The following is a 55,879-nucleotide window of genomic DNA, read 5'->3' as shown; positions in this document are numbered from 1 at the left end:
ACGCGTCGATCGGGCGGCATCCACGCGTTCAAGAGCATCATCCACGGCGGCGACGGCCCGCAGGCGCCTGAGACGCAGCAGGTCCACGAGGGATACGAGTGGCTCTACGTCCTCAACGGTCGGTTGCGGCTCCTCCTCGGCGACCAGGACATCGTCCTCACCGCGGGTGAGGTCGCCGAGTTCGACACCCGCGTCCCGCACTGGTTCGGCCGGGCTGAGGCCGCAGCGGTGGAGTTCCTCAGCCTGTTCGGCAAGCAGGGCGAACGGATGCACGTCCGGGCGACGTCGACGAGGAGGAGCGCATGATCGGACACGACGACCAGGAGGGCGCCCGTCCACCCGAAGACGACCGGCCGTTCGCGGAGCAGGTCCTCGAGCGCCGCGGGTTCGCGATCACGGCCGCACTGTTCGTGATGCTCGGAGGGCTCGTCGTGCCGTTCGTCGGTTGGGTGGCCGGCATGGTCATGCTGTGGCGGTCGCGTGCCTGGACCACGAAGCAGAAGGTCTGGGCCACCGGCGGGCCGATCCTCGCCGGCGCCGTGGTGCTGCTCGTCCTGGCCCTCCTCACCGCGAACTGGAAGTCGACGGATGCCGGCGTCGGGGGCTCCCCGGTGCTCCCCGTCGTCTACGACCTCGCGTCGACGGCCGTCGTGCTGCTGCTGATCGGGTACGCCGCGGCCGGCACCTGGCTGCTCTGGCTGGCGCTCCGGCCCGTGGGCCGAAGCGCCTGATTCGCGGTCGTCGCTCAGGTGGACCGGGCAGCATGGGGAGATGCCCGACTCCTCGCGATTCCGTCGTCCCCTGCCCGTCCAGCCCGGACCCGGTGAGGAGTCCGTCTGGGAGTACCCGCGTCCGCCGCGGGTCGAGCCGCGCGACGAACGCGTCGTGATCCGGTTCGGCGGCACGGTCATCGCGGAGTCGACGGCCGCGGTCCGGGTCCTGGAGACGAGCCACCCGCCGGTGTACTACGTCCCGGCGGCGGACTTCTCGCCGGGGGTCCTGGTGCCCGTCGACGGGACGACCATGTGCGAGTTCAAAGGAGAGGCCCACTACCTCGACGTGCGGGTGGGCGACCAGGTCGCCGGTGCCGCCGCGTGGACCTACCCCGATCCGCGTCCGGGATACGCGCCGCTGTTCGGCATGATCGCCGTCTATCCGGGACGCATGGACGCCTGCGAGGTCGACGGGGTGCAGGTGCAGGCGCAGGAGGGCGACTTCTACGGCGGATGGATCACGCCGGGGATCGTCGGCCCGTTCAAGGGCGCCCCGGGCACGCGCGGCTGGTAGCGGACGCCGCAGTCCTACACCCGCTCCTGCTTCGCGCGCAACGCCCTGGAGCGCCACGCACCCTCGTGTCACGCTGAGCGCCAAGCGCCGTCGACGACGAGGCGCGCAGGAGGCGGTCGAGGCCATGGACGCATTCGATGAAGCAGGGGACCCGGGTTGGTCCCTCCTCCGCGTCGTCCCGCTGTTCGGCCTCGCCGTCAGCGTCGGAGCGGTCGCCGGGGCGGCCCTCGCGGCCGGTGCAGAGCTCTTCGGGACGGTGGGGACCGTCTCGGTGCATCCGGCCGACCTCGGCGGGATCGCCGTCCTCGTCGGCGGACTCGTCGGAGGGATGCTCGCAGCGGTCGGGGCGGTCGGCGCGCTGCTGGCGCTCGGCATCCTCGACCACTGGGGCGAGCGGGGCCCGGTCCATCGGGCCTGGATCGCCGGTGGTGGTGCGGCCTTCCTCGTCCTGATCGTCGGCGGCCTCATCGCCGCACCCATCGGACTCGCCTCGACGATCGGGGTCGTCGTGTTCGCGGTGCTCGCCGCCGGGGTGGCGGCCGGCGGTGGGCTCTACGCCTTCGAACGGGCGCTGGCTCGTCGTCGAGGCGGGTGGGCCGGCCTCCGCCGGTAGCGCGGACGGTCAGCCGGCGAGCTGCTCAAGGCGTGCCCGGTGCCAGTCGGTCTGCGTGAGGGCCGAGACGCGGAGGAGACCGGTCAGCGCGTCCCATCCGGCCGACCAGCCGATGCGGGAGGCGATGGTCCACACGCTCGCGTCAGGGTCGTCCGCCAGGACGGCGCGCACCTCGTCCGCTCGCCGCAGATGGTGCGCGGCCAGCTCGTCGCACCGGTCCGCGAGTCCCGTGAATCGGAAGCCGTGTCCGGGGATCACCTGATCGCCGTCGTAGCCGCGGACGCGTTCGAGCGACGACAGGTAGGCCGTCACCGGGTTCTCCGAGGTGCGCGCCCCGAGGCCCAGGCCCGAGAAGATCGTCGGCAGCACGTGGTCACCGGTGAACAGGTATCCGCGGTCCTCATCGCGCAGGGTGAGGTGACCCGTCGTGTGGCCGGGTGTGTGCAGGACCCTGATCGAGCGACCGGGGAGCGTCAGCAGCTCGCCGTCCTCGAGCGTCCGGTCCGCACGGGTGTCGCCGAGGTGCCCGGCGGGTGCCGTCGCACCCGTGGCCCAGGGGCGCACGGTCGTGTCGTCCGCCGGGACACCCCACTCGTCCAGTGCCGCCGCGAGGTCGGCCGGGCCCGGCGGCGTCGAGCCCGCCGCCTCGTCTTCGAGACGGTGCATGAGGACCGGTGCGGCGAGCTCGTCGCGGAGCATGCTGGCGAGGCCCAGGTGATCGGGGTGCAGGTGGGTCACGACGACGCCCGTGAGCGTCGTCACACCGATGCCGCGGAGCTCCCGCAGCAGGTGTTCGCGGCCCTCGGGGGTGTCGGTTCCGGGATCGACGACGATCGCACGACCGTCGGTGCCGAAGAGCACCGAGCAGAGGGTGAAGGGATTGCCGGGGTCGCCGGTCGGGACGGCGATGACGACCGTGTCGGCGTCGAGGTGCTCCGTCGCAGGGATCCGGCCGTCGCGGAAGGCGGCAGCCTGGGATTCGCTCGATGAGGTGATCATGGTGCTGCTCCGGGTGGTGTCGGGGGACGGACCAACCCTAGTCGTGGGGCCCGTCGGGTTCAGTACGATGGGTGCATGACCGTCAACGACATCCTCATCGGCGTGATCGCCTTCATCACCGTCTTCGGCGGCATCGGCCTGGTCGGGGCGCTCGTCGCCATGGCCAAGTCCGGCTACCACGGCTGATCCTCCCCGAAGGGAGTCTCGGCTGGTTCCGCCGCGGCTCAGCGGGCGACGGCCTCGTCCGTGGCACGCTGTACCGCCGCGAGCGCTGCCGCGACGGCCGAACGCTGCAGTGAGCCCTTCCTCGCCGTCGCGACGATCTTCCGCTCGCTCATCCCGGCGATGGGTTTCCGCACCACGTCCGTCCGCGAGCCGATCGCGATGTCCGGGAGCACGGCGATCGACAGCCCGGCCGCCACGTGGTCGATGACGACCTCGTAGCTCGTGAACCGTCCCGCCACCTTCGGCTCGAACCCCGCGCGACGACAGATCAGCGGGACGAGTTCGCCGAGGTAGGTGCCCGGTGCGTCGAGGGCCCAGGACTCCGTCTGCAGCTCGCTGAAGGTGACCTGCTCCTGTGCGGCCAGTCGGTGGTCGAGCGGCGCGATGAGCAGGAGGGGGTCGGTGGTGAGGGGCACGCTGTGCACCGAGGGGTCGAGGAGGAACCCGTCCTCCTGATCGACGGTGATCACGACGTCGCACGTGCCCCGCTGGACGGCGGTGGTGCTCTCGTGCGGTTCGACCTCGATGAGTTCGACCTCGAGTCGCGGGTACTGCCGCGCGAGGGAGCGCGCGGCGGGGATGAGGATGGGGGCGATGACGCTCGCGAACCCGGCGATGCGGAATCGACCGGACGGCTCGGACTCGACCTCGGCCAGTTCGACTTCGATGGCGTCCATCTGCGCGAGCAGGGCCCGAGCGCGCTCGACGAGCAGCGCACCGGTCGGCGTCAGGGTGAGCGTCCGGCCGCGTCGTTCGAGGAGCGCGGCGCCGGTCTCGGCCTCGAGCACGGAGAGCTGCTGCGAGACGGTCGAGGGGCTGAGGTCGAGCTCACGGCCGACGGCGCGGATCGTACCGAGGCGGTCGAACGCCTCGAGCAGTCGCAGTCGCACGGGGTTCAGGGCCATGCTGCAACAGTATCGAGCGCGCCAGGGCGCCCTCCACACGGGTGGCAGTCCGATCCGGGTCCCGTGGCTCCCGGAGGGTGCTGACCGTCGCCGTCCGGGTCACTCCCAGACGAGCTCCTCCGGCAGATGGCCGGGCTCGGCGAGTCGGGCGTTCCGGAGCACCGCGCCGTCGGGGCCGAGCGAGAGGGCCGTCACCGAGAGCGAGGCGAGGCGCAGGCCGTCGTGGTCGTCGATGCGGACGATCGCCTCGTCGGCGGCGGCGGGGACGGTCGTCGTGGAGCGCAACGTGCGCAACCACGGCTCCCAGGACGCGGCCGTCGCACCGTCCAGCGGACCGATGGGCGACGGGACGTCGAGGAAGGCCGGCCTCCACCGGTGGACCCGTGGGACGTCGAGGTGGTCGGGGCCCTCGTGCGTCACGAGGTGGAGACCGGGTGCGACGTCGATCGAGCGGAGTGAGGTGCCGTCCCAGCTCGTCACGGCGACGCGGTCGGGACGCAGCTCCACGAGGTTCCAGGATCGGGCGCTGCGGGCGTCGTCCGCGTCGATGCCGGTCGTGACGGCTTGCAGGGGGAGGACGCCTCGCGAGGTCCACCCGGGGGCGGGCATGTCGAGGTCCTCGCGTCGGTTGAGGACCACCGCCGCCCGGGGGCCGCCAGGGGCGTCGTCGTTCGTCGCCAGCCACGCGCCGCCCGCTTCGCGGTCGTGGATGCCGCGGACGCTGTCACCGAGTCCTGGCCACCACGCGCCGGGTGGGTCCCAGGCACGCCCCGGCTGCTCGTCTCGCAGCCCGAGCACGGCGATCGGCCACGCGCGCCCCGGCTCGAAGTCGATGATGACGGTGCACACGCTGGTTCCTCCTCGGCCGGCCGGACTAGGACAGACTAGACGAGGACCCGGCGCGGGAGCGCCGGAAGCGAGGAGGCGGCATGGGCGTGCAGGACGCATCGCGGGAGGCGGCAGAGCGCACGGTCGTCGTCGGGATCACGGGCGGGATCGCCGCCTACAAGGCGGTCGGCGTCGTCCGCGGGTTCGTCCTCGCGGGCTTCGACGTCCACGTCGTGCCGACCGAGAGCGCCCTCCGGTTCGTCGGCCTGCCGACACTTGAGGCGATCAGCCGGAACCCCGTCACGACCTCCCTCTACGACGGCGTCGCCGAAGTCCGGCACGTCGCCCTCGGGCAGCGCGCGGAACTCATCGTCGTCGCGCCGACGACGGCCAACACCCTCGCGAAACTCGCGGCGGGACTCTCCGACGACCTCCTCGGCACCACCATCCTGGCCAGCCGGGCGCCGGTCCTGCTAGCGCCGGCGATGCACACCGAGATGTGGCAGCACCCGGCGACGACCGCGAACGTCGCCCTCCTGCGATCGCGCGGGGTGGCCGTCATCGGGCCGGCGCACGGCCCGCTGACCGGCGGTGACACGGGACCGGGACGCATGAGCGAGCCCGACGACATCGTGGCCGCCGGCTTGGCGCTGCTCGCCGGACGCTCCGGTGGAGCGGACGCGCACCCGGAGGACCTGCGCGCCGAGCGCGTCGTCGTCTCGGCCGGCGGCACCCGTGAGCCGCTCGACCCGGTGCGGTTCCTCGGGAACCGGTCGAGCGGTCGGCAGGGGCTGGCCATCGCGCAGGCCGCCGCAGAGCGCGGGGCCGAGGTGGTGCTCGTCGCGGCGCACCTGGACGCCGACGTCGCGGCCGAAGCGGCTGCGGTCGACGGTCTGCGGATCGTCCCGGTCGGCACCGCTGCGGAACTCGCGGTCGCCATGGAGGACGTGGCAGCCGACGCGACGCTCGTGGTCATGGCGGCAGCCGTGGCCGACTACCGCGCCGCCGAGATCGCCGAACGCAAGATCAAGAAGGACGACACCGGCGACGAGCTCACCCTACGACTCGTCCGCAACCCTGACGTGCTCGCCGGACTCGCCGCGGCGCGGGTGCCGGGACGACTGGTCGTCGGGTTCGCCGCGGAGACCGCCGCCGACCGCGCGGAGCTGCTGGCCTTCGGCCGAGCCAAGGTGGCACGCAAGGGGGCCGACCTCCTCGTGCTCAACCGCGTGGGGTGGACGAACGGTTTCGGCACGCCCGACAACGACGTCGTCGTGATCGACGGCGCCGGCGAGGTGGTCGGTGAGGCGACCGGCTCGAAGCGCAGCATCGCCGACCGGCTCCTCGACCTCGTGCTCGCCCACCGGGCGGAGTCAGTTCGTCCGCCGGCGGGCGAGCCTGCCCCCGAACGGGGCTGACCACTGCCACGATGGCAGCATGCCACGCCTCCGTCCCGCGCGCCGTCGCGCCTCCATCGCCGCGGCGCTCGCCGGAGTCATCGTCCTCTCGATGGGTCTCGCACAGCCGGCCGCCGCTGCGGAGTACCCCAGCTGGGAGGACGTCGAGGCGGCCCGCTCGAGCGAGTCCTCGAAGCAATCGACCATCGGGCAGATCGAAGGGCTCGTCCAGCAGCTGAAGACCGCTGCGGCGCTCGCCGAAGCTGAGGCCGTCCTCCGTGCCGACGAGTACGAGGCCGCTCAGCTGGCCGTCGACGAGGCGAGCTACCGTGCCGTCTCGCTCCGCGAGCAGGCCGTGGCCGCGACGACCGCGGCAGAGGCCTCCAAACGCCAGGCCGGCGCGCTCGTCGCGGCCTGGTTGCGGTCGGGGAACGTCGACCTCAGTACCGCCGCATTCCTCGACGGCCAGGCGCCGGAGTCGCTCCTCGGACGCTTGAGCACGATCACGAAGCTCAGCGAGTCCACGGACGGCACCTACGACCGGGCGAGGACCGATGCGAACACGGCGTCGCTGCTCACCGAGCAGGCGACCATCGCCGAGGCCGCCCTCGGCGAGCTCGCCGCTGCGGCCGAGACCGCCCTCGGGGACGCGGTCGCAGCCCGTGCCGACGCCGAGACCGCCGTGTCCGAGCAGCAGGAGTACCTCGCGACGCTCGAGGCCCAGCTCGTGGTCCTCAAGGAGAACCGCGCAGCCACCGAGGCCGACTACCGCAAGGGTGAGGAAGTGAAAGCGGCTGCTGCCGCCGCCGCTGCAGCCGCGGCGGCCGCAGCTGAGGCCGCACGGGCGGCTGCCGAGGCCGCTGCGAACGCCGGCGGTGGCGGAGGAGGCGGCGGCGGAGGTGGCGGTGCCTCGGGTGCCGTCGGGAGCCAGGGGTGGGCCCTGCCGATCTCCGGCCGGATCACCGACAACTACGGACCGCGACCCGGTCGCCCCGTGCCCGGCGTCAACCCGTTCCACTCGGGCACCGACATCGGAGCGGGTTGCGGGCGAGCGGTCTATGCCGCGAACGCCGGCACCGTGGTCTACGCCGGCTGGCTCGGCACCTATGGCAACTGGGTGCTCGTCGACCACGGCGGCGGCGTCATGACCGGATACGCGCACAACAGCAGCATCCTCGTCGGCGAGGGGCAGTGGGTGTCCGCCGGTCAGAACATCTCGCTCGTCGGGACGACGGGTGCCTCGACCGGATGCCACGTGCACTTCGAGGTCAGGATCGGCGGTTCGCGCGTCGATGCCGTCCCGTTCATGGCGGACCGGGGCATCCGCCTGGGCTGAGCCGCGTCGGACACCGGGGCGTCAGAGTCCGAGGCGCTCGAGCTCGGCATCCATCCGGCGAGCCATCTCCGCGTACCCCTCGTCGTTCGGGTGGAGGCCGTCCGCGGCCATCCACTCCGGGTGCCCCTCGATCCAATGAGACGCCCCGGGGATGGTGTCGGTGTCGATCTCCTGCGCGGCGTCGGCCACCCAGCCGATGATCGTCTCGATCGACTGCGGTCGCTCGTCGGTGTACCAGAACGGTTCGACGACGATGAAGCGGGCCTCCGGGAGGGCGTCGCGGAGGCGATGCAGGTCCGTCGTGATCTGCTCGTGGATCCGGTCGGCGGCATCGTCGAAACTGAACGCGTCGTTGAGGCCCATCGTGACGAAGACGATGTCGGGCTGCTCGGCGATGATGAGGGAGGGCAGGTCGCCGCTGTCGTCGCCGAATCGGTCGCGGTGGTTCACGAACCCGAGGCCGTTGACGCTGGGGTTGAACTCCCGCCAGCCGCGTTCCTCGCTGACGACGGTGGACCAGCGGTTGGCCGGGTCGCTCGCTCCGGTGCCGAGGGTGTACGAGTCGCCGTAGAACGCGACGAGCGGTCCGTCGCCCATGGCGCCGCCGGTTCCTGAATCGGGCGATGCGCAGGCGGAGAGGCCGGTGGCGAGGGCGAGCAGGGTGACGGCGGCGAGCAGGCGTGATCTCATACGGATGGTTCGGAGCAGGGGGTGTCGTGGAGGGTCGAAGCGCCGGTCGACTGCCGACGACCCGAAGCGCGAATGCGGATACAGCTAGGTCGTGTCAACGCGAATGCGTGCACTAGCCTGTCTCCATGCCGCAGATCCGTATCCGAGATGCCGCCCTGTTCCTCGGGGTCAGTGATGACACGGTCCGTCGCTGGATAGACCAGGGCGCACTCGTCAGTGCGAAGGACGAGGCGGGCCGAGCGGTCGTCGACGGCCTGTCGCTCGCTCGGCTGGCCCGGGAGAACGCCGTCCTCCCCGTCGACCCCTCGGAGATCGGACGCTCGGCACGCAACCGATTCGTCGGCATCGTCACCGACATCACGATGGACACGGTCATGGCGCAGGTGGAACTGCAGTGCGGGCCGCACCGGGTGGTGTCGCTCATGAGCAGTGAGGCCGTGCGTGAACTCGGCCTCGAACTCGGCTCCACGGCCATCGCCGTCGTGAAGGCCACGACGGTCCTCATCGAGACCCCGAAGGCGAGCTCGTGAACCGCACCGCACCCCGTCGGTCCTTCCGACTGCTCAGCGCACTGGCCCTCGGCGCCGGAGTCCTGCTCGCAGCGTCCGCCTGCGCCGCCCCGGCCGCGACGCCGACATCCACCGCCTCGGCCACAGCGGACGAGCTCAGCGGCTCCGTCACGGTCTACGCGGCGGCGTCGCTCAAGACGACCTTCACCACGCTCGCGGAGGACTTCGAGGAGGCGCACCCCGGGACGACCGTCGAGTTGACCTTCGCCGGATCCTCCGACCTCGTCACGCAGCTCATGAACGGAGCCCCGGGCGACGTGTTCGCCTCCGCGGACGAGAAGAACATGGCGGAGCTGACCGATGCCGACCTCGTCGAGGGTGGTCCGGTCGACTTCGCGACCAACGTCCTGCAGATCGCCGTGCCCCCGTCGAACCCCGCCGGCGTGGAGACCTTCGCCGACCTCGCCCGTCCGGGCGTCAAGACGGTCGTGTGCGCGCCGCAGGTCCCCTGTGGAGCTGCCACCGTCGCCGTCGAGGAGGCCACGGGTGTCGCGCTGAGCCCGGTCAGCGAGGAGTCCTCCGTCACCGACGTCCTCGGCAAGGTGACCTCGGGCGAGGCCGATGCGGGGCTCGTCTACGTGACCGACGTCATCGCGGCCGGCGACGCCGTGCGGGGCATCACCTTCCCCGAGTCGTCGAAGGCCGTCAACACCTACCCGATCGCGCCGCTCGCGGGGAGCGCGAACCCCGCGGTCGCGGCGGCCTTCGCGGCCTACGTCGTGAGCGCCGAGGGACAGCGGGTGCTCGCCGACGCCGGCTTCGGCGCACCGTGACCCCGTGAGAGAACTCGGCTCGGGGGTGCCCCGCTGGATCATCGTCGTCGCCATGGTCGGCGCCGCGTTCGTCCTGCTGCCGCTCGTCGCGATCGTCCTGCGCGTGGACTGGGCGGACTTCGGTGCACTCGTCACCTCCGAGTCGTCGATCGCGGCGCTCGGGCTGAGTCTGCGCACGTCGTCACTCGCGACGGCCCTCTGCATCGTGTTCGGCGTGCCGCTCGCCCTCGTCCTCGCGCGCACCCGGTTCCCGGGGCAGCGCCTGCTACGGTCGCTCGTCCTCCTCCCGCTCGTGCTCCCGCCCGTCGTCGGCGGGATCGCCCTGCTCTACACCTTCGGTCGGCTCGGCCTGCTCGGACCGGCACTCGCGGACGCCGGGATCGACATCGCGTTCTCCACGACCGCCGTCGTCCTCGCCCAGACGTTCGTCGCCCTGCCGTTCCTCGTGTTGAGCCTGGAGGGGGCGATCCGCACGACCGGCTCGCGGTACGAGGCCGTCGCCGCGACGCTCGGCGCACGTCCCACCACGGTCTTCCGCACCGTCACGCTGCCGCTCCTCGCACCCGCCGTCGTGTCGGGCGCGATCCTCTCGTTCGCGCGGGCCCTCGGTGAGTTCGGGGCTACTCTCACGTTCGCGGGCAGCCTGCAGGGGGTCACCCGGACGCTGCCGCTCGAGATCTACCTGCAGCGCGAGACCGATCCCGACGCCGCGGTCGCGCTGTCGCTCGTCCTCGTCGTCGTGGCCGTGCTCGTCGTCGGCGTCGCTGGGGCGCAGGGGTCGATCCGCCGTGGACGGACAGTCGCCGGAGTGGTGCGATGACCGGGGCGGCCCTGGAATTCCGAGCGACGTTGCGTGAACGCGACTGGGAGCTCGCCGTCGAACTCGCCGCGGGGGAGACCGTCGCCGTGCTCGGCCCCAACGGCGCCGGCAAGTCGACGCTGCTCGCGGTCCTCTCCGGGCTCCTGCGTCCGGACACCGGTCACGCGACGCTCGCCGGTCGCGAGCTGTTCGCGGTCGGTGGATCGGGTCGAGACCACTGGCTGCCGCCGCACCGGCGGGGGATCTCGCTCCTGGCGCAGGAGGCGCTGCTCTTCCCGCACCGCTCCGTGCTCGACAACGTCGCCTATGGCCCGCTGGTCGCCGGTGCGTCGCGCGGCGAGGCTCGGGACGTCGCCCGACGACGACTCGCGGAGGTCGAGGCGTCCGAGCTCGAGGGGCGCCGTCCCGCCGAGTTGTCCGGCGGCCAGGCGCAGCGGGCGGCGCTCGCCCGCGCGCTGGCCCCGGACCCCGCCCTCCTCCTCCTCGACGAACCGATGGCCGCGCTCGACGCGACCGTCGCTCCACACCTGCGCCGCATGCTCCGCGACCAGTTGCGTGGGCGGACGACCGTGCTCGTGACGCACGAGGTGCTCGACGCGTACACGCTCGCGGACCGGGTGATCGTCCTGGACGCCGGGCGCATCGTCGAGCAGGGGCCGACGGCGGAGGTGCTCGAGCGGCCGCGGACGGCGTTCACCGCTGACCTCGCGGGACTCGAACTGCTGACGGGCGTCCGCACGGCACGTGGGCTCCGTCTGCCGGACGGAACGGAGGTCGAGGCCGACTCCTCCGCGGAGGCAGACTCGATCCCGGTCGGGGTCGCCGTCGCCTGCGCGTTCCGACCGTCCCGCGTCGAGGTGCGCGAGGCGGAGGGGTCCAGCGGCCCGAGTGCGCCGGGTGCGATCCGCGCGACGATCACCGACCTCGAGCCGCGGGGGGACGTCGTCCGGGTCCGCTCGGCGGTCATCAGCGCCGACGTCGCCGTGCAGCAGCTCGCGTCCGCAGGCTGGTCGACGGGCGACGTCGTCGACTTCGTGGTCGACCCGCGGGCAGCGGTCCTGTACCCGCGCTGAGGCGTCCTGCACCGGGACACGGCCGGGACGTGACAGAGTGAGTCGGTGAGCCGATTCTGGAGACGCTGGTGGCCGCTCGTCGTCGGGGCGGCCGGCACGCTCGCGATCGGCGGGATCTGCGCGGCGCTCGTCTTCATGGGGCTGGTGCGGCCGAACGCGATCCTGGCCGCCTCGTACGCGGTGCGTGGTGTCGACGTCTCCTCGTACCAGGGCGAGATCGACTGGGACGTCCTCGCGGCTCAGCCCATCGACTTCGCGATCATGAAGGCGACCGAGGGATCAGGTGATCAGGACGAACGGTTCGCCGCGAACTGGGCGGGTGCACAGCGGGCGGCCGATGAGACCGGCTTGCTGATCGGGGCGTACCACTTCCTGAGCTTCGACAGCCCGGCCGAGACGCAGGCGCAGAACATCTTCGACACCGTGCCGGTCACGGCTGGCGCTCTACCGATCACCATCGATCTCGAGTGCTACGCCGACTATTGCCGGACACCACCGAGCGCCGAGCGCGTCGCCGCCGTGCTCGACCCGCTCCTCGCGGCACTCGAGGAGCACTACGGTCGTCCACCGATCATCTACGCGACCATGCGGTACTACGACGCGTTCCTCGCGGGCTCGTACGAGCGGAACCCGATGTGGATCCGCTCGGTCGTCACGCCGCCGGTCTTGTCGGACGGGCGGGCGTGGGACCTCTGGCAGTACACCAGCCGGGAACGGCTGCCCGGCTACGTCGGCAAGGAGGAGTCCATCGACGTGAACGTCTTCGACGGTTCCCTGCGCGACCTCCGGGCCCTCGTCGGCCCCTGATCCGCGGCGTCCGGAGGCGCCTCGGGTTACGGGGCGGGAGCGGGACCGGTGGTCGGCTCGGCGACGGGGAGGAACGTGTCCTCGCCGTCGACCTCCTGCTCGATGGAGTCCTCGGTGGTCTCGTGGTCCTCGGGGAGGTTGTCGTCGTTCGCTGCGTGCTTGCTCATACGACCACGATACGACGGGTGTCGCGCTGGGCAATGGGGTTGCGCGCCGCAGGCGTCCTCAGGAGGCGAAGGCGAGTGAGCGCGCTGCGAGTCCTTCGGTCAGGACGTCGACGGACTTCGGGCCGACGCCGTGGATGCGGAGCAGAGCGGCAGGGGAGACCCGCGTGAGCTGCTCGAAGCGGGTGAACCCGTGCGCGCCGAGCGCTTCGTGGGCGACCGAGCCGATGGTGGCCGGGAACTCGGACGCCTCGGCGGGCACGAGTTCGACGAACAGCGCGGCGATCCGCTCCTCGATGTCGTCGCGGATGCGGCGGACGGCCTCGATGCCTTGCCCGGCCGGGTCCTCGAGTTCCCAGTCCTCGTAGCGCTTGCCGGGGAAGATCGGGCAGGCGTCGCCGCAGCCCATCGTGATGACCGCGTCGGACGCCCGGACGGCATCGGTCGTGAGGATGCGGGGCACGGCTGCGGTGATGTCGATGCCGTGTTCGGCCATCGCCTCCACAGCCACGGTGTTGATCCGGTCCTTCGGTTCGCTCCCGGCCGACAGCACCTCGACCCGGTCGCCGGCGAGGGCGCCGAGGAAGCCGGCTGCGATCTGGGAGCGACCGGCGTTGTGCACGCAGACGAAGAGGACGGTGGGGGTGGTGGTGATGGTCATGACGTCTCCTGGAGGTGGCGTGAGCCGAGGGTGGACGAATGGTCGAGCAGGTCCACGAGGGCAGCGTAACTGGTGGCGGGGTCGGCGCCGCGGGAGAAGCCGCCGACGAGCTCGAGTGACACGAAGCCGTGGAGGGCTGCTCGGACGATGCGTCCGGCATCCGTCATCGCCACGCTGTCGAGACCGCGCCCCGCGAGTGCGCGTTCGACGAGCATCACGAGCTCGCGGTCGGCCGGCTCGCCGGTGTCGGCGCGGACGTCCTCGATCGAGAACGCGAGGGCGTACCGACCGGGATAGGCGAGGGCGAAGCGGCGGTACCCGTCGGCCAGCGCGGTGAGTGCGGGGGACCCGCTCAGGCCGTTCGTCGCGATGTCGAGTCCGCTGGCCAGTTGGGCGAGGGCCTGTGCAGCGACGGCGGCGCGGAGGTCCTCGGTGCTGCGGACGTGCTTGAGGAGGGCCGGTGCCGAGGTGTCGAGCTCGCGGGCCAGGGCGGCGAGTGTGAGTGCGTCGGCGCCGTACGTGTCGGCGAACTCGGCGGCTCCGACGATCACCCGTTGGCGGGAGAACTTCGTCCGGGAAACGGGTGCATCGGTCATCGGATCGAGCCTAACGGCACGCGGCCCTGATGCCGTGCGGCTTCAGACCGTCGGCGGCGTGGCTTCGTGGTGGGGTGCGCCGTGCGTGCGGCGGTCCTCCTTCATGGCGGCTTCCGCGAGGTGGCGTCGCCCGCCCGCCAGTTCGTTGCGGACCTCCGCCTCGAGCGTGCGGAACGGTTCCCAGTAGTTGCCGTCGTAGTCTTCGACGATCTGGAACGTCCAGCGTCCGTCGATGACGTTGCGTCCGACCAGCTCGGTGTCGATCCGGTCGGCGAGGGCGTCGTGTCCGGCTTCGCGCAGGGCGTCGGCGGCTTCGCCGAGCGCGAGGTCCGCTTTGCCGGTCAGGCGATGGAAGCCGTAGAGCATGCCGCGCGCCTGCTCGACGACTTCGAGCGCCTCGGTCACTTTGCCGACCGCTTCCACGGTGGCGTCGTCGACCCCTGCGGGGACTCGGTGGGCGTCGTCGGGGCCGTCGGTGGTGCGGTCGTCTGCAGAACTCATGTGACCAGTCTGTCCCGATCGGCCCCGGATGTCTGGGGCTTGCGGACGGAGGTGCACGATGTGAGCCGGCGGACGTCCTCCTGCGCACCGAGCTGGTGGGCGACCGGAGCGTCGCCGGTGGCCCTTTCCCGGTCACTGAGCCTGTCGAAGTGCCCATGAGGATGCCTCATTGTTCCGGGCACACCGCTCCCGGTCACTGAGCTTGTCGAAGTGCCCACGAGCAACCCTCCGATGCTTCGACAGGTTCAGTGCGGCGCCGCTCAGGGACCGGCGGGGGTCAGAACGGTGCAGGGTCCGGTTCCGTTCGATGGTTTTTGCCGTCAGGCGTCGTCCACTCGAGCACCCCGCCCGGTTTGTGGTCGAGGTTCCAGCCGGGGAGGTGCTTCATGCGGTGGTGATGTCGGCAGAGGCAGGCGAGATTGCCGACATCCGTGGTCCCGCCGTCGTCCCACGCGACCGAATGATCGAGATCACATGCTCTGGCGCGCCTGCCGCAGCCCGGTGCCCGACAAGTGCCGTCCCGGAGGCGCACTGCCCGTTGCAGATCGGCTGGAACCCGGTACTGGCCCCGCCCGATCGACAAGACGGCGCCGGTCTCGGGTTGGACGAGGATCCGGGTGAAGCTGGGCGCGTTCACCGCGATGCGTGCCGCGGTCTCGGGGTCGATTGGTCCGTAGCCGTCGAGGGTGGCCGGGGCGTCGGAGACACCGGCCATACTCAGGGCCGGCACCGTGACCTGCACGGTCGGCTTGATGTGCTCCTGCACCTCGATCGGATGCGGAAGCACCGGGCTCGACATGACGTCGTCGGGCGTGACGCCGGTGAGCGCGAGCGCCGCGAGGGCATCGGCCTGGAGCTGCGCGCAGGTGCGGGTGTCGCCGGCCTGACGCGACTCGGCGGCGGCGGCCTCGACGCGCTCGATGATGCCCTGCGCGATGGGCGCGGTGGTGAAGAGGTGCACCCAGGCCATGCCGTCTGCCGCGGGCTCGAACTCCACCCGACGGTCCGCCTCGGACCGCCGGGCGCGGGCGGTGACCGACTCGGGGTGGAGTCGCTCGCGCAGGACGCGGGCGCGCCTCCGGAGGCTTGCGTTGGTGGACTCTTCCGCGACCGCTAGCACTTCGACGAGGAACACTGCCCGCCCTGCTGTAGGCACGTCACTGAGTTGGTCGATGATCGTCTGCGCGTGCCGGACCGAGATGCGGCCGGCCTCAAGCGACGCGAGCACGGCAGGCGCGTCGTTCACGAGTCGTTCCGCGTCGTTCGTCGCCCGCCGGACCGTCTGCTCTGGGGTCCGCGTCGCCATGGCTAGGGCCGCACAGGTGGAGCGGCGGAATAGCGCCTGCCGCTCAGCCGGCGGGAACATCGCCGGGACCGTGACATCTGCGAAGGCGTCCGCGTAAGCGGCAGACCGAGCAAGCAGGCGGGCCTCCTCGGCGTCCAGGTTGGCGCGACGCCGCTGGATGTCCGCGTAGTGATCCGAGAACTCCGCGAGACGCGCGGCGTATTCGTCGCTCGCGCGGATCGCGGTGAGGGTGGTCTCGGTCATGGGACAAGTCCACCACGGACCACTGACATTCCAGATGCCGAGTCGGTTCGGTTGTGGGGGTGTCTTCGTGTGCCCTTCGACAAGCTCAGGGGCCGGAGAGGGCTGCTCAGGGATCGGAGGGGACTCAGGGACCGGAGAGGGGTGCTCAGGGATCGCAAGGGGACTCAGGGACCGGGCGGGCGAGACGCCTCTGCCCGCGCGGCCGCTGGGGCCGGGCGGGCTAGTAGTTCAGGCAGCGATCCGGATCCTCGGTCGCCGGAGGATCACCCTGGTAGAGGGTGAAGAAGTTCTCAGCGGGGCCGGACAAGGATCCACGGGCGTGAATGCACAGGCGTGCGAGACCGTCGTCGCTCCGTACGTCGGAGGCGATCCGGGACGACTCGCAGGCGCCGTCACCGGGATGCAGGATGAGGTCTCGGCGGGTTCCCTCGTTGTCCACCATCCAGGTCCCGGAGAAGCTGATCGGCTCGTCCGAACGGGGGTCGTCGTCGCGGCTGCACTGGACCTGCGAGGGCCAGCCGGTGACCTCGAACGTTCCGTCGTCGGCGAGCTCGAGCCGGGTGTCTCCACTCCGCCACGTGCCGACGGCTTCGTCCGGTGGCAGTCCGTACCTCGTGCCCGAGCACGCCGCGAGCGACGTCCCCAGCAGGACCGCGAACACGGAGGCGGTCACCCAGCGTGACGGTTTCGATTCCACAGTGCGAGTCTGTCCGCCGCGGGCCAGGAGTGGCAACTCAGGTGCTGGCGGGGGTGTTCACGGGCGTCCGGGCAAAAAAAAGAACCCCCACCATGTAGAAGCTAGGTGGGGGTTCCGTGGCTCCGACGGGCGTCGATCCCGTGACCTCACGATTTTCAGTCGTGCGCTCTACCAACTGAGCTACAGAGCCGAGTACATCAGCTGCACGAACGGCGACGATGTCTCAAAAGCAGAAGCCCTCCCTTGCGAGAGGGCTTCCGACCTTTTGCGACCCTGACGGGACTTGAACCCGCGACCTCCGCCGTGACAGGGCGGCACGCTAACCAACTGCGCTACAGGGCCATACATGTTGAATTGCTGGTGATACGAACTGCGGTGATGCTGGCGTTACTCGGTGCTTCTCGCAGTCGCGCAGATTCACTATACCTGAATCCGAGCGGCTGTTTTTCCAGTAGTCGGTGGTGACCCCAACGGGATTCGAACCCGTGCTGCCGCCGTGAAAGGGCGGTGTCCTAGGCCGCTAAACGATAGGGCCGCGAAGCCCTGAAGCTTCATGACTACCGAGCGACAAGCATACGGATGAAACGGCCGAATCCAAAATCGGGTTCGCGGAGCAGCGATCTGCGCTCCATGCCGGATGTGACGACAGGCGCCGAATGACCACTGCACGGCCCCCGGCCGGGGTTAGCCTCTGGCGTGGACCACTCCCGGATGCCGCGGCCGACGGGAGTGTCCGCAGCCGGTCCCGACCCCCGTCGGGCTAGCGTGGACAGTGGTACCGATGTGACCGATGTGACTGCAGCGAACCGAGATGGGCCCCTACTTCATGAGCAAGAAGCTTGCCGGCGCTTGGCGCCGAAGCCGGACGACCAACGCCGGATCGGCGTCCTCCGTGCGGTGGCGAGGACGCCTCACCGCCGCCATCGTCATGTCGCTCGCGATCGTCGGCTCGTTCGGCGTCGCCGGTCCGGCGTCAGCTGCCGACTACCCCTCGTGGGACGACGTCCAGGCCGCGAAGGGCAATGAGGCCGCCAAGGCCGCCGAGGTCACGAACATCAAGAACTTCATCGTCCAGTTGCAGGACGAATTGCAGGTCGCCCAGGACGAGGCCGAGAAACGCGGTACGGAGTTCCAGGCCGCTGAAGAGGCCTTCTTCGAGGCCGACGCCCGGGCCACCGCGATCCAGTCGCAGGCCGACGCCAAGACGACCGAGGCCGACACCGCGACGAAGCAGGCCGGTCGGGTCGCTTCGCAGCTCTACCGCTCCGGCGGCGCCGACCTCAGCCTGAGCCTCTTCCTCGACGGCGAGAGCAAGGGCGCGACCGACCTCCTGTCCAAGCTCGGCAACATGAACCAGGTCGCCGAGCACAGCAACGGCGTCTACGAGCAGGCGGTCGCCGCACGCAACACCGCGGCTGCGCTCGGTGAACAGGCCGGTGTCGCCCGCGACGAGCGCGAGTCCCTCCGTCAGGCCGCCCAGGTGGCGATGGAGGCAGCGCAGGCGGCTGCGTCCGCGGCAGCCGACAAACTTGAGCAGAACCAGGAACTGATCGTCACACTCAACGCGCAGCTCAGCGCCTTGCAGGACTCCACGGCGAAGACCGTCAAGGATTACGAGGCGGGCGTCGCGGCCGCGAAGGCGAAAGCCGCGGCCGAAGCGGCGGCGCGTGGACAGAGTGCCGACGGCGGCCAGCTCAGCAGCCAGGGCTGGGCGATCCCGGCCTCCGGCAGCATCTCGGGCACCTACGGTTACCGTGACCCGATCTCCACCGGAGGCGGCAGCTCGGGCAGCTTCCACCGCGGGACCGACATCGCGGGCGGCTGCGGGATCCCGATCTACGCGGCGACCGGGGGCACCGTCAGCTACGCCGGCTGGTACGGCACCTACGGCAACTTCATCCTCATCGAGCACGGGGCCGGCGTCTCGACCGGCTACGCACACATCGTCAACGGCGGCATCCAGGTCGCTGTCGGTAGTCAGGTCTCCGCCGGACAGGTCATCGCCTACGTCGGCACGACCGGCGCCTCCACCGGCTGCCACCTGCACTTCGAGGTCCGGATCAACGGCAGTGCGATCGATGCGCAGCCGTTCATGGCCGACCGCGGAGCGCCGCTCGGCTGATCGAGCGCAGCGACCCGCATGACGAAGCGGCCGGCACCCGAGGGTGCCGGCCGCTTCGTCATGCGGTGTGCGGAGGTCCGCAGTGGGTCAGTGCCCCTCCGCCTTGAGCTTGTCGAAGCCCGCGAGGATGATCTTCTCGGCCGCGGCGGCGTCGCCCCAGCCGTCGATCCGCGCCCACTTGCCGGGCTCGGTGTCCTTGTAGTGGACGAAGAAGTGCTCGATCTCGTCGCGCGTCGCCTGCGGGATGTCGTTCAGGTCCTGGATGTGCGACCAGCGCGGGTCCTTGTACTGGACGGCGATGACCTTGTCGTCGCCGCCGCCGTCGTCCGTCATGTGCAGCACACCGACGGGGCGGACCTTGATGCCGACGCCCGGGAAGGTCGGGAAGTCGAGCAGGACCAGGACGTCGACCGGGTCGCCGTCCTCGCCGAGGGTGTTCTCGAAGAAGCCGTAGTCGGCGGGGTAGACGAAGCTCGTGAACAGGACGCGGTCCAGGAAGACCCGACCGGTCTCGTGGTCGATCTCGTACTTGTTGCGGCTGCCCCGCGGGATCTCGATGACGGCGTCGTACTCGGCCATAAGCCTGCTCCTTGCGCGGTTGGATGACGTGGAGTCGGCGCGGTCGCCGACGAGGACCAACCATAACCGATGCGTCCCGGAGCGAACGGTGTGGGGAGGCGCTCGGCGCGGTGCAATAGCGTGGTCCGCGTGAACGACGTCCGACCCCCGCTCCACCCGTCCGTCGCCGCCCTGCGGAAGGCGGTGCGCGACGCGATCGCGGGCACGGCGTCCACGCCGTCGCGTGACGCCACCGGTGCCGACCTGCTCGTCGCACTGAGCGGCGGTGCGGACTCGCTCGCGCTCGCCGCCGCGACCGCGTTCGAGGCCGGAAAGGTCGGCCTGCGGGCCGGCGCCGTGATCGTCGACCACGGACTGCAACCGGGCTCGGCCGACGTCGCGGCGCGTGCCGCAGACCAGGCGCGTGCCCTCGGGCTCGACCCCGTCCTCGTCCGGGCCGTCGAGGTGGGCTCCGAGGGTGGACCGGAGGCCGCGGCACGGGCGGCCCGGTACACCGCACTCGACGCCGCGCGAGCCGAGGTCGGTGCGTCCCTGGTGCTGCTCGCGCACACCCTCGACGACCAGGCGGAGACCGTGCTCCTCGGCCTCGCCCGAGGGTCGGGCACGGGCAGCCTCCAGGGCATGGCGCCCGTCTCCGGTGCGCTCCTCCGACCGCTGCTCGCGATCCGGCGCTCCCAGACCCGCGAGGCGTGCGCTGCCGAAGGACTCGAACCGTGGCACGACCCGCACAACACCGACGACGCCTACGCGCGGGTCCGGGTCCGGGAGCGGGTCCTGCCGGTGCTCGAGGCGGAGCTCGGGCCGGGGATCGCCGAGGCCCTCGCCCGCACCGCCGACGCCGCCCGGGAGGACGCGGACGCGTTCGAGGAGATGATCGAGGAGACCATCGAGGAGCTCGTCGAGCACGCTGAGGCCGGTATCTCCGTCAGTGCCGGGGCCCTCGCCGCCAATCCGGCGGCGCTCCGCCAGCGGGTCCTCCGGTACATCGTCCAGAGCGAGTTCGGCGTCTCGCTCACGAGGTCGCAGACGATCGAGGTCGCGCGGCTCGTCACCGATTGGGCGGGCCAGGGTCCGATCGACCTGCCCGGCCTGACGGCGTCCCGACACGCGGGACGCATCGTCTTCGCAGCCCGCTGATCCGAAGGCTCCCCGAGCAGGAGGCGCACGGGCGTCCGGGTCATCTCGCATACACTCGACGCATGGAGCAGAGCGACATTTCCGACGACCTCACGACCATCCTCGTCACCGAGCAGGAGATCCGCGACAAGCTCGCCGAACTCGCCCGGCAGATCGAGACCGACTACGCCGGGAAGGACGTCCTGCTCGTCGGCGTGCTGAAGGGTGCGGTCATGGTCATGGCCGACCTCGCGCGCGAACTCCGCATCCCGCTCTCGATGGACTGGATGGCCGTCAGCTCGTACGGCGCCGGCACGAAGTCGAGCGGTGTCGTCCAGATCCGCAAGGACCTCGACGCCGACCTCACGGGCCGCCACGTCCTGATCGTCGAGGACATCATCGACTCCGGGCTCACCCTCTCCTGGCTGCTCGAGAACTTCGCCTCGCGCGGAGCCGCGTCCATCGAGGTGTGCGCGCTCCTCCGCAAGCCCGAGGCCGCCAAGGTGCACGTCGAGTGCAAGTACGTCGGTTTCGACATCCCGAACGACTTCGTCGTCGGGTACGGCCTCGACTTCGACGAGAAGTACCGCAACCTCCGCGACGTCGGCGTCCTCGCCCCGCACGTTTACGCCTGAACCACTCCACCGACCTCACACCGCACCCCCGTTAAGCCCACGGCAAACACAGGGGAGGCATCCAGCGGCGAGGGGGTAGCCTGATTCGCGACGCGGCTCCGCCCGTCGACCCCTCCTGCAGAAAGGGAACGGGCCAGCCCCGGCCTCTCAACTTATGAACGTCAAGCGTCTCTTCAAGGGTCCCATCCCGTACCTCATCATCGCCGCCCTGGTCTTCTGGATCGGCATCAGCCTGATGAGCATGAACGGCTTCCGTGAGGTCTCCACGCAGGAGGGTCTCGCCTTCCTCGAGAAGGGGCAGGTCAAGGAGGCCGTCATCACCGACGGCGACCAGCGCGTCGACCTCACGCTGACGAAGGCCGACGACGAGTTCGGCAAGCAGGTGCAGTTCTACTACGTCGGCGCCCGTGCGGCCGACGTGGTCGAGGCCGTCGACGCCGCAGACCCGTCCGGTGGCTACAACGACAAGGTGCCCCAGCCGAGCTGGCTCCTGTCGATGCTCGGGCTCCTCCTCCCGCTGCTCCTCATCGGTGTCTTCTTCTGGCTGATGCTCTCCGGCATGCAGGGCGGCGGCAACAAGGTCATGCAGTTCGGCAAGTCGAAGGCGAAGCTCGTCTCGAAGGAGTCGCCGAAGGTGACCTTCGACGACGTAGCCGGTGCCGACGAGGCGATCGAGGAACTCGAGGAGATCAAGGACTTCCTCAAGGAGCCCGCGAAGTTCCAGGCCGTCGGTGCGCGCATCCCGAAGGGCGTCCTGCTGTACGGCCCTCCAGGAACGGGCAAGACGCTCCTCGCCCGCGCCGTCGCCGGTGAAGCCGGTGTGCCGTTCTACTCGATCTCCGGTTCCGACTTCGTCGAGATGTTCGTCGGTGTCGGTGCGAGCCGCGTCCGCGACCTCTTCCAGCAGGCCAAGGAGAACTCGCCCGCGATCATCTTCGTCGACGAGATCGACGCCGTCGGTCGTCACCGCGGTGCCGGCATGGGCGGCGGCCACGACGAGCGCGAGCAGACCCTCAACCAGCTCCTCGTCGAGATGGACGGCTTCGACGTCAAGACGAACGTCATTCTGATCGCTGCGACCAACCGCCCCGACATCCTCGACCCCGCTCTGCTGCGCCCGGGTCGCTTCGACCGCCAGATCGGCGTCGACGCCCCCGACCTCGCCGGCCGCAAGAAGATCCTCGAGGTGCACGGCAAGGGCAAGCCGCTCGCCGCGAGCGTCGACCTCGAGGTCGTGGCACGCAAGTCGCCCGGCTTCACCGGTGCCGACCTCGCCAACGTCCTCAACGAGGCCGCACTGCTCACGGCGCGCTCCAACGCGCAGCTGATCGACAACCGCGCACTCGACGAGGCCATCGACCGCGTCATCGCCGGTCCGCAGCGCCGCACGCGCGTCATGCGCGAGCAGGAGAAGCTCATCACCGCCTACCACGAGGGCGGTCACGCGCTCGCAGCGGCGGCGATGAACAACACCGACCCCGTCACGAAGGTCACGATCCTCCCGCGCGGCCGCGCCCTCGGGTACACGATGGTCCTGCCTCTCGAAGACAAGTACTCCGTCACGCGCAACGAGCTGCTCGACCAGCTCGCCTACGCGATGGGCGGCCGCGTCGCCGAAGAGCTCGTCTTCCACGACCCGACCACGGGCGCGTCGAACGACATCGAGAAGGCCACGGGTATCGCCCGCAAGATGGTCACCGAGTACGGCATGACCACCGACGTCGGTGCCGTCAAGCTCGGGCAGTCCTCGGGCGAGATGTTCCTCGGCCGCGACATGGGCCACCAGCGCGACTACTCCGAGGAGATCGCGCAGCGGGTCGACGCCCAGGTCCGCGAGCTCATCGAGGCCGCGCACGACGAAGCGTGGCAGGTCATCACGACCAACCGGGCCGTGCTCGACCGCCTCGCCGCCGAGCTGATGGAGAAGGAGACCCTCGACCACGTCCAGCTGGCCGAGATCTTCAAGGACGTCAAGAAGCTCCCGCCGCGCCCCGTCTGGCTGTCCAGCAAGAAGCGTCCCGTCGGGTCGGGTTCGGCCGTCGGTTCCGCCTCGTTCACCGCCCCCATCGACTCCGGTGCGGCTGACGGCGGCGTGAGCTCGGAGCCCGAGCCCGAGGCTCCCGTGAAGCCCAAGCGCACCCGCGCGACGAAGCCGCGACCGGCGACCGCCTAGCCCGCATGACCCACGGCGAGCACACCGCGGACGACGCGGTCGCAGCCGCGCAGGCCGAGCCCGATCAGGGCTCGGCCTCGCGGTCGTCCGTGGACCGCGAGCGGATCGCCGCAGCGGTCCTCGAGATCCTCGAGGCGATCGGCGAGGACCCATCCCGCGACGGCCTCACCGACACCCCGACGCGTGTCGCCGACGCGTACGCGGAGTTCTTCGGTGGCGTCGGTCAGGACGCCGGTGTGCACCTGGCCCGCCCCATCCCGATCGAGGAGGGCGCGACCAGCGACGTCGTGCTCGTCCGGGACATCGCCTTCCGTTCCGTCTGCGAGCACCATCTGCTCCCGTTCCTCGGCACGGCGCACATCGCGTACCTGCCCGACGACCTCGTCATCGGACTCGGTGCGCTGCCGAAGCTCGTCGACACACTCGCCTCGCGCCCGCAGGTCCAGGAGCGGCTGAGCGAGCAGATCGCCGACACCCTCGTCGAACGGCTCGCGCCCCGCGGTGTCCTCGTCGTGCTCCAGGCCGCACACGGCTGCGTCTCGATGCGCGGTTCACGCCAGCTGACGAGCACCACCGTCACCATCGCCAGCCGTGGAGCCCTGGCCGATCCGGCTGCCCGGGCAGAGCTGATGGTCCTGATCGGCGCGTCCGCCGACCAGGCGGGGTGATCGCATGTTCCAGATCATGGGCGTCGTCAACGTCACACCCGACTCGTTCAGCGACGGCGGCCGGTACCTCGACGTCGACGACGCCGTTGCCCACGGGCTCGAGCTCATCGCGGCCGGGGCGACCATCATCGACGTCGGCGGCGAGTCGACGCGGCCCGGTGCCGCCCGGGTCGACACCCGCGAGGAGCAGCACCGGGTCGCACCCGTCATCGCTGCACTGGCAGCCGCTGGTGCGCGAGTGAGCATCGACACGATGAACGCGGAGACCGCCCGTGCCGCGGCCGACGCCGGTGCCTCGATCATCAACGACGTCTCCGGCGGCCTCGCCGACGATCGCATGCCGGGCGTGATGGCGGCGTCCGGTCTCGACTGCGTCATCAGCCATTGGCGCGGGCACTCGGCCGACATGGCGAGCCGCGCCACGTACACCGACGCGGCGGTCGACGTCGCTCGGGAACTCGACGACCGGGTGACGACCCTCCGCGGTCAGGGCGTCGACCCCGGCCGGATCGTCGTCGATCCCGGCCTCGGGTTCTCCAAGCACGCCGAGCACAACTGGCGCATCCTCGCCCGACTCGACCTGCTGCGCGAGCTCGGGTTCCCGGTGCTGGTGGGCGCGTCCCGCAAGCGGTTCATCGGAGCGCTCCTCCCCGAGGACGCCCCGATGGAGGCGCGCGACCTGCCGAGCGCCGTGGTGAGCGTGCTGGCCGCGCAGGCCGGAGCCTGGGGTGTGCGCGTCCACGACGTCGCCGCCACCAGACTCGCTCTCGATACCCTCGATGCATGGCAAGGTGGAGCCGATGACTGATTCGATCACCCTCACGGGCCTGCGGGCGTTCGCGCACCACGGCGTCTTCGACTTCGAGCGCGAGGCCGGACAGGAGTTCGTCATCGACGTCACCGTGTCGCTGGACCTCCGCCCGGCCGCCGGCGGCGACGAGCTCGGCGCGACCATGCACTACGGGGAGCTCGCCGAGGCGGTCGTCGCTGCCGTGGAGCGCGACCCGGTCGACCTCATCGAGACCGTGGCCGAGCGCATCGCCGACGTGGTGCTCGCGAACGAACGCGCGGAAGCGGTCCGGGTCACGGTGCACAAGCCGAGCGCGCCGATCACCGTGCCCTTCGCGGACGTGGCGGTGACGATCGAGCGAACCCAGGCCGACCGCACCCAGGCCGGGCGGGCCGTCTGATGGTCTCGCGCACGCCGATCCACGACCCCGCCCGTCGGCCCGGACCACCGAAGCCTCGCGCCGTCTGGGCCGTCGTGGCCATCGGGGCGAACCTGGGGGACCGCCGCGCGACGATCGCACAGGCGGTGGACGACCTCGCCGCCGTCGACGGGGTGCTCGAGGTGCGGCCGTCGCCGCTCGTCTCGAGTGCGGCCGTCAAGTTGTCCGGTGTCGACGAGTCGGCTCCGGCCTACCTCAACGGTGTCGCGGTCGTCCGCACCCGCCTCCAGCCGCACGCGCTCCTCGACGAACTCCAGCGGATCGAACTCGCGCACGGCCGTGTCCGCGAGGAGCGCTGGGGCGATCGGACGCTCGACCTCGACCTCATCGCCTACGACGACGAGACGATCGACGACGAACGCCTGACGGTCCCGCACCCGCGAGCCGCCGAGCGCGGGTTCGTCGTCGTGCCCTGGCTGCTCCTCGACCCCGACGCGACGCTGCCCGGCGTCGGCCGCCTCGACACCCTCGCGGCCGCCAAGGACGGCTCCGTGGTCCCCGACGACGGCACGCACCCGTGACCCGCACCACCGCGACACCGCTCATCGTCCTCGCCGGGGTGGGCGTCGTCGTCGGCTTCCTCGTCGAGGTCGCGATGGTCTCCGGCGGACGCGCGTCGATCATCCCGCCCGTCACCCTCGCGGTCTCGCTCGTGGCGGTCGCGATCATCCTCATCGCCCTGTCCTGGCCGATCCGCCGCAGCACGACCGGTCGCGCCACCCGGCGGATCGATCCGTTCCGCGCCATGCGGGTCGCCGCGCTCGCGAAGGCCTCGAGCCATGCCGGCTCCCTGGTGGCCGGGGCGACCGTCGGGATCCTGCTCTTCGTCCTGACCCGCCCGATCCTGCCCGCGATAGGCTCGTTGTGGCTGGTGATCGCGTCCATCGTGGGATCCGTCGCACTCGTCGTCGCCGCCTTGGTGGCCGAGTGGTTCTGCACCGTTCCGAAGGATGATGATGACGACGCCGCACCCGGGGGAGCCCCGTCCCACACCTGATCAGCCCGCTGAACGGCCGCTGATCGAGACGCCGCTGCAGGAGCTGTCGTCGCCGGAGACGGTCCACGCCGGCCCCGCGGAGCAGAGCGGCAAGCGGCTCGAACTGCCTGATGCCGAGTGGCGCCGTGTGAGTCGCAAGCTCATCGCCGTCGAGTTCATCTCCGAGGGCGCCGGCCTCGTGCTCGTCACCGCGGCCGTGGTCTTCGTCGCGCTCGTCTGGGACTGGACCTGGATCTGGTGGCCGTTCGCCGCCTTCGCCGTGATCTCCCTGATCGCCGCGGCGTTCATCCCGCGCCGCATCCGATCGATCGGGTATCAACTGCGCGCGGACGATCTGTTGTTCCGCCGAGGGATCATGTGGCAGCGCTTCGTCGCCGTGCCGTACGGGCGCATGCAGCTCGTCGACATCAACCGAGGGCCCCTCTCGCGGGCGTTCGGCCTCGCCGACCTCAAGTTCGTGACCGCCTCCGCCTCGACCGGAGTGGTGATCAACGGGTTGCCGGAAGCCGAGGCCGAAGGGCTGCGCGACCACCTGGTCGCGGTGGCGGAGAGCCGGCGGACCGGACTGTGAGCGAGCACCAGGCGGCAGGACCGCCGGAGCGGTTCGAAGCTCCGGCCGCGGGTCCTCGGGTGAAGCCGACGGCCGAGGCGATCGTCCCACGGGTGGCCGGACAGAGTCTCGTCGACGGGCAGTGGCACCGGCTGCACCCGGCGACGCCGTTGCTTCGAGGCGGGATCGCGTTCGTCGCCATCCTCGGCATCGTCATCGCGAACCTCCGCGAGCGCCTCATCGAGTTCTTCATCCCCGCTCCGGGGATGGAGCAGCCGACCGACCCGATCGACTACATCCTCAACCACGGCTTCGTCGGATGGGTGCTCCTCGCGATCGCCGTCGGGCTCATCGTGGTGATCGCCGTGTTCTGGTTCTCGTGGCGCATGCACACCTTCCGGGTCACCGACGAGGCGGTGGAGGTGCGCAGCGGGATCCTGTTCCGCACGAACCGCAAAGCCAAGCTCGACCGCATCCAGGGCGTCTCCATCGAGAAGCCGCTCCTCGCCAGGCTCATCGGGGCCTCACGCATCAACGTGAGCGTCGCGGGCCAGGACGCGAACGTCAAACTCGAGTATTTGTACGGTGCCGACGCCGACGGCCTCCGCCGGGACGTCCTCACGCTCGCGAGCGGGGTGAAGCTCGCCGAACGCCGGCAGACCGCCGCAGCCGGCGACCCGGTCGACCCGACCCTGCCGCCGCAATCGGTGCCCGACGGCGCCGGCGGGGTGTCCCGGTTCGTGACCGAGCGCGTCGACGACTTCATCTCGCCCGAACTCGACCCGGACGAGGCGGTGCCGGACTCCGTCGTGCGCCTGACGCTCGGACGCCTGGTCGGGTCCACGCTGCTCAGCCCGTTCACCGTGATCGTCCTGATCTCGGTCGTGGTCGGTGTCGTGCTCCTCGTCAACGGCCTGGACTGGGCCTGGTTCTGGCTCGTCCCCATGGTGCTGAGTCTCGGGGCCTTCGTCTGGTCGAGCGTGACGAAGTCGCTGCGCTACAGCATCGCCGCGACGCCCTCGGGCGTCCGCATCGGCTTCGGGCTCTTCTCGACGACCAACGACACCGTCCCGCCCGGCCGGATCCACGCGATCGAGGTGTCGCAGCCCATCATCTGGCGCCCGTTCGGCTGGTGGCGGGTCCGGATCAACAAAGCCGGCCTGTCGTTGGAGCAGGCTGCTCGGGGTGCGACGAGCAACACGGTGTTGCCGGTCGGGTCGCTCGTGGACGCCGCCCAGGTCGTGGAGCTGATGCTCGCGGGACGCATCGACGGCAGCGCCTGGGCGCCCCTGCAGTCGGCCCTCGCCACGCGCGACGGCGTCGGTTTCGTGGGTTCGCCCCGCCGCTCGCGATGGATCAACTGGTTCTCCTGGCGTCGTACCGGCTACGCCCTGCGCGACGGGATGCTGCTGTTCCGGCAGGGCGTGGTCTGGCGCAAACTCCACATCCTCCCGCTCGCACGCCTGCAGAGCCTCCGGATCGACCAGGGACCGCTCCTGCGCGCGCTCGATCTCGCCTCCGCGACCGCGCACACGGTCCCCGGCCCGGTGATCGCCAAGCTCCCGGCCATGGCCCGCGACGAGGCGGTGCGGATGTTCGACGCGGCGTCGGCGGCGATCGTGGTCGCGCAGTCGACCGACCGCAGTCACCGGTGGGCGAGCTTCGACCCCGAGCACCAACCGTCCGAGGCGCAGGCGCCGGCGCCCTACCTCGATGAGCCGATGGCGCAGTCGGACACCCAGCCGACGACGCAGGCGGACGCCGAGCCGTGGCAGGAGCAGAGCCCGGCACCGTCCGTGCCGCTCCCGACGACCGACCAGGATCGGAGGACCACGTGAGCGCGGAACGACGGAGCGCCAGGCTCGGCGTCGGGATCATCGGGAGCGGACGGGTCGGCCCGGTCATCGGAGCGGCGCTCGGGGGAGCAGGACACGCGATCGTCGGCATCACCGCGGTGTCGGAGGAGAGCCTCGAACGGGCGAACGCGCTGTTGCCGGATGTGCCGGTGCTCGATCCGACCGAGGTGGTCGAGCGGAGCGAACTCGTCGTCATCGCCGTACCCGATGCGCAACTCGCGTCGTTGGTCGAAGGGCTCGCGGCGGTGGGTGCGTGGCAGCCGGGTCAGCTCGTCGCGCACACCTCGGCTCGGTTCGGGACCGCTGTCCTCGCTCCGGCCGCGCGCGCCGGCGCCATCCCGTTGGCGTTGCACCCCGCGATGGTGTTCACCGGGACGAGCCTCGACCTCGCCCGGCTCCACGAGACGTCGTTCGCCGTGACCGCACCGGCCCCGGTCCAACCGATCGGGCAGGCGCTCGTGGTCGAGATGGGCGCGGAGCCCGTGATCATCGCCGAGGCCGATCGTGCGGCCTACGCCGAGGCGGTGGAGACGGCCGCGAGCTTCTCGCGCGCGGTCGTGCAGCAGGCGACGGGCCTGCTCCAGGACATCGGCGTGGAGAACGCCGGCGGTTTCCTGTCGTCGCTCGTGCGGTCGTCGGTCGACGAAGCTCTGCGCGGTGCGACCACGCCCGACGTCGACGAGCTGCTCTAGCCGGGTGGACGGACCGCCGCCCGCCCACCCGAGTCCGGGCAGGCGGGCGGATCCGTGTCGGCGGACCCGTGTCAGCGGGTGCGGCGGCGACGGATCAGCGCGTCGATCGCGAGTCGGCCAGGGCCGGCGAGGGTGAGCGCGAGCGACGCGAGTGCGAGCAGCATGACGTACTCGAAGCCACCGTCGGCGGCGTAGAACCCCGCCGGCAGATGCACGAGCACCATCGCCACCGCCATGGTCACCGCGAGCAGGGCGCCGACGATGCGGGTGCCGAGGCCGACGATGAGCAGCAGGCCGCCGACCACCTCGAGACCGGCGACGACGACCGCCGCGACCTCTGGGGCCGGGATGCCCATGCCGGCGAACCCGGAGGCGACGCCAGGGATGGAGTCGACGAGGAACTTCTGGAGGCCGTGGGCGATGAAGACCACGCCGAGGGCGAGGCGCAGGAGGAGGAGACCGGCGTCGATCCCCGTCTGTCCGCGCGGCGCGGCGGGAGAGGCCGGGACCGGTGGGACGGTGGTGGCATCGCGGTGGTCGGTGTGCTGGTGGTCGGAGAGCGTCGTCATGACGAGCCTTTCGAGTTCGTTTCCGGCGTCGGTGCCCCCGATCGGGACTCCTGTCCTTCGAGCCAAGCACGGCCCGGGTACCCGGCGATGTCCTCCGAATGGTTGTTCGCAGACCCTTGTCAGGCCGTCGATAGCCGGTTCATAGGAAGCCGGGCGTGCGCGAGGCCCGCACGGTCCCCGGTAAACTCCAGTGACCGCACGAGGAGAATCCCACCGCATGACTGACACGACGCCAGAGCCGATCGACGACGCAGCAGAGCAGGCAGAGCTCTCCGAGCAGAAGGCCGTCCGGCTCGCGAAGCGCCAGCGCCTCATCGACGAGGCGACGTCGGGTGCCGGTGGCGCCTACCCCGTCACCCTCCCCATCACCGACACGATCCCGGCGGTGCGCGCCCGCTTCGGTGAGCTCCAGCCCGACGAGGCGACCGGCGTCACGGTCGGCGTCGCGGGGCGCGTCGTGCACCTGCGCAACACCGGCAAGCTCTGCTTCGCCAGCCTCCAGTCGGGCGACGGCAGCCGCATCCAGGCGATGGTGAGCCTCGCCAGCGTCGGCGACGAGCAGCTCGCGGCCTGGAAGGAGCTCGTCGACCTCGGCGACCACGTCTTCGTCTCCGGCGAGGTCATCTCCAGCCGTCGCGGCGAACTGTCGATCATGGTGGCCGAGTGGACCATCGCGGCGAAGGCGATCCTGCCCCTGCCGAACCTCCACAACGAGCTCAACGAGGAGACGCGGGTCCGGAGCCGGTACCTCGACCTCATCGCCCGCGACCAGGCGCGCAAGAACGTGCTCGACCGGGCCAAGACGGTGGCCAGCCTCCGCCAGACCTTCACGGAGCGCGACTTCGTCGAGGTCGAGACGCCGATGCTCCAGGTCATGCACGGTGGAGCCTCGGCCCGCCCCTTCGTCACCCACTCGAACGCGTTCGACACCGAGCTCTACCTGCGCATCGCGCCCGAGCTGTACCTGAAGCGCGCCGTCGTCGGCGGCATCGACCACGTCTACGAGATCAACCGCAACTTCCGGAACGAGGGCGCCGACTCCACGCACAGCCCCGAGTTCGCCATGCTCGAGGCGTACGAGGCGTACGGCGACTACGGCACCATGGCCGACCTCACGCAGACCCTCATCCAGAACGCCGCGCTCGCGACGAGCGGGAGCCACGTCGTCACCTGGGCCGACGGCGCGGAGTTCGACCTCGGTGGCGAGTGGGACCGCATCTCGATGTTCGAGAGCCTGTCAGCCGCCGCTGGGGTCGAGATCACGCCGCAGACGCCGATCGAGGAACTCAAGGCGCTCGCCGAGCGTGAGGGCGTCGAGGTTCCGCACCCCATCCACGGCAAGTACGTCGAGGAGCTGTGGGAGCACTTCGTCAAGGGTGGCCTCGAGCGCCCGACCTTCGTCATGGACTTCCCGGTCGACACGAGCCCGCTCGTGCGCGCCCACCGCTCCATCGAGGGCGCGGTCGAGAAGTGGGACCTCTACGTCCGCGGCTTCGAGCTCGCCACCGGCTACTCCGAGCTCGTCGACCCGGTCGTGCAGCGCGAACGCTTCATCGAGCAGGCGAAGCTCGCCGCGCAGGGCGACGTCGAGGCCATGCGTCTCGACGAGGAGTTCCTGCGTGCGCTCGAGTTCGGGATGCCGCCCTCCGGCGGCATGGGGATGGGCATCGACCGACTCCTCATGGCGCTGACCGGTCTCGGTATCCGCGAGACGATCCTCTTCCCCCTGGTCAAGTAGCGGCCACCCGGCAGCACGACCACCGACAGTCAGGCGCGACGATGAGCATGATGGACCCCGGCGACCACCAGGACCCGAAGAAGCAGGGGCCGACGACGGCGCGCATCACGATCTGGATCGTGGTCGGCGGGATCGGCCTGTACCTCGTCGTCAGCGGCCTGTGGGGCGCCCTCGCCGGAGGCTCCTGAGCCGGCTGCGCGCCCGTTCGGGATCGCGCCACCGCTTCGTTCCGGTCCCTGAGCCTGTCGAAGGGCGGTACGATTGACGGGTGATCGAAGACTACTGGCTCAACGCGCTCTGGTCGCTGCTGCCCACCGTGGTCGTCGGCATCATCTTCTGGGTCGTCATGCGCGCCATCCTGCGGTCCGACCGCAACGAGCGCAAGGCGTACGCGCAGGTCGAGGCGGAGCAGCGCGCGAAGCTCGGTCTCCCGCCGGTCGAGCCCTCCGCCCCTCGCGAGGTCTGACCCGCCAGTATCACGCGGCGATGTCGCCCCACAGCTGTCCGGCATGGTCAGTAGGCTGGAGCCTCGGCAGCTGAGCGGATGGGCGACATGACGATCGAGTTCTCCTGGAACTGGCTGGGCATCACGGCCCTCGTCCTGGACTTCATCATCCGTGTCATCGCGGTGATCGTCGTACCGCGCAACCGGCGCCCCACCGCCGGGATGGCCTGGCTCCTCGCGATCTTCCTCATCCCGTACGTCGGCGTCATCGCCTTCCTCCTCATCGGCAACCCGAAACTGCCCCGGGTGCGCCGGCGGAAGCAGTACGACATCAACGTCTACATCCGCCAGACCACCCGTGACCTCGTCAAGGCGAACCTGACGTCGAACGCACCGGCCTGGTTCCGGTCGGTCGTGACGCTCAACCGCAACCTCGGGTCGATGCCGCTGCAGGGCGGGAACACCGCGAGTCTCATCGGCGACTACGAGGCATCGCTCCACGCCATGGCCGACGAGGTCGACCGTGCCGAGCAGTTCGTGCACGTCGAGTTCTACATCCTCACCTGCGATCGCACCACGAAGCCGTTCTTCGACGCGCTCGAGCGCGCGGTGGCCCGCGGCGTCACGGTCCGCGTGCTGCTCGACCACTTCGCGAGCTGGCGGACCCCCGACTACAAGCACACGCTGAAACGCCTTACCACGATGGGCGCCCAGTGGGCGCTCATGCTGCCGCTCCAACCGTTCAAGGGCAAGTTCCAACGTCCCGACCTCCGGAACCACCGCAAGATGGTGATCGTCGACGGCGCGGTCGCGTTCATGGGCTCGCAGAACATGATCGACCGGAGTTACAACAAGCCGGGCAACATCAAGCGGGGTCTCCAGTGGCAGGAGCTCATGACGCGGGTGGAGGGCCCCGGGGTCGCGGGGATCAACACGATCTTCCTGAGCGACTGGTACAGCGAGACCGGCGATGTCCTGTCCCACGAGGTCGGCCTGCTCGAGGCCCGACCGGTGGGCGACCTCGAACTGCAGGTCGTACCGAGCGGGCCGGGGTTCGACGGGGACAACAACCTCAAGCTGTTCCTCACGCTCATCTATGCGGCGCAGCGGCGCATCGTCATCACGAGTCCGTATTTCGTGCCCGACGAGTCGTTGCTCGCAGCGGTCACGACCGCGGTCCAGCGCGGTGTGCCGGTCGACCTGTTCGTCTCGGAGATCGGCGACCAGGCGATGGTCTGGCACGCGCAGCGCTCCTACTACGAGGCGCTCCTGCGGGCCGGCGTGCGGATCTTCCAATACCCGGCGCCGTACATCCTGCACGCGAAGCACTTCACGATCGACGACGACGTCGCCGTGATCGGATCGAGCAACATGGACATGCGCTCCTTCGGTCTCAACCTCGAGGTCTCGCTCATGGTCCGCGGGCGCGAGTTCGTCCAGGAGATGCGCGGCGTCGAGGACGGGTACCGGGAGATCAGCAAGGAACTGACGCTCGCGGAATGGTTGAAGCAGCCGCTGCGCTCGACGGTGCTCGACAACCTCGCGAGGCTGACCTCCGCGCTTCAATAGCACACCACTGAAATAACAAACATGTGTCGTATCGGTACAGATATATCTGTCTGATATTCTCTCAAGGTCGGCCACCTCGAGAAAGTGACGCATGTCCCTCCTGAACTCCCCGCCCCGGCCCCTCGCGGCCTGCACCGCCGCTGCTGCTGCGGCATTGATCGGCTTCGGTGCGATCGTGCCAGCCTCGGCCGCCACCGATCCGCCGCCGCCCGACGACAGCTCCACCACGTCGCCCGAGGAGGTGCCGACACCTGATCCCGTTCCGTCCCCCGACGCCTCCGGCGGCCCGGCGGCGTTGACGCTGCTGACCCAGTTGCAGCGGACGATCACCGGTACCGCGCCCTTCGACGAGGAGGCCGGCCCCGGTAACGACACGAGCGGGGACGACCTCGTCCTGCGTTCCCACGACACGGTCACCTATCGCGTGGAGGTGCAGGTCAACGGCGCACCCCAGGACGGTGTCGTGACCGTCCGGCAGACGCTCCCGTCCGGGTTGACCTGGCCGGCGGTCGGCTCGCTCCCCGGATACTGCGGTGAGGGCTCGACCGTGAGTGAGGACGCACGCACCGTCGACTGCGTGGTGCACGACGTCGCTCCCAACTCGGTGTCCACGTACGATCTCGTCGCGACGGCCAGCACGGCGCTGCCCGACGGCACGGTCCTGCCCGCTCCCGACGAAGCGGTCCAGGCGTCGGCGGTGGACGCCACGAGCGGGCAGACGGTGTCGTCGTCCACGACGCCCGACGACCTCGTGGTGAGCAGTGGGCCCCGCCTGAACATCGGCGCCAAGCGGTACAACACCGACCACGCCGTGGTCAATGCGGAGGGCGTCGCGGGTTACCGGGTGTCCTTCGACACCTACGTCGACCTGGCCGGTTACAACTCCGCGGGAGCGCTCGGCGCTCGCGGACAGTCGGTCGTCGTCGGCGACGTGGCCTTCGACATCGACCTCTCCGACTTCAGCGAGAACGCCGAGGTGGTCGACTTCGCCGGACAGCGTTGCGCCATGAACCCCTACGACGTCGGCGCCTTCCCGAAGAGCTCGGGCGGTGGGCCGAACGGCGTCACCGACTCCGGAACGTGGACCTGCACGCCCGACGCCTCGAATCCGAACCTCATCCACGTCGTGATCTCGGGCGCCGATTTCAGCGCGGACCACCTGCCGACCAAGTCTGCCGCGGGCTACAACATCGCGACTCGTGGCTATGTCGGCATCGGCAAGTTCGCGGTGTTCGTCCCGCACACGGACGTCCCCGCTGACGGCAGCATCGACTCGGTGGTCACGTTGCGCGACCTGGTCGCCTTCGGGGAGAACGCGGCGGGCGAGCGGATCGCGAACGCCGCCGAGCCGCTGGACGACAACACCGTGACCACCCGGCTCACCCGCCGTCTGGGTATTGGCCACAGCACGCGGTACGTCGACAATTCGGCGAACCTGACGAAGATCCCCGGTCAGAGCTCGATCGGGTCCGGTGACGGGCCGGTGACGACCGGACAGACCTTCGTCGCGAACACGGCGATCAACAACTCCTCGACGACCGCGTCGATGGAGGATGCGATCGTCTGCCAGGTGTTCGACCCGAAGACCCAGCACGTCTCGACCATCGACTCGACCTGGCCACCGGTCACGGTGCGCGCGTCCAGTTCGCTCGGCGACTTCAACCCCAGCCACGTCATCGTCGAGTACGGCACGACCCCGGTCACCGACCCCGGTGCCGATGACGCGACCCGTTGGCACGACCTGAGTGCGGCGACCTGCGACGATGACGACGCCTCGTGGACGGCGAACTGGCAGTCGCTCGACCTCGAGGAGGTGACGCGTGTCCGGTACCGCCCCGTGGGTGACGCCCTCCCGGCTGGCGCGCAGTTCAACGCGGCGCTCACCCTGCAGCTCCGCGACGGCCTCCCTGTCGGCGAGACGGTGACCGAGACCTACTCGGTGAAGTCGCCCACCTTCTATCACGACGACGTCGACAAGCGGACCTACTGGACCGAGGACGACTGGTACCACGCGAAATACGACCCCGTGCAGGCGACGAACAAGGACTTTCCACGCGGCGACCGCGTGCTCGTCTCCGAGGGGTCCGTCGCGATCGCCAAGCGGGCCGTCGCGCCGACCGTCGAGCCTGGGGCACCCGCGCACGTCGCCTCCGGGGATCGCGTGCAGTTCGCACTCACCCCGCAGATCGCCAGCAAGTCCGGACTCGTCGACTCCTCACGCGACGTCGTCGTGGTGGATCGGCTCCCGAAGGGGCTCACCTACGACCCGACGGACGTCTCCCACGTACCGGACTCCGTGGAGGTGGCCGAGGACGGCACCACGGAACTGACCTGGTCGTTCGACCGGATCGACCGCGGCAGCGAACCGGTGATCACTTACTGGGCGAAGACCGATTCCACGATGATCGGTGATCTCGTCAACCAGGTCGTCGTCTCGAGCCCCGACGACCCGTCGTCACTCACCGACATCCCCGCATCCCCGACGACCTCCGACGCCCACTATTCGCGTCAGACGGTCTCCCTCAGCTCTCCGGGTGGGCTGCGCATCGAGAAGTCGGTCGCGCAGACGGCGATCGAGTCCGGCGACGACGTCGACTACACCGTGTCCTTCGCGAACATGAACGCCGACACCCCGCAGCAGGACGCGTCGTCGATCGACGTCCTTCCCTACGTCGGCGACCAGCGTGGTTCCTCCGCCGCGGGGAAGCTCATCGGCGCGGTCGACGCCCCTGCGGGCGTCACGGTCCGGTACACCGACGCCGATCCGGACGCCGTCACCGCGTCCTCCGCGGTGGACGGGAGCGCCGGGTACGGGGACCTCCCGGCCGGGTCCGCCTGGTGCACTGCCGCCGAGCTCGGCACCTCCGGGTGCGCCGCATCGTTCGGGGAGGTCACGGCCCTGCGCCTGGACGTCGCTTCGCTCGCTGCGATGGAGCGGGTCGAGGTGCAGTACACACTGGTCTCGAGCGGCGCCCCGAGTGGGTCCTCCTTCGGCAACGACGCGACCGTCCGTTCGGCGACACAGACGCTCGGCGCACGCTCGCCGCTCGTGAGCACCCGGGTCGTGTCCTCCTCGATCGGTCAACGACTGTGGTGGGACACGAACGAGGACGGCCTCGACAACGACGGGCCGGACGGGACGCCCGGTGCCGGAGTTCCGGACGTGGCGCTGCACCTGTCCGGCGTCGACAAGTTCGGTTCGCCCGTCGAAACCGACACGACGACGGACGCCGACGGCTCCTATCGGTTCTCCGGGCTCGTGTCCGGTGACTACGCGATCCTCGTCGACGTGCCGGCGAACGCGGGCGCGACGGCACTTCGGGTCGGGACGGACGACCTGCTGAACTCCGCCGTGGTGCCCGAGACGGGCGTGATGCAGGACATCTCCATCATCGACCCGTCTCCCACCGGTGCCGACGCCGAGGATCTCACCTGGAACGGCGGGCTCGTGGCCGGAGCCGAACCTCCGGTCCCGCCGGTCGATCCGCCGGGGATCCCGAAGGACGACGCACCCGCTGCGGCCGGCCGCGCGGGAGACCTGGCCGACACCGGAACCGCCTGGGTGTTCGCCGGCGTCGTGGCCGCGATCGTGCTCCTCGGAGGAGGCACGGGGCTCATGATGCTCCGTCGTCGCAGGACGGACGACTCCGCAGCGTGACCGGGCGGAGGGGTCGGCCGCCGAGTGGGCGACCCCTCCGTCTGAGGGCGCTGGTCAGCGTGCCTGCGCCGACCGTCGCGCCTGAGCACCGGCTCTGAATCTCCGCAGCATCGGTCCAGGACCGGGCTCCGGTGGCTCCCTATACTGGGGGCAAGTCAGGCCCACGACGGCGTCGCCTGCTCCCGGTCGACCCTTCGCCTGACGCGATCGAAGGAGGCATCAGTGCACCACACCGATATTCCGACCCGCTCCGACATCGTCGAGCTCGCGACCGCCCGAGAAGCCTCGAGCGTGTCCATCTACCTCGAGACGAGCACCAACCCGGCCGATACGAGCCACATCCGGTTGGACCTCAAGAACCAGGTCAAACACGCCGTGGAGCAGTTGACGGCCGCGGGAGCGGATCGTGCCGACATCGCGCGGTTCACGTCGGAGATCGATCGTCTCCTGGAGGATCCGGACTTCCTGCGGTACCTGTCGTCGAGCCTGGCGATCTTCGTCAGCCCGTCCCTCACCCGCTACTTCCGGGTGCCCAACGTCCTGCGGTCCTGCTCCGAGGTGTCCGACCGCTTCTACATCAAGCCGCTCATGCGCGCCCTCACCTTCCCGCAGTCGGCCTATGTCCTCGCCCTGGCGCAGAGTGGGGTCCGGCTCGTCGCGGTCGCGCGGGACCTCCCGGCGACCAGCATCGAGTTGGACGTCCCCGAGGACGTCGCCGCGGCCGCCCACGTCGACTCCATCCGGGGCCGGGGCTCGAACGGGCGCGAACAGCTGGGTCGCATCCAGGGCGCCGAGGGGCAGAAGATCCGCATGCAGGAGTACGCGCAGGCGATCAACAAGGCGTTGTCGCCGGTGCTCGCCGGTTCGAAGGAGCCGCTCATCCTCGCGGGCGCGGAACCGATGACGGGGATCTTCCGGTCCGTCTCGAGCTACAAGCACCTCGTGAAGCCCGAGATCGAGGGTAACCAGCAGGAGCGCTCGGACGAGCAGCTCGCCGCAGCGGCCCGCCCGATCCTCGACGAGTTGTACGCCGCCGAACTGCGCGCGCTGTGCGAGGAGTTCGGCACGCGCGCGTCGAACGGGCGAGCCGTGACCGACCTCGGCGACGTCGCGCGCGCCGCGACGGCGAACGCGGTCGACACCCTGTTCGTCGACATCGACAGCAACCTGCCGGGCACGGTCGACGAGACCACCGGTGTCGTCACCCTCGCCGACGACGCCGACGCGACGAACTACGGCGTGATCGACGAGATCCTCCGCCGGGCGCTGCTCTCCGACGCCCGGATCCTCGCCGTCCGCGCCGACGACGTCCCCGGTGGGGGCGCGCTCGCGGCGACCGTCCGGTTCCCGGTCTGACCGAGCCGCGATCAGCCGACACCCGCAGCGCACGTGCCCGGTGCACGTGCGCTGCGGCGTTCCCGGTGGCCGCGCATCACGCCCACGGCGAACAGGGGCGAAGAGAGCTGCGGCGGTCGTTACGCTCCTACTAACGGCATCACCACCCTGCCCGGTGCCGGAGGAGAGTGATCATGTTCGAGAGATTCACCGACCGTGCGCGTCGTGTCGTCGTCCTGGCCCAGGAAGAGGCCAAGATGCTCAACCACAACTACATCGGGACTGAGCACATCCTGCTCGGCCTCATCCACGAGGGAGAAGGAGTCGCCGCCAAGGCACTCGAGTCCCTCGGGATCTCCCTCGATGCCGTGCGTGAGCAGGTCACCGACATCATCGGCACCGGCCAGCAGCAGCCGACGGGACACATCCCGTTCACGCCGCGCGCCAAGAAGGTGCTGGAGCTGAGCCTGCGCGAAGCGCTGCAGCTCGGCCACAACTACATCGGCACGGAGCACATCCTGCTCGGCCTCATCCGCGAGGGCGAGGGCGTCGCAGCCCAGGTCCTCGTGAAGCTCGGCGCCGACCTCAACCGTGTGCGCCAGCAGGTCATCCAGCTGCTGTCCGGCTACCAGGGCAAGGAAGCAGCCCCGGTCGGCGGCAACCAGAGTGAGCAGCAGGCGCAGGGCGGGTCGCAGATCCTCGACCAGTTCGGCCGCAACCTCACGCAGGCCGCGCGCGACAACAAGCTCGACCCGGTCATCGGTCGCGACAAGGAGATGGAGCGGGTCATGCAGATCCTCTCCCGTCGCTCGAAGAACAACCCGGTCCTCATCGGTGAGCCCGGCGTCGGCAAGACCGCCGTCGTCGAGGGTCTCGCTCAGGCGATCGTCAAGGGCGATGTCCCGGAGACGCTGAAGGACAAGCAGCTGTACTCGCTCGACCTCGGCTCGCTCATCGCCGGTAGCCGCTACCGCGGTGACTTCGAGGAGCGCCTGAAGAAGGTCACCAAGGAGATCCGCACCCGCGGCGACATCATCGTCTTCATCGACGAGATCCACACCCTCGTGGGTGCCGGTGCCGCCGAAGGTGCGATCGACGCGGCCTCCATCCTCAAGCCGCTGCTCGCGCGCGGTGAGCTCCAGACCATCGGTGCCACCACGCTCGACGAGTACCGCAAGCACTTCGAGAAGGACGCCGCACTCGAGCGCCGCTTCCAGCCGATCCAGGTCATGGAGCCGTCGCTGCCCCACACGATCAACATCCTTAAGGGGCTGCGCGACCGGTACGAGGCACACCACAAGGTGTCCATCACCGACGGCGCGCTCGTCTCGGCGGCGAACCTCGCCGACCGCTACATCTCCGACCGCTTCCTGCCCGACAAGGCCATCGACCTGATCGACGAGGCCGGCGCACGCCTGCGTCTGTCGATCCTCTCGAGCCCGCCGGAGCTTCGCGAGTTCGACGACAAGATCGCCGGCGTCCGCGAGGCCAAGGAGACGGCCATCGAGGAGCAGGACTTCGAGAAGGCGGCGTCGCTCCGCGACGAGGAGAAGAACCTCCTCGGCGAGCGTCTGCGCCTCGAGAAGCAGTGGCGCTCGGGCGACGTCAAGACGACCGCCGAGGTCGACGAGGGCCTGATCGCCGAGGTGCTCGCCCAGGCGACCGGCATCCCCGTCTTCAAGCTCACGGAGGAGGAGTCCTCGCGACTCGTCTTCATGGAGAAGGCGCTGCACCAACGGGTCATCGGTCAGGAGGAGGCCATCTCGGCGCTCTCCAAGACCATCCGCCGCACGCGTGCCGGCCTCAAGGACCCGAAGCGTCCCTCGGGCTCGTTCATCTTCGCCGGCCCCACGGGTGTCGGTAAGACCGAGCTCGCGAAGGCGCTCGCAGAGTTCCTGTTCGACGACGAAGGCGCGCTGATCTCCCTCGACATGTCGGAGTACGGCGAGAAGCACACGGTCTCGCGACTGTTCGGTGCTCCTCCCGGGTTCGTCGGCTTCGAAGAGGGCGGCCAGCTCACCGAGAAGGTGCGTCGCAAGCCATTCAGCGTCGTGCTCTTCGACGAGATCGAGAAGGCCCACCCCGACATCTTCAACTCGCTCCTCCAGATCCTGGAAGAGGGCCGGTTGACGGATGGTCAGGGTCGCGTCGTCGACTTCAAGAACACCGTCATCATCATGACCACCAACCTCGGTGCTCGCGACATCGCCGGTGGTCCGGTCGGCTTCCAGATCGAGGGCAACGCCTCGACCGGGTACGACATCATGCGCGGCAAGGTGAACGAGGAGCTGAAGAAGCACTTCAAGCCCGAGTTCCTGAACCGTGTCGACGACATCATCGTGTTCCCGCAGCTGTCGAAGCCGGAGCTCCTGCAGATCGTGGACCTGTTCACGAAGCGTCTCTCGGAGCGTCTGCTCGACCGCGACATGACGATCGAGCTCACGCTGCCGGCGAAGGAGCGCCTCATCGAGGTCGGCTTCGACCCGACCCTCGGTGCTCGTCCGCTGCGTCGTGCGATGCAGCGCGAGGTGGAGGACCAGCTCAGCGAGCAGATCCTCCACGGTGAGCTCAACGCCGGTGACCACGTGCACGTCGACTTCGTGAACGGTGCATTCGCCTTCACGACCTCGGCTCGCGGTGAGTCGGTCGGTGCCGGGGTCAACGCGCAGGCGTCGCTCGGTACGGGTTCGGCCACGCCGGACCTCGCCATCACGGGCGAGTAGTCCCGAGTCACCGAAGGCCCCCACTCCGCGGAGTGGGGGCCTTCGTCGTGTCGGGACGTGTGCGTTCGCCTTTCTTCGGGCGATTCGGCGCTCACTCGCCCAAACCTGGGTGAACGAACGGCGGCGGTCAGCCGAGGCGGTCGAGGTACCGGAGGATGATGCCCTCGCGGAGCGCCCAGGGGGAGACGTCGAGCTCGCGGACGCGGAAGGCGGCCATCGCCTCGGACAGGACGATGCCGCCGGCGACGATCTGGAAGGTCCGGTCGGCGGTGATCCCGGGGAGCGCGGGGCGGGCCTCCGCCGGAATGCGGGCGAGGCGCGGGATCCAGTCGTCGAGCTGGCTGCGCCGGAGCAGCGACCGTTCGGTGCCACCGATGCCGTCGGCCACCGATCCTGCGAGGCGTGCGAGGGAGCGGATGGTCTTGGACGACCCGACGACGTGATGGGCGTCGGGCTCCTCGGCGAACGCGGGGAGTGCGGCGGTGAGCACCTCGCGGGCGTGCAGGCGGAGTGCCTCCTGCTGGGCGGCGGTCGGTGGGTCGTCGTGGAGGAAGCCGACGGTGGAGCGGCCGGCGCCGAGCGGCAGGGAGATCGCGACATCGGGGTATTCGTCGCCGCCGGCCGCGATCTCGAGTGAACCGCCACCGATGTCGAGGAGGAGCATCTCGCCGGCCGACCAGCCGTACCAGCGGCGGACGGCGAGGAAGGTGAGCTTCGCCTCGTCGTCACCGGAGAGGACCTGCAGGGCGATGCCGGTCCGTTCCTCGACGAGGGCGAGGACCTCCGGCCCGTTCGTCGCCTCACGGATGGCCGAGGTCGCCATCGAGAGCAGTTCGTCGAGGCCGCTCTCCCGGGCGATCGCCGCCGCTGCACCGATCGACTCGAGGATGACCGCGACGCCCTCCTCGCTGATCGATCCATCCGGCGTGAGGTATCGCATGAGTCGCAGCACCGACTTGTGCGACGACTGGGGGATCGGCCGTGCTCCAGGGTGGGCATCGACGATGAGCAGGTGGACGGTGTTCGATCCCACGTCGAGGACTCCGAGTCGCATGCACTCACAGTACTGCCTGCCCGCCCGGGTGTGCTGTGGTGGGTCGCCAGCGCGGTGCGCTGACGTGAGCGCGGGTCCAGGGCGTGAGCGCGGGTCTCCGGAGGGGCGCGCCCACGTCCTTGACCCGCGGTGAGGCCGATGCCGCGCCACTCGCGTCAGCGCACCGCGCTGACGCCCACACCCTCGCGCTCGCGTCAGCGCACCGCGCTGGACCGGGATAGACCTCGGGAGGGCGCAAGGCCGCGCGACCTCGTCGGCCCACCGCGTAGGATCGCCGCATGACCGCCGCCACCTCGGAATCCTCCGCCCCTCGAACCCTCGTGATCCTCGGTGCCGGGGGCGATCTCACGGCCCGACTCCTGTTGCCGGGACTCGCGTCGCTCCTCGCCTCCCCGCGTGGCGAGGCGGTGCGCCTCATCGGAGTCGACCGCTCCGAGTCGAGTGACGAGGCCTGGCGGAAGCGCGTCAAGACCGCGTTCGCGGACGCCCCGTCGAAGCTCGCCGAGACGATCGTCGCCGAGACCACCTACGTGCAGGCCGACGTCTCCGACCCGGCGTCACTCGAACGCGTCCTCGCGGCCGCCGGACCGAACGTCGCCCTTTACTTCGCCCTGCCGCCCGCCATCACCCTGCTCGCCTGCAAGGCGCTGCGGAAGCTGGAGCTCCCCAAGGGCATCATGCTCGCTCTCGAGAAGCCGTTCGGCACCGACTACGCCTCCGCCCGCTCGCTCAACCGTCTGCTCCAGCACCTGGTGCCGGAGGAGCAGGTGTTCCGCGTCGACCACTTCCTCGGCAAGTCGACGGTCCTCAACCTGCTGGGCCTCCGCTTCGCGAACCGCATCTTCGAACCGCTCCTCTCCGCCGACAACGTCGAACGCGTCGACATCGTCTTCGACGAGCAGCTGGCCCTCGAGGGTCGCGCCGGGTACTACGACCGTGCGGGCGCGCTGATCGACATGATCCAGAGTCACCTGCTCCTCGTCCTCGCATTCGCGGCCATGGAGCCACCGGCGAGCGTCGATGCCGAAGATCTGCGTGGCGGCATGGCCCAGGTGCTGCGGGCGACCCGACCGTGGAAGGCGAACGGCACGGAGAGTCGGCGTGCACGCTACGGCGCCGGGACGATCGGCGACCGCAAGCTGCCCGCCTACGTCGACGAGCAGGGCGTGGACCCGTCGCACCACACGGAGACGCTCGCCGAGATGACGCTCGCGATCGACAACTGGCGTTGGGCCGGTGTCCCGTTCGTGCTGCGGTCCGGGAAGGCGCTGGCGGACACCCGTCAGGAGATCGTCTTCACCTTCAAGCCGGTGCCGCACCTCCCGTCCGGCCTGCACGGCATGAAGACCCCGGCGCGGCTCCGCATCGGCCTGAAGCCGGCGTCGCTCGACCTCGACCTGATGATCAACGGTGAGGACGACCCCTTCGAGCTGGACCCGGTCGCCCTCCACGCCGAACTCCAGGCAGGGCAGCTCAGTGCCTACGGCGAGGTCCTGTCGAGCATCCTCGAGGGTGACCCGACCCTGTCGGTGCGCGGTGACGTCGCCGAGCAGTGCTGGCGGATCGTCGCACCGGTCCTCAAGGCGTGGCGCAAGGACGAGGTGTCCATCGACACCTACCCGGCCGGCACCGCGGGTCCGAGGTCCTGGCACTGATCCGCCCCTCGTGATCCGGTGCCGTCACTCCGGTGTCCGGCGCCAGCGCGGTGCGCTGACGTGAGCGCGCCCCACCGGACCGAGCGCGCCCCTCTGGAGGCCCGCGCTCGCGCGGCTGGGTAGCGCTCACGCCGCTTCGGCAGCGCTCGCTCGAGCGCACCGCGCTGACGCCCACCAACCCGCGCTCAGTCGGGAGCACCGCGCTGGCGTCAGTAGACTGCTCGGAGGTTCTGACAGGAGGAGGCGGGATGGTCGAGCAGGCTCAGCAGGGGTATGTGGTCCGTCGCGCCCGCACGAGCGATGTCCGCCGCATCCAGGCGCTCGTGGAACCACTCGTGCAGCAGCGCATCCTCCTCGGCAAGGACGACGTCGTGTTCTACGAAGCGGTCCAGGAGTTCCGCGTCGCCGAGACACCCGACGGCGAACTCATCGGCTGCGGCGCGCTGCACGTCATCTGGGAGGACCTCGGTGAGGTCCGCACGCTCGCCGTCTCCGCAGACCACCTCGGCACCGGGGTCGGTCACGCGCTCGTCGAGCGCCTCGAGCACGACGCGATCGAGCTCGGCCTGCGTCGCCTGTTCTGCCTGACCTTCGAAACCGGCTTCTTCACGAGGCACGGCTATCAGGAGATCGGCGAGGAGATCGTCCCACCCGAGGTCTACGCACAGCTCGTGCGCTCATCGGACGAAGGTGTTGCGGAGTTCCTCGACCTCGCGCGGGTCAAGCCGAATACGCTCGGTAACACCCGGATGCTCAAGCTGCTCTGAACCACAGCTTGAAGGTTGGTGCTCGTCGGCGTGACTGATGAGACCGTTCACAATGCCGTGCTGATCAGCGTTTTCCGTCGTTTCCAGCGCGAGGCCCGTGCTCACATGAGCAGGCCCGGATTTACGTGCCGTTCACATTCGCGGTGGTCTTCCGTCACGCATGTCGGTTAGCTTGTGAGGCACTACCCATCGTCTGTGCCTCGAATGGGGGGTGCGTTGTCGCGCGCTCCGAACGGGGACGGCCCTCGATTCGGAGCCACATGTCGTTCAAACACCCGTGGAGGCTGTCCGCCTTCGCCGCCCTTGCCGGGCTCGTCGCCGCACCCCTCGTGGCGACACCAGCCGTCGCCTCGACCGACGGCGTCGGCGTCGTCATCAACGAGGCCTACCTCTCGGGCGGGAGCGCGAACGCGCCCTACCTGAACAAGTTCGTCGAGCTCTACAACCCGAGCGACGCGGCGGTCGACGTCAGCGGCTGGTCGATCCAGTACCGCTCGGCGACCAGCACCGCGGCGTCGTCGACGACGGTTCCACTCACCGGGAAGATCGCGGCCGGCGGCTACTTCCTCGTCTCGGGCAGCAGCAACGGCGCGGTCGGCGCGGCTCTGCCGACACCCGACGTGACCAGCGAGCTGAACGCGTCGGGCTCCAAGGGCACGATCGCCCTCGTCGCCTCGACCTCCCCAGTGACCCTCACGGCCGGCTCCGTCGTCGGCGACCCCGCCGTCGTCGACCTCCTCGGCTACGGCACGTCGAACACCTTCGAGACCGCCGTGTCGCCCGCACCATCAGCGAACAACGTGCCGCAGTCGATCGCGCGCACCGCCTTCGCCGACACCGACAGCAACGCCGCCGACTTCACACTCAGCGACACGGTCACGCCGCAGAACAGCGCGGGCGACACCCCGGTCGACCCTGAGCCCACCCCGGAGCCGACTCCCGAGCCCACCGACCCGACCACGCCGGTCGAGCCCGGTACGGCGACGATCGCGGAGATCCAGGGCACCGGTGCCGCGAGCACGATGGTCGGCCAGACGGTCACCACCACGGGCTTCGTCACCGCGAGCTTCCCGACCGGCGGCTTCAACGGCTACTACCTGCAGACCGCGGGCACCGGCGGGACGATCGACCCCGCGACGCACCTCGCGTCCGACGGCGTCTTCGTCTACTCGCCGGCCACCGTCGGCACCGTCACCGTCGGCCAGTACCTGCAGGTCACCGGCGTCGTGGACGAGTACTACGGACTGACGCAGCTGAAGGTCACAGACGCGGCCGCCGTCTCGGCGCTCGACACCACCGGCGTCACCGCACCGACCGCCGCGAGTGTCGCCTTCCCGGCGACCGACGAGGAGCGCGAACGCCTCGAGGGCATGCTGCTCGACCCCGCCGGCGACTACACGGTCACCGACAACTACAGCACGAACCGCTACGGCGAGATCGCGCTCGCGGCATCGACGACGCCGTTCGTCACGCCGACGGTCCTCGGCAAGCCCGGTTCCGCTGAGGCCCTCGCCGCCGCGGCCCGGGTCCCGGCTGAGAAGGTCGTCCTCGATGACGGCGCGACCGTCGACTTCTCGAAGGCGGAGAACACCGGCACCCCGCTGCCGTACCTCTCGACCACAGCGCCCGTCCGGGTCGGTGCGGCCGTCGACTTCACCGCTCCGGTCGTCTTCGACTTCCGCAACAGCAACTGGAAGTTCCAGCCCACGCAGCAGCTGACCGGTGCCAACACGGCGACCGTGCAGCCGGCCACGTTCGAGAACACGCGCTCCACCTCGCCTCGCGGTGTCGGTGGCGATGTGTCCCTCGCGACCTTCAACGTGCTCAACTACTTCGCCACCACCGGTGACTCCCGGACCGGGTGCACCTTCTACACCGACCGTCAGGGCGGCAAGACCACGGTGAACAACTCCGACGCCGCCGGTTGCGGTGTCCGAGGCGCCGCGACGGCCGAGAGCCTCGCGCGCCAGCAGGCGAAGATCGTCTCCGCGATCAACGCCCTGGACGCCGACGTCGTCTCGCTCGAGGAGATCCAGAACTCCGCCTCGATCGGCCTCGACCGCGACGACGCCCTCAAGACGCTGACCGCGGCGCTCAACGCCGATGCCGGCGAGGGCACCTGGACGTTCGTCCCGTCGCCCGCGAAGGTCCCCACGGACGAGGACGTCATCCGCACGGCCTTCATCTACAAGTCCGCCGCGGTCGAGACCGTCGGTGAATCGCGCATCCTGCTCGACTCGCCCGCCTTCGACAACGCCCGTGAGCCCGACGCGCAGGCGTTCAAGCCCAAGGGTGCGGACGACGCCGCGACGTTCCTCGTGATCGCGAACCACTTCAAGTCGAAGAGCACCTCGGCAGCAGCCACCGGTGACAACGCCAACACCGGTCAGGGCGCCTTCACCGGCGACCGCACGCGTCAGGCCAAGGCCCTCGTGACCTTCGCGGACACGGTCTCGAAGGACGTCGGCACGAAGAAGGTCTTCCTCGTCGGTGACTTCAACTCCTACGACGCCGAGGACCCGCTGGACGTGCTCCGCGACGCCGGCTACATCAGCCAGGAGGCCAAGACCGGCGAGTACACCTACGCGTACGAAGGTGCGGTCGGGTCCCTCGACCACATCTTCGCGTCGCCGGAAGCCGACCAGAGCGTCACCGGTGCCGACGTGTGGAACATCAACTCCGTCGAGTCGATCGCCCTCGAGTACTCCCGCTACAACGCGAACGTGACCGACTTCAACGTGCCGGACATGTTCCGCTCGAGCGACCACGACCCCGTGATCGTCGGCATCAGCGCCGACGCGAGCGAGTCAGCGACCGTCAACCTGCTCAACATCAACGACTTCCACGGTCGGATCGACGCCAACACGACGAAGTTCGCGGGCACGATCGAGCAGCTCAAGGCGATGTTCGCGCCCGACCAGACGGCGTTCATCTCCGCTGGTGACAACATCGGCGCCTCGCTCTTCGCTTCGTCGTCGCAGCAGGACCAGCCGACGATCGACGTGCTCAACGCACTCGGTCTGAAGGCCTCCGCGGTGGGCAACCACGAGTTCGACCAGGGCTACGGCGACCTCGTCGAGCGCGTCATGGCCGATGGGAAGAACGCGGCCTGGCCGTACCTCGGGGCCAACGTGTACCAGAAGGGCACGAAAAACCCGGCGCTCAAGGAGTACACGATCCTCGACATCGACGGGGTGAAGGTCGCCGTCGTCGGTGCCATCACCCAGGAGACGCCGACGCTCGTGTCGCCCGCCGGCATCGCAGACCTCGACTTCGGGGACCCGGTCGAGGCTGTGAACCGCGTCGCTGCCCAGCTCACCGACGGCGACGAGTCCAACGGTGAGGCGGACGTCATCGTCGCCGAGTACCACGAGGGTGCCGGAGCCGGCACGCCGGACGGCGCGACCCTCGAGCAGGAGCTCGCCGAACAGAGCGCCTTCACCGAGATCGTCACCACGACGAGCGCGGACGTCGACGCCATCTTCACCGGCCACACGCACAAGCAGTACGCGTGGGACGCTCCGATCCCCGGCGTGACCGGCAAGACCCGCCCGGTGCTCCAGACCGGCAGCTACGGCGAGTTCATCGGTCAGATCACGCTGACCGTCGACCGCGCGTCGGGTGACGTCACCGCCTACACGGCGAAGAACGTCGCACGCACCACGGTGGCCGAGGCCGACCTGGTCAAGCAGTTCCCGGCGGTCGCGACGGTCAAGACGATCACCGACAAGGCCCTCGCGGTCGCGGCGGAGATCGGCAACCAGAAGATCGGTGAGGCGAAGGCCGACATCACCCGTGCGTTCAACAACGGGGTGAAGGACGACCGCGGCGCCGAGTCGACGCTCGGTGCCCTCGTCGCCGACTCGCTCCGCGCCTCGCTCTCGAGTGCCGACCGGGGCGGAGCCGACATCGGCATCGTCAACCCGGGTGGCATGCGAGAGGAGATCCTCGCGGGCGACATCACGTACGCCGAGGCGAACGCGGTGCTGCCGTTCCTCAACAACCTCTGGACGACCTCGCTCACGGGTGCACAGTTCAAGACCGTGCTCGAGCAGCAGTGGCAGCTCGACGCGGCCGGGAACGTCCCTTCCCGTCCGTACCTGCAGCTCGGACTGTCGTCGAACGTGCAGTACACGTTCGATCCCACGAAGGCCCAGGGACAGCGCATCACGAGCATCACGGTGAACGGTGCGCCGATCGACCCGAGCAAGAGCTACCGGATCGGCTCCTTCAGCTTCCTGCTGCAGGGTGGCGACAACTTCCGTGAATTCGCGAACGGCACGGACACGCGCGACTCCGGTCTCGTCGACCGCGACGCGTGGATCGCGTACCTGACGGCGAACAGCCCGGTTGCCCCGGACTTCGCCCGTCAGAGCGTGCAGGTCACGAACGCGCCGACCGCAGCGGTCGCCGCAGGGAAGACGGTCTCGTTCGACGTCGCGAAGCTCGACCTCACCTCGACCGGCAGCCCGGTGAACACCTCGCTGACGATCGAACTCAACGGCTCGCCGATCGGAACGGTCCCGGTCACCGCGGGGGCTGCGACAGTGTCCTTCACCGTCCCGGCGGGTACCGCTGACGGCGCGGCGACGGTGCGCCTGACGGCACTCGAGTCGGGGACGACGCTGACGGTGCCGCTCACGGTCGCGACGCCGCCGGTGGTCACGCCGCCGACGCCCGCACCGGAGTCCGCGCTCATCCAGGCGCTCAAGGACCTGATCAAGGCGATCACCGACTTCATCATCGGCAAGCTCGCCACGATCCACGTCGGCAAGGAGTACGCCGGCACCTGGGTCAGCGTCTGGCTGCACTCCGACCCGATCCTCGTCAGCGACGGCCTCGTGCAGGTCGACGCGGACGGCAACGTGCAGGTCACGGTTCCTGAGGACGCGCCGGTCGGTGCCCACCGCCTCGTCGTCCAGGACGCCGACGGCAACGTCATCGGCTGGCAGGACATCGTCGTGCAGGCTGCGGCGGTCGACCCCGGCACCGACCCGGGCACCCAGCCCGGTGCGGGTGGCGGGACCGGTTCGGGAACGGCCGGCGGAAGCCACGACGGCAGCCTGAGCAAGACCGGCGCCGAGCCGTGGGGGAACGCGGCGCTCGCCGCTCTGCTCCTCGTCGGTGGTCTCGCGCTCGTGATCGCCCGTCGTCGCTCGGCGCAGCAGCTCTAGGCGCTCGCACCACCCAGCACCACCCCGATGCCCCGTCATCGGTCGGACCACGGTCCGCACCGACGGCGGGGCATCGGGCGTTTCCGCGCCACTGCACTTAATCTGTGAGCATGTCGAGCCTCACGAATCCCCGCGGACCGGAGCGGCCCGCCGTCTACTGGCGACGCAGGTTGATCGTGTTCGGCGTCCTGCTCGCCGTCATCGTCCTGGTCATCGTGCTCATCGTCCGGCTCGCGTCGGGTCCGGGCACCGAGAACACCGCGGCGAAGACGACCCCGACGCCCACCGCGACCCCCGCGCCGTCGCCGGCTCCTGAGGCGTCGACGACCGCACCGATCGATGAGGCCGCGACCACCGACCCCGGTTCGGCGGCCGCGTGCACCGCCGACCAGATCCGGGTCGAGGCCGTCGTGAACGGCACGAGCTTCGCGGCGGACGAACTGCCGCAGCTCTCGCTGAGCGTGACGAACACCGGTTCGGCCGCGTGCACGATGAACGCCGGCACGAGCCAACAGGTTTTCACCGTTTCGAGCGGTGAGGAACCGTACTGGACGTCGACCGACTGCCAGACGGCACCGAGTGACCAGCAGGTGCTCCTCGAGCCGGGGAAGACGGTCTCGTCGAACCCGCCGATCACCTGGGACCGCACGCGGTCGGCGCCCGACACCTGCGACCAGCCGCGCGACGCGGTGCCCGCCGGTGGCGCCTCGTACCACCTGAACACCTCGATCGGCGGCTTCGCCTCCGCCGACAGCGCGCAGTTCCTGCTCAACTGAGTTCGCGCGTCGCCGAGAGGGCTCGTTTCGTCCGCTGTCCGCGGATGAGGCGACGCTTCGTGCGCTCTCGGTGCCTGCGACAATGGACGCATGGCGAAGCAGAAGCGACCCGAGTTCCGTTCCGAGCCCTTGGCCGCGGCCCTCGCCGCCGGCGACATGGTGGCCGTGGCACTCGCCCTGCGGAACGGCCGGTTCGTCGTCCCGCTCATGAAGCCGGGCAACCCCGACAAGCCGACGGAGACCGGTGAGGTCTGGATGTTCCGTCAGCCTGAGACCGCGAGGCTCGCGCTGCTCCTCTTCTCCGATGCGAAGAACAAGCCGGCCGCCCTGCCTCCCTACGTGGGCCTGCACGACGGCGCCTGGCTGGCGAGCTTCCTCCGCACCTACGGTGACGACATCGAGACGGTGCTCTTCGACGTCGCAGGTCCGCACTCGCTGCAGGCGTCGCCGGAGGAGCTGCTGCGGGTGCTCGAGCTCGAGGCGCCGGCGGCCGAGTAGCTCGACCCGGATAGCAGGTCCTGCTCTCGGCGGCGTCCTCGGTTCACAACTCCTGCACGTCGTCGTCCGAACGCGGACAGGTCCCGTTCTGGGGCCCTGCGGGACCAGTCCGCAGGAGTTGTGGACAGCATGCCCGGCCCTGGTTCGTGGACCAGGTGGTCGGGTGCGCTCAGAAGGCCGCGTCGAGCTCGCGTTCGCGTCGGGCGGGCTGTGCGGCCTCGGCTGCGGTCTTCGCGATGCCCAGCACCGACTTGAGGTCGTTGCTGACGTCGGAGTTGAGCAGCAGCTTGTAGCCGAGTCGGTTGCCCTCCGAGCCGCGCTGTTTCGCAACGCTCACCGGGCGCACTTCGCCGCTGAGGCTGATCTCGCCGTAGGCCGCGAGGTCGCGGGGGAGTGCGAGGTCGCGGATGACGGAGACGAGGGCGAGGGCGATCGCGAGGTCGGCCGCCGGTTCGCTGATCTTCACGCCGCCGACGGTCGAGATGTAGACGTCGTGGTCGGTGAGGTCGTAGGAGTAACGGCCGTGCAGCACCGCGAGGATCATCGCGACGCGCGACGGGTCGACGCCGTTGGTGACGCGACGGGGGTTCGGTGCCTGCGTCTTGTTGATGAGCGCCTGGACTTCGACGGGGAGCGCGCGGCGTCCCTCCATGACGATGGTGACGCAGGTGCCGGCCACGGGTTCGTTCTGGCTGAGGAACAGGGCGCTGGGGTCGGGGACCTCGGCGATGCCGTCGCCGGCCATCTCGAAGCAGCCGACCTCATCGGTGGCGCCGAAGCGGTTCTTCTGCGCGCGGAGGAAGCGGAGCGCGGTGTGGCGGTCGCCTTCGAACTGGCAGACGACGTCGACGAGGTGCTCGAGGAGCCGGGGGCCGGCAATCGAGCCGTCTTTCGTGACGTGGCCGACGAGCAGGACCGGGAGGTCGCGTTCCTTGGCGATGCGGGTGAGGACGGCTGAGACTTCGCGGACCTGGCCGGGTTGTCCGGCGAGGCCGTCGGACTGCGAGGAGGAGACGGTCTGGACGGAGTCGACGATGAGGAGCTTGGGCTGCACCTGGTCGATGTGGCCGAGGATGGTGGCGAGGTCGGTCTCGGAGGCGAGGTAGAGGTCGTCGTGGAGGGCGCCGGTGCGTTCGGCGCGGAGGCGGACCTGGCCGACCGACTCCTCGGCGCTGACGTAGAGGACGCGGGCGCCGGTCTTCGCGGCGCGGGACGCGACCTCGAGCAGCAGGGTCGACTTGCCGACGCCCGGCTCACCGGAGAGGAGGATCGCGGCGCCGGGGACGATGCCGCCGCCGAGCACCCGGTCGAACTCGGCGATGCCGCTCGACCAGCGCGGTGCCTCGTCGGCGCGAGCCTGCGTGATGGGGCGTGCGGCACGTTCGTCCGTGGCGCGGATCGGCGTCAGTTTGCCGAGGACACCGGTGGGAGCCGACGCTTCGACGACCGTTCCCCACTGCTGGCATTCGCCGCATCGGCCGGCCCATTTGGCGGTGGTCCAGCCGCATTCGGTGCAGCGGAATGCGGGGGAGGGTGCCTTGGCCATGCGGCCAGCCTAAGCGCGGCCGCCGACACCGCTGGCCCTCCGCGCCGCCTGTGGATGACCGGCATCGCTCAATTCGCGTCGGCGCTCGTCTTCTATTACACTCGACCCCGGTACCGTGTCCGAGCGGCCGAAGGTGCAACTCTCGAAAAGTTGTGTGCTTGAAAGAGCACCGTGGGTTCAAATCCCACCGGTACCGCCACGAAGAAGCCCCCTCCATCCCCGAGCAACATTGGGACGGAGGGGGCTTTTCGTCGACCTGGCGTCATCCCGCTACGGCGTGTCCCGCCAATAGTCGCCGCGCACGACCCAGACGTCGTCGCCGAATTCCGTCGCCGAGACGCTGATCGGGTGCGGGTCCCAGAAGGTCCCGGGTACGCGCCCGAACTCGACGAGGTAGGTGTCCTCGAACGCGGCACGCGCTTCACCTATCGGTGGTCGCACGGTGAAGAGGGACCAGCAACCGCCGTTACCGGCGTTGGTGCATGCATTCCGCACGCGAAGCAGTTCGGTGCCCTCCGGGAACCGCATTGCCTCGCTCGACGGGACCGCGGTGCCGCCGAACCGTTCGAAGTCGAGCGTCAGGAGGCGTAGCGGGTAGGCGTGCATGGCGACGTCCAGAACAAGAGCCATGGTGATGATGAGCGCCGTCGACCAGGCGCGGCGACGTGCCGTACCTTGCATAGTTCCCCCGCCCCCGGGTCCAGCCGAAGCTTCGACCGTACCAGGGGCCGGACCGGTGCTCGGCGGGCTCGAATATGGGTTCCGTCGATGGGGTACGTCACCGGAACGAGCATCGGCCGACAGGTGAGGCGGTGACCCCGCGGGCCAAAGTTGGGCGATCGCTATGCTGAGCGCATGCACAGTACCTTCACGAAGCGTGTCTCCACACTCGCGCTTCTCCTCGCCGTCGCTCTCGGTTCCGCCGCTTGCTCCTCCGGCGTGAGCAACAACGAGCCCGGGACACCTGTCGCGCGGGAGACCACCGAGGCGCCGCAACCGCTCGATCTGACCGGCGAGTGGAAGCAGACCAACTCGAACAGCGAGGAGAGCTTCCAGACGGCGACCATCACCGGCGACACGATCGAGATCTACTGGGTGGCGACGGAAACGAAGTCGCTTTACTGGGCGGGAACCGTCGTCGCGCCGGCGGACGCCTACGACTCATTCACCTGGGACTCGCTGAACGACACCTCGAAGACCGAGAACGCCATGATGGCGTCCGGCGACGAGAAGAAGACGTTCACGTACGAGAATGGCGAGCTTTCATATGAGGTCACGGCTCTCGGGACCACCATGACCGTCCGCCTCGAACGCGCGTAACGTCCCATCCAGTCGGTGCGCCCCGTCACCCACCTTCGTTTGACGGAGCGCTTTCATTCCTCCGCGAGTGTTCGCGCGTGCGAAGACACTCGAGCCAGGATCCAGTACCCGGCCAGTAAGGCAAGAGCAGCGACTACCCCCGGCGTGCCGATGACGAGGCCGAAGTACCCGACGAAGAGACCAACGCTGGCGGAGGGCGTCGTCGCTTCCGCCGGCGGCGGGCCGATCTGCGCGAGCACCACGCCCCCGAACAACACCACGCAGGCCCAGAGGATGTAGACGCACACGAAGCCAACGAGGACGCCGACGCTCATCCGCTTGCGTCCCACGAGGAACTGGAGCGTCGACCATGCTGCGAGCACGCTGCAGATCGGAATGAGCGCAAGGAGCCACGGCTCGTTCATGACGATCGACTCCCGTCGACACCCGCCCGGCGAGACGAGGAGGGCGACATCCGCCTCTCTGCCTGCTCTGCGACGGCGGACAGCACCAGCCCGGGCGTCATGATCAGTGCTACCGCCGCGATGCCGATGAGCGACACGAAGGCGTCGGAAGCCGTCGCCGCTTCCCACACACCAGCGGGGATCTCGCGCAGCATCGCGTCCCGCAGCCCCTCCCAAAGGAGGTAGCCGACCCCGAAGCCCAGCAGACCGCCGAGGGTGCGAGCGAGCGCATAACGGTTCAGCATGCACGGAGCCTTTCGTCGAATCGATCAGGCATCATCGCGGGTCCGGGACGCCTGGATCGCGTCTGCGACCTCCTTCTCGGAGAAGCCGTCCTCGAACAACTGCGCCCGGAGCTCGGCGTCGGCGCGCGCCAGCTTGCCCTGTGGCCGTCGGCGGCGCATCCGCACGTACTGGGTGCCTAGCGCGAGGACGAGGAAGAGCACGAGCCCGGCGAGCAGGAGTCCGAGCGCGAACAACAGCCCACCACCCACGTCTTCAATCAGGCCCACGATGCCCCCCCCGGATATCACGATCGTTGCACACAGGGTAGAGGAAACGATTCGGAAGATCGGGGCGTATCGACAATGCCCAGAACGAGCGCGGTCTCTACTCGTGTCGGGCAGCGGCTCAGAGCGTCTGAGGTCCGCGTGCCCATCGCGCTCGCTGGAGTAGGCGATATCTGACGCGCGGATTCAGCACGGCGCCCGGGCTGACGAGTCCGGTGTCCGACCGCACGACGCCTCGCGGTGTCAGGTCAGTTCGCCGGATGCAGCCGGTCGAGTTCCGCCGCACGGAGGCGCACGAGGGTCAGATCGAGCAGCGGCGTCGGGATCTCGAGATCGCGTGCACGGTCTGCCAGGTCGCCGAGGATGTGTTCGGCCTCCGTCGAGTTCCCCGCCTTGAGGTCGCGGAACAGCGATGAGGTGAAGGTCGAGCCGGGTTCGGCCAGAATCTGGACGGATTGTGCATGAGCAGCCGCGCGCGGCGGATAGCCGGCCGCGATGGCGACAGCCGCTGTCTCCGCGATCGCCGCATCGATGTACCTGCGGCCGCCGGCTTCCTGGATCCGACCCACGGTGTTGTCGAACAGGCAGGTGATGATGCCTGCCGCTGCGATGAACGCCCACTTCTCCCAGAGACGCAGTCGGATGTCCTCCGCGTCGATGACGGTCAGGCCCGGCACGTCCAGCAGGGTGGCGATCGGTCCCAGCGGTGAGTCCGAGGAGAGCGACCCTATGGTGATCTCGGCCAGCGGGGTCATCTGCACGGCGCCGCCTTCCTCATCCACGGTGGCGACGATCTTCATGAGGCCGCCGGCGACCCGTCCCGGATAGTGATCGGAGAGGATGTCGAGGTGTCGCAACCCGTTGAGGAGCGGAACGATGACCGTCGTTGGGCCGACGGCGGGAGCGAGGTCTTCGACCACCGCGGCGAGTGCGCTTGCTTTCACAGCGACGATGATCAGGTCGAAGGGACCGGTCAGCGCGTCGGCAGTGACC

54 protein-coding genes, 4 tRNA genes and 1 pseudogene (2 of these 59 running past the window's edge) are annotated in these 55,879 nt (G+C 69.7%); 37 read left to right on the top strand and 22 right to left on the bottom strand.

Annotation, left to right across the window (positions count from 1 at the left end):
• The 4 genes from ITJ62_RS00545 to ITJ62_RS00530 form a co-directional block, all read left to right on the top strand.
• On the top strand, positions 1-306 hold the 3' end of the coding sequence (locus ITJ62_RS00545) for a helix-turn-helix transcriptional regulator (RefSeq protein WP_194599270.1). The gene continues 306 nt to the left of window position 1, outside the view; 306 of the gene's 612 nt are visible here — the last part of the coding sequence; the start codon falls outside the window, past its left edge; it ends in the stop codon at positions 304-306.
• On the top strand, positions 303-731 hold the full coding sequence (locus tag ITJ62_RS00540; RefSeq protein WP_194599269.1) for a hypothetical protein: 429 nt from the start codon (positions 303-305) through the stop codon (positions 729-731). The genes ITJ62_RS00545 and ITJ62_RS00540 overlap by 4 nt, the downstream gene beginning before the upstream one ends.
• 40 nt (positions 732-771) lie before the next feature.
• Complete coding sequence (locus ITJ62_RS00535) at positions 772-1,287, top strand: DUF427 domain-containing protein (RefSeq protein WP_194599268.1); 516 nt, start codon at positions 772-774, stop codon at positions 1,285-1,287.
• Positions 1,288-1,411: 124 nt separating this feature from the next.
• Entirely contained in the window at positions 1,412-1,900 is a 489-nt protein-coding gene (locus tag ITJ62_RS00530; protein ID WP_194599267.1) for a hypothetical protein, read from the top strand.
• 9 nt (positions 1,901-1,909) lie between these two features.
• On the opposite strand, the gene ITJ62_RS00525 is transcribed toward ITJ62_RS00530, so the two are convergent.
• The 3 genes from ITJ62_RS00525 to ITJ62_RS00515 form a co-directional block, all read right to left on the bottom strand.
• A complete protein-coding gene (locus ITJ62_RS00525; protein ID WP_194599266.1) occupies positions 1,910-2,899 on the bottom strand; it encodes an MBL fold metallo-hydrolase in 990 nt (329 codons plus the stop codon).
• Positions 2,900-3,123: 224 nt separating this feature from the next.
• A complete protein-coding gene (locus tag ITJ62_RS00520; protein WP_194599265.1) occupies positions 3,124-4,029 on the bottom strand; it encodes a LysR family transcriptional regulator in 906 nt (301 codons plus the stop codon).
• Between the two features lie 99 nt (positions 4,030-4,128).
• Positions 4,129-4,878, bottom strand: coding sequence for an NRDE family protein (locus ITJ62_RS00515; RefSeq protein ID WP_194599264.1), 750 nt, complete (start codon positions 4,876-4,878; stop codon positions 4,129-4,131).
• Between the two features lie 80 nt (positions 4,879-4,958).
• Here ITJ62_RS00515 and coaBC point away from each other — a divergent pair, with 80 nt between their 5' ends.
• Complete coding sequence (gene coaBC, locus ITJ62_RS00510) at positions 4,959-6,275, top strand: bifunctional phosphopantothenoylcysteine decarboxylase/phosphopantothenate--cysteine ligase CoaBC (RefSeq protein WP_194599263.1); 1,317 nt, start codon at positions 4,959-4,961, stop codon at positions 6,273-6,275.
• A gap of 19 nt (positions 6,276-6,294) precedes the next feature.
• A complete protein-coding gene (locus tag ITJ62_RS00505) occupies positions 6,295-7,590 on the top strand; it encodes a M23 family metallopeptidase (RefSeq protein WP_194599262.1) in 1,296 nt (431 codons plus the stop codon).
• Positions 7,591-7,611: 21 nt separating this feature from the next.
• Here the strand turns inward: ITJ62_RS00505 and ITJ62_RS00500 are convergent, their stop codons facing one another.
• Complete coding sequence (locus ITJ62_RS00500) at positions 7,612-8,280, bottom strand: SGNH/GDSL hydrolase family protein (protein WP_194599261.1); 669 nt, start codon at positions 8,278-8,280, stop codon at positions 7,612-7,614.
• Positions 8,281-8,405: 125 nt separating this feature from the next.
• Here ITJ62_RS00500 and ITJ62_RS00495 point away from each other — a divergent pair, with 125 nt between their 5' ends.
• Genes ITJ62_RS00495 through ITJ62_RS00475 form a run of 5 tightly spaced genes read left to right on the top strand, consistent with a single transcriptional unit; the run spans position 8,406 to position 12,322 of the window.
• Positions 8,406-8,810, top strand: coding sequence for a molybdopterin-binding protein (locus ITJ62_RS00495; protein ID WP_064296069.1), 405 nt, complete (start codon positions 8,406-8,408; stop codon positions 8,808-8,810).
• Positions 8,807-9,622, top strand: a complete 816-nt coding sequence (gene modA / locus ITJ62_RS00490) for a molybdate ABC transporter substrate-binding protein (protein ID WP_194599260.1) — start codon at positions 8,807-8,809, stop codon at positions 9,620-9,622. Before ITJ62_RS00495 ends, modA begins: the two co-directional genes overlap by 4 nt.
• A gap of 52 nt (positions 9,623-9,674) precedes the next feature.
• Positions 9,675-10,442 (top strand): ABC transporter permease, encoded by a 768-nt coding sequence (locus ITJ62_RS00485; RefSeq protein WP_194600170.1) that lies wholly within the window; start codon positions 9,675-9,677, stop codon positions 10,440-10,442.
• A complete protein-coding gene (locus tag ITJ62_RS00480) occupies positions 10,439-11,515 on the top strand; it encodes a sulfate/molybdate ABC transporter ATP-binding protein (RefSeq protein ID WP_228497751.1) in 1,077 nt (358 codons plus the stop codon). The genes ITJ62_RS00485 and ITJ62_RS00480 overlap by 4 nt, the downstream gene beginning before the upstream one ends.
• 45 nt (positions 11,516-11,560) lie before the next feature.
• Positions 11,561-12,322: a GH25 family lysozyme gene (locus ITJ62_RS00475; RefSeq protein WP_370581772.1), complete on the top strand. Its 762-nt coding sequence runs from the start codon at positions 11,561-11,563 to the stop codon at positions 12,320-12,322.
• Positions 12,323-12,348: 26 nt separating this feature from the next.
• Here ITJ62_RS00475 and ITJ62_RS00470 read toward each other — a convergent pair whose 3' ends face one another.
• The 9 genes and pseudogenes from ITJ62_RS00470 to ITJ62_RS00430 form a co-directional block, all read right to left on the bottom strand.
• A complete protein-coding gene (locus ITJ62_RS00470; RefSeq protein ID WP_153303386.1) occupies positions 12,349-12,489 on the bottom strand; it encodes a hypothetical protein in 141 nt (46 codons plus the stop codon).
• Positions 12,490-12,739: 250 nt separating this feature from the next.
• A pseudogene (locus ITJ62_RS00465) lies at positions 12,740-13,147 on the bottom strand (arsenate reductase ArsC); the annotation flags it as partial.
• Positions 13,144-13,743: a TetR/AcrR family transcriptional regulator gene (locus tag ITJ62_RS00460; RefSeq protein ID WP_194599257.1), complete on the bottom strand. Its 600-nt coding sequence runs from the start codon at positions 13,741-13,743 to the stop codon at positions 13,144-13,146. The gene ITJ62_RS00460 and the pseudogene ITJ62_RS00465, both read right to left, overlap by 4 nt.
• A 42-nt stretch (positions 13,744-13,785) precedes the next feature.
• A complete protein-coding gene (locus ITJ62_RS00455; RefSeq protein WP_064294389.1) occupies positions 13,786-14,244 on the bottom strand; it encodes a hypothetical protein in 459 nt (152 codons plus the stop codon).
• Positions 14,245-14,521: 277 nt separating this feature from the next.
• On the bottom strand, positions 14,522-15,793 hold the full coding sequence (locus tag ITJ62_RS00450) for an HNH endonuclease signature motif containing protein (RefSeq protein ID WP_194599256.1): 1,272 nt from the start codon (positions 15,791-15,793) through the stop codon (positions 14,522-14,524).
• A gap of 220 nt (positions 15,794-16,013) precedes the next feature.
• The gene (locus ITJ62_RS00445) at positions 16,014-16,490 is read right to left on the bottom strand and encodes a hypothetical protein (RefSeq protein ID WP_194599255.1); all 477 of its coding nucleotides are present in this window, start codon (positions 16,488-16,490) and stop codon (positions 16,014-16,016) included.
• A 117-nt stretch (positions 16,491-16,607) separates the two neighbouring features.
• Positions 16,608-16,680: transfer RNA gene (locus tag ITJ62_RS00440), tRNA-Phe, on the bottom strand.
• A gap of 78 nt (positions 16,681-16,758) precedes the next feature.
• Positions 16,759-16,832 (bottom strand) — tRNA-Asp (locus tag ITJ62_RS00435).
• A 117-nt stretch (positions 16,833-16,949) separates the two neighbouring features.
• Positions 16,950-17,025 (bottom strand) — tRNA-Glu (locus ITJ62_RS00430).
• Between the two features lie 291 nt (positions 17,026-17,316).
• Between ITJ62_RS00430 and ITJ62_RS00425 the strand changes: the two genes are divergently transcribed.
• Positions 17,317-18,612, top strand: coding sequence for a M23 family metallopeptidase (locus ITJ62_RS00425; protein WP_082915904.1), 1,296 nt, complete (start codon positions 17,317-17,319; stop codon positions 18,610-18,612).
• An 87-nt stretch (positions 18,613-18,699) separates the two neighbouring features.
• On the opposite strand, the gene ITJ62_RS00420 is transcribed toward ITJ62_RS00425, so the two are convergent.
• Positions 18,700-19,191: an inorganic diphosphatase gene (locus tag ITJ62_RS00420; RefSeq protein ID WP_064294335.1), complete on the bottom strand. Its 492-nt coding sequence runs from the start codon at positions 19,189-19,191 to the stop codon at positions 18,700-18,702.
• Between the two features lie 129 nt (positions 19,192-19,320).
• Between ITJ62_RS00420 and tilS the strand changes: the two genes are divergently transcribed.
• The 11 genes from tilS to ITJ62_RS00365 all read left to right on the top strand — a co-directional run bounded on the left by tilS (position 19,321) and on the right by ITJ62_RS00365 (position 29,107).
• Positions 19,321-20,328 carry a tRNA lysidine(34) synthetase TilS gene (gene tilS, locus ITJ62_RS00415; protein WP_370581771.1) on the top strand — a complete coding sequence of 336 codons (1,008 nt, stop codon included), beginning with the start codon at positions 19,321-19,323 and terminating at the stop codon, positions 20,326-20,328.
• A 62-nt stretch (positions 20,329-20,390) separates the two neighbouring features.
• Positions 20,391-20,942: a hypoxanthine phosphoribosyltransferase gene (hpt, locus tag ITJ62_RS00410; RefSeq protein ID WP_064294334.1), complete on the top strand. Its 552-nt coding sequence runs from the start codon at positions 20,391-20,393 to the stop codon at positions 20,940-20,942.
• Positions 20,943-21,096: 154 nt separating this feature from the next.
• Complete coding sequence (gene ftsH, locus ITJ62_RS00405) at positions 21,097-23,115, top strand: ATP-dependent zinc metalloprotease FtsH (protein WP_191940565.1); 2,019 nt, start codon at positions 21,097-21,099, stop codon at positions 23,113-23,115.
• Between the two features lie 5 nt (positions 23,116-23,120).
• Positions 23,121-23,783 (top strand): GTP cyclohydrolase I FolE, encoded by a 663-nt coding sequence (folE, locus tag ITJ62_RS00400; protein WP_137242242.1) that lies wholly within the window; start codon positions 23,121-23,123, stop codon positions 23,781-23,783.
• 4 nt (positions 23,784-23,787) lie between these two features.
• Positions 23,788-24,591: a dihydropteroate synthase gene (gene folP / locus ITJ62_RS00395; RefSeq protein WP_194599253.1), complete on the top strand. Its 804-nt coding sequence runs from the start codon at positions 23,788-23,790 to the stop codon at positions 24,589-24,591.
• Positions 24,584-24,973, top strand: coding sequence for a dihydroneopterin aldolase (gene folB, locus ITJ62_RS00390; RefSeq protein ID WP_079705157.1), 390 nt, complete (start codon positions 24,584-24,586; stop codon positions 24,971-24,973). Before folP ends, folB begins: the two co-directional genes overlap by 8 nt.
• Positions 24,973-25,533, top strand: a complete 561-nt coding sequence (gene folK, locus ITJ62_RS00385) for a 2-amino-4-hydroxy-6-hydroxymethyldihydropteridine diphosphokinase (RefSeq protein ID WP_194599252.1) — start codon at positions 24,973-24,975, stop codon at positions 25,531-25,533. The genes folB and folK overlap by 1 nt, the downstream gene beginning before the upstream one ends.
• The gene (locus ITJ62_RS00380) at positions 25,530-26,009 is read left to right on the top strand and encodes a DUF3180 domain-containing protein (RefSeq protein ID WP_079001580.1); all 480 of its coding nucleotides are present in this window, start codon (positions 25,530-25,532) and stop codon (positions 26,007-26,009) included. Before folK ends, ITJ62_RS00380 begins: the two co-directional genes overlap by 4 nt.
• Entirely contained in the window at positions 25,969-26,580 is a 612-nt protein-coding gene (locus tag ITJ62_RS00375) for a PH domain-containing protein (protein WP_194599251.1), read from the top strand. The genes ITJ62_RS00380 and ITJ62_RS00375 overlap by 41 nt, the downstream gene beginning before the upstream one ends.
• A complete protein-coding gene (locus ITJ62_RS00370; RefSeq protein ID WP_194599250.1) occupies positions 26,577-28,397 on the top strand; it encodes a PH domain-containing protein in 1,821 nt (606 codons plus the stop codon). The genes ITJ62_RS00375 and ITJ62_RS00370 overlap by 4 nt, the downstream gene beginning before the upstream one ends.
• A complete protein-coding gene (locus tag ITJ62_RS00365; RefSeq protein WP_086474715.1) occupies positions 28,394-29,107 on the top strand; it encodes a Rossmann-like and DUF2520 domain-containing protein in 714 nt (237 codons plus the stop codon). Before ITJ62_RS00370 ends, ITJ62_RS00365 begins: the two co-directional genes overlap by 4 nt.
• Positions 29,108-29,178: 71 nt before the next feature.
• On the opposite strand, the gene ITJ62_RS00360 is transcribed toward ITJ62_RS00365, so the two are convergent.
• Positions 29,179-29,676 carry a DoxX family protein gene (locus ITJ62_RS00360; RefSeq protein ID WP_194599249.1) on the bottom strand — a complete coding sequence of 166 codons (498 nt, stop codon included), beginning with the start codon at positions 29,674-29,676 and terminating at the stop codon, positions 29,179-29,181.
• Between the two features lie 217 nt (positions 29,677-29,893).
• Between ITJ62_RS00360 and lysS the strand changes: the two genes are divergently transcribed.
• The 7 genes from lysS (at position 29,894) to ITJ62_RS00325 (ending at position 41,144) form a co-directional block, all read left to right on the top strand.
• Positions 29,894-31,414 carry a lysine--tRNA ligase gene (gene lysS, locus ITJ62_RS00355; protein WP_194599248.1) on the top strand — a complete coding sequence of 507 codons (1,521 nt, stop codon included), beginning with the start codon at positions 29,894-29,896 and terminating at the stop codon, positions 31,412-31,414.
• A 41-nt stretch (positions 31,415-31,455) separates the two neighbouring features.
• Positions 31,456-31,602 (top strand): hypothetical protein, encoded by a 147-nt coding sequence (locus ITJ62_RS00350; protein ID WP_153303387.1) that lies wholly within the window; start codon positions 31,456-31,458, stop codon positions 31,600-31,602.
• Positions 31,603-31,682: 80 nt separating this feature from the next.
• Positions 31,683-31,880: a hypothetical protein gene (locus tag ITJ62_RS00345; RefSeq protein WP_194718988.1), complete on the top strand. Its 198-nt coding sequence runs from the start codon at positions 31,683-31,685 to the stop codon at positions 31,878-31,880.
• Between the two features lie 78 nt (positions 31,881-31,958).
• The gene (gene cls / locus ITJ62_RS00340; protein ID WP_194599247.1) at positions 31,959-33,428 is read left to right on the top strand and encodes a cardiolipin synthase; all 1,470 of its coding nucleotides are present in this window, start codon (positions 31,959-31,961) and stop codon (positions 33,426-33,428) included.
• Between the two features lie 91 nt (positions 33,429-33,519).
• Positions 33,520-37,086 carry an SdrD B-like domain-containing protein gene (locus ITJ62_RS00335; RefSeq protein ID WP_194599246.1) on the top strand — a complete coding sequence of 1,189 codons (3,567 nt, stop codon included), beginning with the start codon at positions 33,520-33,522 and terminating at the stop codon, positions 37,084-37,086.
• Positions 37,087-37,308: 222 nt separating this feature from the next.
• The gene (locus tag ITJ62_RS00330; protein WP_194599245.1) at positions 37,309-38,442 is read left to right on the top strand and encodes a hypothetical protein; all 1,134 of its coding nucleotides are present in this window, start codon (positions 37,309-37,311) and stop codon (positions 38,440-38,442) included.
• Positions 38,443-38,615: 173 nt separating this feature from the next.
• Positions 38,616-41,144 (top strand): ATP-dependent Clp protease ATP-binding subunit, encoded by a 2,529-nt coding sequence (locus tag ITJ62_RS00325; RefSeq protein WP_064294324.1) that lies wholly within the window; start codon positions 38,616-38,618, stop codon positions 41,142-41,144.
• A gap of 127 nt (positions 41,145-41,271) precedes the next feature.
• Here the strand turns inward: ITJ62_RS00325 and ITJ62_RS00320 are convergent, their stop codons facing one another.
• Entirely contained in the window at positions 41,272-42,198 is a 927-nt protein-coding gene (locus tag ITJ62_RS00320) for a Ppx/GppA phosphatase family protein (protein WP_137242231.1), read from the bottom strand.
• 278 nt (positions 42,199-42,476) lie between these two features.
• Here ITJ62_RS00320 and ITJ62_RS00315 point away from each other — a divergent pair, with 278 nt between their 5' ends.
• The 5 genes from ITJ62_RS00315 (at position 42,477) to ITJ62_RS00295 (ending at position 51,068) form a co-directional block, all read left to right on the top strand.
• Positions 42,477-43,853 carry a glucose-6-phosphate dehydrogenase gene (locus tag ITJ62_RS00315; protein ID WP_194599244.1) on the top strand — a complete coding sequence of 459 codons (1,377 nt, stop codon included), beginning with the start codon at positions 42,477-42,479 and terminating at the stop codon, positions 43,851-43,853.
• A gap of 248 nt (positions 43,854-44,101) precedes the next feature.
• Positions 44,102-44,620: an amino-acid N-acetyltransferase gene (locus tag ITJ62_RS00310; protein ID WP_064294321.1), complete on the top strand. Its 519-nt coding sequence runs from the start codon at positions 44,102-44,104 to the stop codon at positions 44,618-44,620.
• Positions 44,621-44,880: 260 nt separating this feature from the next.
• Positions 44,881-49,794 (top strand): ExeM/NucH family extracellular endonuclease, encoded by a 4,914-nt coding sequence (locus ITJ62_RS00305; RefSeq protein ID WP_194599243.1) that lies wholly within the window; start codon positions 44,881-44,883, stop codon positions 49,792-49,794.
• A 110-nt stretch (positions 49,795-49,904) separates the two neighbouring features.
• The gene (locus tag ITJ62_RS00300; protein WP_194599242.1) at positions 49,905-50,570 is read left to right on the top strand and encodes a hypothetical protein; all 666 of its coding nucleotides are present in this window, start codon (positions 49,905-49,907) and stop codon (positions 50,568-50,570) included.
• 90 nt (positions 50,571-50,660) lie between these two features.
• On the top strand, positions 50,661-51,068 hold the full coding sequence (locus tag ITJ62_RS00295) for an SseB family protein (protein ID WP_086474535.1): 408 nt from the start codon (positions 50,661-50,663) through the stop codon (positions 51,066-51,068).
• 169 nt (positions 51,069-51,237) lie between these two features.
• On the opposite strand, the gene radA is transcribed toward ITJ62_RS00295, so the two are convergent.
• Positions 51,238-52,614: a DNA repair protein RadA gene (radA, locus tag ITJ62_RS00290; protein WP_194599241.1), complete on the bottom strand. Its 1,377-nt coding sequence runs from the start codon at positions 52,612-52,614 to the stop codon at positions 51,238-51,240.
• A 109-nt stretch (positions 52,615-52,723) separates the two neighbouring features.
• Here radA and ITJ62_RS00285 point away from each other — a divergent pair.
• Positions 52,724-52,813 (top strand) — tRNA-Ser (locus ITJ62_RS00285).
• 71 nt (positions 52,814-52,884) lie between these two features.
• Here the strand turns inward: ITJ62_RS00285 and ITJ62_RS00280 are convergent.
• A complete protein-coding gene (locus ITJ62_RS00280) occupies positions 52,885-53,295 on the bottom strand; it encodes a hypothetical protein (protein ID WP_228497749.1) in 411 nt (136 codons plus the stop codon).
• Between the two features lie 174 nt (positions 53,296-53,469).
• Here ITJ62_RS00280 and ITJ62_RS00275 point away from each other — a divergent pair, with 174 nt between their 5' ends.
• Positions 53,470-53,934, top strand: coding sequence for a hypothetical protein (locus tag ITJ62_RS00275; RefSeq protein WP_194599239.1), 465 nt, complete (start codon positions 53,470-53,472; stop codon positions 53,932-53,934).
• A gap of 53 nt (positions 53,935-53,987) precedes the next feature.
• Here ITJ62_RS00275 and ITJ62_RS00270 read toward each other — a convergent pair whose 3' ends face one another.
• From ITJ62_RS00270 to ITJ62_RS00255, 4 genes are all read right to left on the bottom strand, one after another.
• Positions 53,988-54,338, bottom strand: coding sequence for a hypothetical protein (locus ITJ62_RS00270; protein ID WP_194599238.1), 351 nt, complete (start codon positions 54,336-54,338; stop codon positions 53,988-53,990).
• The gene (locus tag ITJ62_RS00265; RefSeq protein WP_194599237.1) at positions 54,335-54,622 is read right to left on the bottom strand and encodes a hypothetical protein; all 288 of its coding nucleotides are present in this window, start codon (positions 54,620-54,622) and stop codon (positions 54,335-54,337) included. Before ITJ62_RS00265 ends, ITJ62_RS00270 begins: the two co-directional genes overlap by 4 nt.
• 24 nt (positions 54,623-54,646) lie before the next feature.
• Complete coding sequence (locus tag ITJ62_RS00260) at positions 54,647-54,889, bottom strand: hypothetical protein (RefSeq protein ID WP_194599236.1); 243 nt, start codon at positions 54,887-54,889, stop codon at positions 54,647-54,649.
• Positions 54,890-55,134: 245 nt separating this feature from the next.
• A protein-coding gene (locus tag ITJ62_RS00255; RefSeq protein WP_370581770.1) for a ketopantoate reductase family protein crosses the window boundary here: on the bottom strand, positions 55,135-55,879 show its 3' portion. Its footprint extends 260 nt past the window's final position; only the last 745 of its 1,005 coding nucleotides appear in the window; its start codon lies beyond the right edge, outside the window; the stop codon is at positions 55,135-55,137.

This window comes from Plantibacter sp. VKM Ac-2876, assembly GCF_015350715.1.
GTDB classification, from domain to species: Bacteria; Actinomycetota; Actinomycetes; order Actinomycetales; family Microbacteriaceae; genus Plantibacter; species Plantibacter auratus.
This window is presented reverse-complemented; position numbering and strand designations above follow the sequence as displayed.

Coding starts and splice junctions, on each gene's coding strand:
- ITJ62_RS00540 (WP_194599269.1), top strand. CDS start 303: ATGATCGGACACGACGACCAGGAGGGCGCCCGTCCACCCGAAGACGAC.
- ITJ62_RS00535 (WP_194599268.1), top strand. CDS start 772: ATGCCCGACTCCTCGCGATTCCGTCGTCCCCTGCCCGTCCAGCCCGGA.
- ITJ62_RS00530 (WP_194599267.1), top strand. CDS start 1,412: ATGGACGCATTCGATGAAGCAGGGGACCCGGGTTGGTCCCTCCTCCGC.
- ITJ62_RS00525 (WP_194599266.1), bottom strand. CDS start 2,899: ATGATCACCTCATCGAGCGAATCCCAGGCTGCCGCCTTCCGCGACGGC.
- ITJ62_RS00520 (WP_194599265.1), bottom strand. CDS start 4,029: ATGGCCCTGAACCCCGTGCGACTGCGACTGCTCGAGGCGTTCGACCGC.
- coaBC (WP_194599263.1), top strand. CDS start 4,959: ATGGGCGTGCAGGACGCATCGCGGGAGGCGGCAGAGCGCACGGTCGTC.
- ITJ62_RS00505 (WP_194599262.1), top strand. CDS start 6,295: ATGCCACGCCTCCGTCCCGCGCGCCGTCGCGCCTCCATCGCCGCGGCG.
- ITJ62_RS00500 (WP_194599261.1), bottom strand. CDS start 8,280: ATGAGATCACGCCTGCTCGCCGCCGTCACCCTGCTCGCCCTCGCCACC.
- ITJ62_RS00495 (WP_064296069.1), top strand. CDS start 8,406: ATGCCGCAGATCCGTATCCGAGATGCCGCCCTGTTCCTCGGGGTCAGT.
- ITJ62_RS00485 (WP_194600170.1), top strand. CDS start 9,675: ATGGTCGGCGCCGCGTTCGTCCTGCTGCCGCTCGTCGCGATCGTCCTG.
- ITJ62_RS00480 (WP_228497751.1), top strand. CDS start 10,439: ATGACCGGGGCGGCCCTGGAATTCCGAGCGACGTTGCGTGAACGCGAC.
- ITJ62_RS00470 (WP_153303386.1), bottom strand. CDS start 12,489: ATGAGCAAGCACGCAGCGAACGACGACAACCTCCCCGAGGACCACGAG.
- ITJ62_RS00460 (WP_194599257.1), bottom strand. CDS start 13,743: ATGACCGATGCACCCGTTTCCCGGACGAAGTTCTCCCGCCAACGGGTG.
- ITJ62_RS00455 (WP_064294389.1), bottom strand. CDS start 14,244: ATGAGTTCTGCAGACGACCGCACCACCGACGGCCCCGACGACGCCCAC.
- ITJ62_RS00450 (WP_194599256.1), bottom strand. CDS start 15,793: ATGACCGAGACCACCCTCACCGCGATCCGCGCGAGCGACGAATACGCC.
- ITJ62_RS00425 (WP_082915904.1), top strand. CDS start 17,317: ATGAGCAAGAAGCTTGCCGGCGCTTGGCGCCGAAGCCGGACGACCAAC.
- ITJ62_RS00420 (WP_064294335.1), bottom strand. CDS start 19,191: ATGGCCGAGTACGACGCCGTCATCGAGATCCCGCGGGGCAGCCGCAAC.
- hpt (WP_064294334.1), top strand. CDS start 20,391: ATGGAGCAGAGCGACATTTCCGACGACCTCACGACCATCCTCGTCACC.
- ftsH (WP_191940565.1), top strand. CDS start 21,097: ATGAACGTCAAGCGTCTCTTCAAGGGTCCCATCCCGTACCTCATCATC.
- folE (WP_137242242.1), top strand. CDS start 23,121: ATGACCCACGGCGAGCACACCGCGGACGACGCGGTCGCAGCCGCGCAG.
- folP (WP_194599253.1), top strand. CDS start 23,788: ATGTTCCAGATCATGGGCGTCGTCAACGTCACACCCGACTCGTTCAGC.
- folB (WP_079705157.1), top strand. CDS start 24,584: ATGACTGATTCGATCACCCTCACGGGCCTGCGGGCGTTCGCGCACCAC.
- folK (WP_194599252.1), top strand. CDS start 24,973: ATGGTCTCGCGCACGCCGATCCACGACCCCGCCCGTCGGCCCGGACCA.
- ITJ62_RS00375 (WP_194599251.1), top strand. CDS start 25,969: ATGACGACGCCGCACCCGGGGGAGCCCCGTCCCACACCTGATCAGCCC.
- ITJ62_RS00360 (WP_194599249.1), bottom strand. CDS start 29,676: ATGACGACGCTCTCCGACCACCAGCACACCGACCACCGCGATGCCACC.
- lysS (WP_194599248.1), top strand. CDS start 29,894: ATGACTGACACGACGCCAGAGCCGATCGACGACGCAGCAGAGCAGGCA.
- ITJ62_RS00350 (WP_153303387.1), top strand. CDS start 31,456: ATGAGCATGATGGACCCCGGCGACCACCAGGACCCGAAGAAGCAGGGG.
- cls (WP_194599247.1), top strand. CDS start 31,959: ATGGGCGACATGACGATCGAGTTCTCCTGGAACTGGCTGGGCATCACG.
- ITJ62_RS00335 (WP_194599246.1), top strand. CDS start 33,520: ATGTCCCTCCTGAACTCCCCGCCCCGGCCCCTCGCGGCCTGCACCGCC.
- ITJ62_RS00325 (WP_064294324.1), top strand. CDS start 38,616: ATGTTCGAGAGATTCACCGACCGTGCGCGTCGTGTCGTCGTCCTGGCC.
- ITJ62_RS00320 (WP_137242231.1), bottom strand. CDS start 42,198: ATGCGACTCGGAGTCCTCGACGTGGGATCGAACACCGTCCACCTGCTC.
- ITJ62_RS00315 (WP_194599244.1), top strand. CDS start 42,477: ATGACCGCCGCCACCTCGGAATCCTCCGCCCCTCGAACCCTCGTGATC.
- ITJ62_RS00310 (WP_064294321.1), top strand. CDS start 44,102: ATGGTCGAGCAGGCTCAGCAGGGGTATGTGGTCCGTCGCGCCCGCACG.
- ITJ62_RS00305 (WP_194599243.1), top strand. CDS start 44,881: ATGTCGTTCAAACACCCGTGGAGGCTGTCCGCCTTCGCCGCCCTTGCC.
- ITJ62_RS00300 (WP_194599242.1), top strand. CDS start 49,905: ATGTCGAGCCTCACGAATCCCCGCGGACCGGAGCGGCCCGCCGTCTAC.
- ITJ62_RS00295 (WP_086474535.1), top strand. CDS start 50,661: ATGGCGAAGCAGAAGCGACCCGAGTTCCGTTCCGAGCCCTTGGCCGCG.
- radA (WP_194599241.1), bottom strand. CDS start 52,614: ATGGCCAAGGCACCCTCCCCCGCATTCCGCTGCACCGAATGCGGCTGG.
- ITJ62_RS00280 (WP_228497749.1), bottom strand. CDS start 53,295: ATGCAAGGTACGGCACGTCGCCGCGCCTGGTCGACGGCGCTCATCATC.
- ITJ62_RS00275 (WP_194599239.1), top strand. CDS start 53,470: ATGCACAGTACCTTCACGAAGCGTGTCTCCACACTCGCGCTTCTCCTC.
- ITJ62_RS00270 (WP_194599238.1), bottom strand. CDS start 54,338: ATGAACGAGCCGTGGCTCCTTGCGCTCATTCCGATCTGCAGCGTGCTC.
- ITJ62_RS00265 (WP_194599237.1), bottom strand. CDS start 54,622: ATGCTGAACCGTTATGCGCTCGCTCGCACCCTCGGCGGTCTGCTGGGC.